The organism is Bacillus pinisoli, assembly GCF_023036475.1.
GTDB classification, from domain to species: Bacteria; Bacillota; Bacilli; order Bacillales; family SA4; genus Bacillus_BS; species Bacillus_BS pinisoli.
Genome location: NZ_JAJQKI010000002.1, coordinates 403,701 through 444,412 on the forward strand (window position 1 = coordinate 403,701; position 40,712 = coordinate 444,412).

General features: G+C 36.1%; 46 protein-coding genes (1 of these 46 only partly in view). 13 read left to right on the forward strand and 33 right to left on the reverse strand.

The features are described 5' to 3' along the window. The 4 genes from LT143_RS04415 to LT143_RS04430 form a co-directional block, all read right to left on the reverse strand. Positions 1-334 carry the start of a 2-dehydropantoate 2-reductase gene (locus tag LT143_RS04415; RefSeq protein ID WP_246940218.1) on the reverse strand. The gene continues 566 nt to the left of window position 1, outside the view, so 334 of the gene's 900 nt are visible here — the first part of the coding sequence; it begins with the start codon at positions 332-334; the stop codon falls past the left edge of the window. A gap of 148 nt (positions 335-482) precedes the next feature. After that, complete coding sequence (locus tag LT143_RS04420; protein WP_246940221.1) at positions 483-2,024, reverse strand: acyl-CoA carboxylase subunit beta; 1,542 nt, start codon at positions 2,022-2,024, stop codon at positions 483-485. An 18-nt stretch (positions 2,025-2,042) separates the two neighbouring features. Continuing rightward, a complete protein-coding gene (locus LT143_RS04425; RefSeq protein ID WP_246940223.1) occupies positions 2,043-2,255 on the reverse strand; it encodes a biotin/lipoyl-containing protein in 213 nt (70 codons plus the stop codon). Between the two features lie 14 nt (positions 2,256-2,269). Then, positions 2,270-3,604 carry an acetyl-CoA carboxylase biotin carboxylase subunit gene (locus LT143_RS04430; RefSeq protein ID WP_246940226.1) on the reverse strand — a complete coding sequence of 445 codons (1,335 nt, stop codon included), beginning with the start codon at positions 3,602-3,604 and terminating at the stop codon, positions 2,270-2,272. Between the two features lie 441 nt (positions 3,605-4,045). Here LT143_RS04430 and LT143_RS04435 point away from each other — a divergent pair, with 441 nt between their 5' ends. Continuing rightward, the gene (locus LT143_RS04435; RefSeq protein ID WP_246940229.1) at positions 4,046-4,522 is read left to right on the forward strand and encodes an N-acetyltransferase; all 477 of its coding nucleotides are present in this window, start codon (positions 4,046-4,048) and stop codon (positions 4,520-4,522) included. A gap of 123 nt (positions 4,523-4,645) precedes the next feature. On the opposite strand, the gene LT143_RS04440 is transcribed toward LT143_RS04435, so the two are convergent. The 4 genes from LT143_RS04440 to LT143_RS04455 all read right to left on the reverse strand — a co-directional run bounded on the left by LT143_RS04440 (position 4,646) and on the right by LT143_RS04455 (position 6,990). After that, positions 4,646-5,233, reverse strand: a complete 588-nt coding sequence (locus LT143_RS04440) for an RsfA family transcriptional regulator (RefSeq protein ID WP_246940232.1) — start codon at positions 5,231-5,233, stop codon at positions 4,646-4,648. A 103-nt stretch (positions 5,234-5,336) separates the two neighbouring features. Beyond that, positions 5,337-6,107 carry an enoyl-CoA hydratase/isomerase family protein gene (locus tag LT143_RS04445; protein WP_246940235.1) on the reverse strand — a complete coding sequence of 257 codons (771 nt, stop codon included), beginning with the start codon at positions 6,105-6,107 and terminating at the stop codon, positions 5,337-5,339. Between the two features lie 137 nt (positions 6,108-6,244). After that, positions 6,245-6,418 (reverse strand): 50S ribosomal protein L32, encoded by a 174-nt coding sequence (rpmF, locus tag LT143_RS04450; RefSeq protein ID WP_163176875.1) that lies wholly within the window; start codon positions 6,416-6,418, stop codon positions 6,245-6,247. Between the two features lie 59 nt (positions 6,419-6,477). After that, positions 6,478-6,990, reverse strand: coding sequence for a YceD family protein (locus tag LT143_RS04455; RefSeq protein ID WP_246940238.1), 513 nt, complete (start codon positions 6,988-6,990; stop codon positions 6,478-6,480). A gap of 321 nt (positions 6,991-7,311) precedes the next feature. On the opposite strand from LT143_RS04455, the gene LT143_RS04460 reads away from it, so the two are divergent. After that, a complete protein-coding gene (locus tag LT143_RS04460) occupies positions 7,312-8,556 on the forward strand; it encodes a nucleotidyltransferase (protein ID WP_246940243.1) in 1,245 nt (414 codons plus the stop codon). A 32-nt stretch (positions 8,557-8,588) separates the two neighbouring features. Here LT143_RS04460 and LT143_RS04465 read toward each other — a convergent pair whose 3' ends face one another. Then, positions 8,589-9,617, reverse strand: coding sequence for a SepM family pheromone-processing serine protease (locus LT143_RS04465; protein ID WP_246940246.1), 1,029 nt, complete (start codon positions 9,615-9,617; stop codon positions 8,589-8,591). Then, entirely contained in the window at positions 9,610-10,401 is a 792-nt protein-coding gene (locus LT143_RS04470) for a patatin-like phospholipase family protein (protein WP_246940249.1), read from the reverse strand. Before LT143_RS04470 ends, LT143_RS04465 begins: the two co-directional genes overlap by 8 nt. 231 nt (positions 10,402-10,632) lie before the next feature. Here LT143_RS04470 and ylbJ point away from each other — a divergent pair, with 231 nt between their 5' ends. Continuing rightward, positions 10,633-11,850, forward strand: a complete 1,218-nt coding sequence (ylbJ, locus tag LT143_RS04475; RefSeq protein ID WP_246940252.1) for a sporulation integral membrane protein YlbJ — start codon at positions 10,633-10,635, stop codon at positions 11,848-11,850. A 550-nt stretch (positions 11,851-12,400) separates the two neighbouring features. On the opposite strand, the gene coaD is transcribed toward ylbJ, so the two are convergent. Both coaD and rsmD read right to left on the reverse strand, forming a co-directional pair. Beyond that, a complete protein-coding gene (gene coaD, locus LT143_RS04480; protein ID WP_246940256.1) occupies positions 12,401-12,892 on the reverse strand; it encodes a pantetheine-phosphate adenylyltransferase in 492 nt (163 codons plus the stop codon). Beyond that, a complete protein-coding gene (gene rsmD / locus LT143_RS04485; protein ID WP_246940261.1) occupies positions 12,885-13,475 on the reverse strand; it encodes a 16S rRNA (guanine(966)-N(2))-methyltransferase RsmD in 591 nt (196 codons plus the stop codon). The genes coaD and rsmD overlap by 8 nt, the downstream gene beginning before the upstream one ends. Before the next feature lie 560 nt (positions 13,476-14,035). Here rsmD and LT143_RS04490 point away from each other — a divergent pair. Then, positions 14,036-14,425 carry a DUF7147 family protein gene (locus LT143_RS04490; RefSeq protein ID WP_246940264.1) on the forward strand — a complete coding sequence of 130 codons (390 nt, stop codon included), beginning with the start codon at positions 14,036-14,038 and terminating at the stop codon, positions 14,423-14,425. 72 nt (positions 14,426-14,497) lie between these two features. On the opposite strand, the gene LT143_RS04495 is transcribed toward LT143_RS04490, so the two are convergent. Further along, positions 14,498-14,773, reverse strand: coding sequence for a YlbG family protein (locus tag LT143_RS04495; protein WP_246940267.1), 276 nt, complete (start codon positions 14,771-14,773; stop codon positions 14,498-14,500). Positions 14,774-14,919: 146 nt separating this feature from the next. Here LT143_RS04495 and LT143_RS04500 point away from each other — a divergent pair, with 146 nt between their 5' ends. Continuing rightward, positions 14,920-15,240: a hypothetical protein gene (locus LT143_RS04500; RefSeq protein ID WP_246940273.1), complete on the forward strand. Its 321-nt coding sequence runs from the start codon at positions 14,920-14,922 to the stop codon at positions 15,238-15,240. Between the two features lie 21 nt (positions 15,241-15,261). On the opposite strand, the gene LT143_RS04505 is transcribed toward LT143_RS04500, so the two are convergent. The 4 genes from LT143_RS04505 to ylbD all read right to left on the reverse strand — a co-directional run bounded on the left by LT143_RS04505 (position 15,262) and on the right by ylbD (position 17,057). Next, a complete protein-coding gene (locus LT143_RS04505; protein WP_246940277.1) occupies positions 15,262-15,705 on the reverse strand; it encodes a YlbF/YmcA family competence regulator in 444 nt (147 codons plus the stop codon). 150 nt (positions 15,706-15,855) lie between these two features. Beyond that, the gene (locus tag LT143_RS04510; protein ID WP_246940280.1) at positions 15,856-16,278 is read right to left on the reverse strand and encodes a hypothetical protein; all 423 of its coding nucleotides are present in this window, start codon (positions 16,276-16,278) and stop codon (positions 15,856-15,858) included. Positions 16,279-16,404: 126 nt separating this feature from the next. Continuing rightward, positions 16,405-16,644: a YlbE-like family protein gene (locus tag LT143_RS04515; protein ID WP_246940283.1), complete on the reverse strand. Its 240-nt coding sequence runs from the start codon at positions 16,642-16,644 to the stop codon at positions 16,405-16,407. Positions 16,645-16,658: 14 nt separating this feature from the next. Next, on the reverse strand, positions 16,659-17,057 hold the full coding sequence (gene ylbD, locus LT143_RS04520; protein ID WP_246940286.1) for a YlbD family protein: 399 nt from the start codon (positions 17,055-17,057) through the stop codon (positions 16,659-16,661). Between the two features lie 149 nt (positions 17,058-17,206). Between ylbD and LT143_RS04525 the strand changes: the two genes are divergently transcribed. Next, positions 17,207-17,704 carry a PaaI family thioesterase gene (locus tag LT143_RS04525; RefSeq protein WP_246940289.1) on the forward strand — a complete coding sequence of 166 codons (498 nt, stop codon included), beginning with the start codon at positions 17,207-17,209 and terminating at the stop codon, positions 17,702-17,704. Between the two features lie 2 nt (positions 17,705-17,706). Further along, positions 17,707-18,057 (forward strand): hypothetical protein, encoded by a 351-nt coding sequence (locus LT143_RS04530; RefSeq protein ID WP_246940292.1) that lies wholly within the window; start codon positions 17,707-17,709, stop codon positions 18,055-18,057. A 37-nt stretch (positions 18,058-18,094) separates the two neighbouring features. Here LT143_RS04530 and LT143_RS04535 read toward each other — a convergent pair whose 3' ends face one another. Then, a complete protein-coding gene (locus LT143_RS04535) occupies positions 18,095-19,171 on the reverse strand; it encodes a CAP domain-containing protein (protein ID WP_246940295.1) in 1,077 nt (358 codons plus the stop codon). A 352-nt stretch (positions 19,172-19,523) separates the two neighbouring features. Next, positions 19,524-19,952 (reverse strand): CBS domain-containing protein, encoded by a 429-nt coding sequence (locus LT143_RS04540; RefSeq protein ID WP_246940298.1) that lies wholly within the window; start codon positions 19,950-19,952, stop codon positions 19,524-19,526. 252 nt (positions 19,953-20,204) lie between these two features. Here LT143_RS04540 and LT143_RS04545 point away from each other — a divergent pair, with 252 nt between their 5' ends. Then, positions 20,205-20,567 (forward strand): YugN family protein, encoded by a 363-nt coding sequence (locus tag LT143_RS04545; protein WP_246940301.1) that lies wholly within the window; start codon positions 20,205-20,207, stop codon positions 20,565-20,567. Positions 20,568-20,588: 21 nt separating this feature from the next. Here the strand turns inward: LT143_RS04545 and LT143_RS04550 are convergent, their stop codons facing one another. Beyond that, entirely contained in the window at positions 20,589-20,948 is a 360-nt protein-coding gene (locus LT143_RS04550) for an Asp23/Gls24 family envelope stress response protein (RefSeq protein ID WP_246940304.1), read from the reverse strand. A gap of 186 nt (positions 20,949-21,134) precedes the next feature. Here LT143_RS04550 and ytvI point away from each other — a divergent pair, with 186 nt between their 5' ends. Then, complete coding sequence (gene ytvI, locus LT143_RS04555; RefSeq protein ID WP_246940307.1) at positions 21,135-22,196, forward strand: sporulation integral membrane protein YtvI; 1,062 nt, start codon at positions 21,135-21,137, stop codon at positions 22,194-22,196. A 148-nt stretch (positions 22,197-22,344) separates the two neighbouring features. Here the strand turns inward: ytvI and LT143_RS04560 are convergent, their stop codons facing one another. The 8 genes from LT143_RS04560 to cyoE all read right to left on the reverse strand — a co-directional run bounded on the left by LT143_RS04560 (position 22,345) and on the right by cyoE (position 29,835). After that, positions 22,345-22,854, reverse strand: a complete 510-nt coding sequence (locus LT143_RS04560) for a GNAT family N-acetyltransferase (protein ID WP_246940310.1) — start codon at positions 22,852-22,854, stop codon at positions 22,345-22,347. Positions 22,855-23,118: 264 nt separating this feature from the next. After that, positions 23,119-23,580, reverse strand: a complete 462-nt coding sequence (locus LT143_RS04565) for a DUF420 domain-containing protein (RefSeq protein WP_246940313.1) — start codon at positions 23,578-23,580, stop codon at positions 23,119-23,121. A 74-nt stretch (positions 23,581-23,654) separates the two neighbouring features. Continuing rightward, positions 23,655-24,530 carry a cytochrome c oxidase assembly factor CtaG gene (ctaG, locus tag LT143_RS04570; protein ID WP_246940317.1) on the reverse strand — a complete coding sequence of 292 codons (876 nt, stop codon included), beginning with the start codon at positions 24,528-24,530 and terminating at the stop codon, positions 23,655-23,657. A 144-nt stretch (positions 24,531-24,674) separates the two neighbouring features. Next, positions 24,675-25,004 carry a cytochrome c oxidase subunit IVB gene (gene ctaF / locus LT143_RS04575; RefSeq protein WP_246940320.1) on the reverse strand — a complete coding sequence of 110 codons (330 nt, stop codon included), beginning with the start codon at positions 25,002-25,004 and terminating at the stop codon, positions 24,675-24,677. A 4-nt stretch (positions 25,005-25,008) separates the two neighbouring features. Next, a complete protein-coding gene (locus LT143_RS04580) occupies positions 25,009-25,638 on the reverse strand; it encodes a cytochrome (ubi)quinol oxidase subunit III (protein ID WP_246940323.1) in 630 nt (209 codons plus the stop codon). Next, a complete protein-coding gene (gene ctaD, locus LT143_RS04585) occupies positions 25,638-27,521 on the reverse strand; it encodes a cytochrome c oxidase subunit I (RefSeq protein ID WP_246940401.1) in 1,884 nt (627 codons plus the stop codon). Before ctaD ends, LT143_RS04580 begins: the two co-directional genes overlap by 1 nt. A gap of 26 nt (positions 27,522-27,547) precedes the next feature. Next, the gene (gene coxB / locus LT143_RS04590) at positions 27,548-28,585 is read right to left on the reverse strand and encodes a cytochrome c oxidase subunit II (protein WP_246940325.1); all 1,038 of its coding nucleotides are present in this window, start codon (positions 28,583-28,585) and stop codon (positions 27,548-27,550) included. Positions 28,586-28,893: 308 nt separating this feature from the next. Next, a complete protein-coding gene (cyoE, locus tag LT143_RS04595; RefSeq protein WP_246940328.1) occupies positions 28,894-29,835 on the reverse strand; it encodes a heme o synthase in 942 nt (313 codons plus the stop codon). Between the two features lie 506 nt (positions 29,836-30,341). On the opposite strand from cyoE, the gene LT143_RS04600 reads away from it, so the two are divergent. Then, positions 30,342-31,289: a COX15/CtaA family protein gene (locus LT143_RS04600; RefSeq protein ID WP_246940331.1), complete on the forward strand. Its 948-nt coding sequence runs from the start codon at positions 30,342-30,344 to the stop codon at positions 31,287-31,289. Between the two features lie 26 nt (positions 31,290-31,315). Here LT143_RS04600 and pyc read toward each other — a convergent pair whose 3' ends face one another. The 3 genes from pyc to LT143_RS04615 all read right to left on the reverse strand — a co-directional run bounded on the left by pyc (position 31,316) and on the right by LT143_RS04615 (position 36,448). Then, positions 31,316-34,756: a pyruvate carboxylase gene (pyc, locus tag LT143_RS04605; protein WP_246940334.1), complete on the reverse strand. Its 3,441-nt coding sequence runs from the start codon at positions 34,754-34,756 to the stop codon at positions 31,316-31,318. A gap of 74 nt (positions 34,757-34,830) precedes the next feature. Then, complete coding sequence (locus LT143_RS04610; protein WP_246940337.1) at positions 34,831-35,988, reverse strand: FtsW/RodA/SpoVE family cell cycle protein; 1,158 nt, start codon at positions 35,986-35,988, stop codon at positions 34,831-34,833. 178 nt (positions 35,989-36,166) lie between these two features. Next, positions 36,167-36,448: an Fpa/YlaN family protein gene (locus LT143_RS04615; RefSeq protein ID WP_246940340.1), complete on the reverse strand. Its 282-nt coding sequence runs from the start codon at positions 36,446-36,448 to the stop codon at positions 36,167-36,169. Between the two features lie 277 nt (positions 36,449-36,725). Between LT143_RS04615 and LT143_RS04620 the strand changes: the two genes are divergently transcribed. After that, positions 36,726-37,226: a peptidyl-prolyl cis-trans isomerase gene (locus LT143_RS04620; protein WP_246940343.1), complete on the forward strand. Its 501-nt coding sequence runs from the start codon at positions 36,726-36,728 to the stop codon at positions 37,224-37,226. A gap of 124 nt (positions 37,227-37,350) precedes the next feature. On the opposite strand, the gene LT143_RS04625 is transcribed toward LT143_RS04620, so the two are convergent. Next, a complete protein-coding gene (locus tag LT143_RS04625) occupies positions 37,351-38,679 on the reverse strand; it encodes a PhoH family protein (protein WP_246940346.1) in 1,329 nt (442 codons plus the stop codon). A 274-nt stretch (positions 38,680-38,953) separates the two neighbouring features. Here LT143_RS04625 and LT143_RS04630 point away from each other — a divergent pair, with 274 nt between their 5' ends. Continuing rightward, positions 38,954-39,586: a YhcN/YlaJ family sporulation lipoprotein gene (locus tag LT143_RS04630; RefSeq protein ID WP_246940349.1), complete on the forward strand. Its 633-nt coding sequence runs from the start codon at positions 38,954-38,956 to the stop codon at positions 39,584-39,586. 358 nt (positions 39,587-39,944) lie between these two features. Here LT143_RS04630 and LT143_RS04635 read toward each other — a convergent pair whose 3' ends face one another. Continuing rightward, the gene (locus LT143_RS04635; RefSeq protein WP_246940352.1) at positions 39,945-40,409 is read right to left on the reverse strand and encodes a pyridoxamine 5'-phosphate oxidase family protein; all 465 of its coding nucleotides are present in this window, start codon (positions 40,407-40,409) and stop codon (positions 39,945-39,947) included. Between the two features lie 100 nt (positions 40,410-40,509). On the opposite strand from LT143_RS04635, the gene LT143_RS04640 reads away from it, so the two are divergent. Next, the gene (locus LT143_RS04640; protein ID WP_246940354.1) at positions 40,510-40,710 is read left to right on the forward strand and encodes a YlaI family protein; all 201 of its coding nucleotides are present in this window, start codon (positions 40,510-40,512) and stop codon (positions 40,708-40,710) included. Positions 40,711-40,712: the final 2 nt, after the last annotated feature.

Consider the following 40,712-nt stretch of genomic DNA (forward strand, 5'->3'; position numbering starts at 1 on the left):
TTAATAAATCTATATGTCCCATTCCGTTCTGAACAAAAAGTAGAGTTACATGCTTTGGAATAAATTGTAATAATGGGATAATGGTTGGTAAGTGGTATTGTTTAACTGATACAATTACGACGGAATATTGATTAAATTTATTTTCATTCTCAGTAGGAAGAGCATTCACTCTAATACTCTTTACCATTCCATTTGTATGTAGGTTAATTCCTTCAGTCTTAAGCATATCAGCTTGTTTTATTGTTTTTGTAAACATCGTCACCTTGTGGTGTACACCTAGGTAAGCTCCAAACAAAAGTCCAATGGAACCAGCCCCAATGATACCAATATTCATAGTAAATCTCCCTCTTACCGTATTTCCTTACTATCATAACAAAATTCACGTCTCCGTAGGACAATTTCTCTATAGATTTGTAAAAGAAACTCTATTTGAGCAAAAAAGAAAGGACCTATGTTAGATCATAGGCCCCTCGTTTCTACCTTTAAACCGGATAGACTGGATGTTTTCTTTCTCCAAACATGACATCTTTTGTTGAATACTGTTCAAATCGTTGGATGAGCACTTCTCTTAGCTCAGAAGCAGCAACGATATCATCAATTATCATTTCTGATGCGAGCTTGTAAATATCAATATGTTCCTTGTACTCTTGATGTTTTTGCTGCACAAATTGTAGTCTTTCTTTCGGATCTTCAATTTCATTTATTTTATTAGAATAAACTGCGTTGACAGCAGCTTCTGGACCCATTACAGCAATTTGGGCAGTCGGTAAAGCAATACAACAATCAGGCTCAAACGCAGGGCCTGCCATCGCATACAAGCCTGCTCCGTATGCTTTTCTGACTATTACTGAGATTTTCGGTACAGTGGCCGAACTCATAGCAGCAATTAGCTTAGCTCCGTGCCTAATAATACCTGCACGTTCAACCTTCGTTCCAATCATAAATCCTGGTACATCCGCTAAGAACAAGAGTGGAATGTGGAAGGCATCACAGAGTGTAATAAATTTCGCCGCCTTATCTGCCGAATCTACAAACAACACTCCACCTTTAACTTTTGGTTGATTAGCAATAATCCCAACCGTACGACCGTTTAACCTAGCAAGTCCTGTTATTAGTTCAGGTGCAAATAGTTTTTTAATCTCAAAGAAACTATCTTCGTCAATCAAAGTATGAATTGCTTCATACATATCAAAAGGGGCATTTTGATTTTCAGGTATAATCTCTGTAAGACTTCTTCCCTGCTTAGGTTGAATGCCTTCTACTATAGGAGTACGAAGTTTATAGTTACTCGGAAAATACTCTAAGTAAGACCTTGCATAAGCGATGGCTTCTTCCTCATCGCGCGCTAATACATCACCACATCCACTAACGGTACAATGCATGCGTGCTCCACCCATTTCCTCCAATGTCACCTTTTCGCCAATTACTTTCTCTGCCATTCGAGGTGAACCTAAGTACATAGAGGCATTATTTTCAACCATAATGACAATATCACAAAAGGCAGGAATATAGGCACCGCCTGCTGCAGAAGGTCCAAACAGTATACATATTTGTGGAATCATTCCCGACAGTTTAACTTGATTATGAAATATCTTACCTGCTCCTCGACGGTTTGGAAACATTTCAAGTTGGTCCGTTATTCTCGCTCCAGCAGAGTCTACCAAATATAATAGAGGGACTTTTAGTTTTTCAGCTGTTTCTTGTATTCGAATAATCTTCTCAACCGTCCTTGCTCCCCAGGAACCTGCTTTAATGGTAGAATCGTTAGCCATGACACAAACAGTTGTACCATTAACTTTTCCAGTACCTGTAACAACTCCATCTGCTGGTAGATCATTGGCCATATTGTTTGCAAATAAACCATCTTCAACAAATTCGCCATTATCAAATAAAAGCTTTAGACGATCGCGGACAAACAATTTATTTTGCACTTTTAATTTTTCATGGTATTTCTCTGCACCACCTGCATGAACTTTCTCCCTCTTCTCTTGAAGAAGCTTTTCTAGCTGTTCCGTTTTAATCATGGTCACCCCTCCATTCCGTTACTTAATGACGATCAGAACGTCTCCTTCATTTACAAAATCACCTATTGCTACTTTCAACTCAACGACTTCTCCTGCCACTGTGCTTTCTACAGGAATTTCCATTTTCATAGACTCAAGGATTAATAACTCTTCCCCTTCTGTTACATTTTTCCCTACCTCAGCTAATACGTTTAAAACTGTTCCGGCCATTGTTGCTGTTATCTCTTTCATATCTTTTCCTCCACTCACTTATTTAAATTAGTAATAAAAGACGTTGTATATTGTCCAGCTACATAGTTTGGATCTCGCAAAATCCTATCAAACAAAGGCCCATTATGTTTAATACCTCTTATTGTAAGGTTTTGAAAAAACTCCGTAGCCTTTAGTAAAGCACTCTCTCTATCCTCACTGTGAATAATTACTTTTGCAATCATAGGATCATAGAATGGTGTCACCTTGTTGTTAGCCAAGTAACCAAAATCTACTCGGATACCCGCTCCTTCTTGAAAGCTGAATTCTTCCATTTGACCAGGTGAAGGCATAAAATTTTCAGGATGCTCAGCGTATAATCTAAACTCAACTGCGTGCCCATTACTCTTAACCTCTTCCTGCAAACAAGGCAAACTCTCCCCCATTGCAATTAAGAGTTGCCACTCAACAAGGTCAATACCCGTAATCATTTCCGTAACAGGATGTTCAACTTGTAATCTCGTATTCATTTCAAGAAAGTAGAACTCACCTTGTTCATCCATGACAAATTCAATCGTTCCAGCATTTTCATACTTAACTGCTTTTGCTGCTTTTATGGCTGTATGACAAAGCTTCTCTCTAATTTCATCCGTAATAAATGGGCTAGGAGATTCTTCAATTACTTTTTGGTTTCTTCTTTGAATCGAGCAATCTCGTTCAAATAGATGAATTAGATTCCCACTTTTATCACCCATAACCTGTACTTCGATGTGACGAGCATTGGTAATAAATTTTTCTAAAAAGATGTCGTCATTACCAAAATAGGCTTTAGCCCTACCTTTAGTTGTCTGGAATGCTTTTTTTAACGATTCTTCATCATCACATTTCTGCATTCCAATTCCACCACCACCCGCGCTCGCCTTTAACATAACTGGATAGCCAATTTTTGCGGCAGCCTCACAAACTTCTTCCAAACTAGTTAATCCCGCTTCACTACCAGGTACAACTGGTACTCCTGCTTTTAACATAGTTTGTCTAGCGATGACTTTATCACCCATACTAGAGATGACGGAAGAGCATGGACCAATAAAAGTAATTCCTTTCTCTTCCACTTGCTTCACAAATGAAGCGTTTTCAGAGAGAAATCCATATCCCGGATGAATCCCATCAACTTTCTCCTTTATGGCAACCTCTAATATTTTCTCTACATTTAGATACGATTTCTGTACAGGGGGCTCTCCAATACAATAGGAGACGGTTGCTTCCTTAACATAGGGTAACTCAGCGTCTGCCTCTGAGTATATAGCAACAGTTTCAATCCCCATCCTCTTACACGTCTTAATAATACGAAGGGCTATTTCTCCACGATTTGCAATCAGAATTTTTTTCAACAGATTAAGCTCCTTTCAGTTCAAATATTATGTCCTTCTGATTAACCAAGCTTACTTGAAGCATGGATTAAATAAAGAATGACACCTGCATTTTTTACGGCTGTTAGACATTAGTGTTGATGTTTGCTTAAAGGAACTTGGTCTTTCACTCACGTTAATGAAGAAGCATCTTAGAAATAAACTCCACTCTACACATTTCTCGTAAGATTCTTCGTTTCCTCTACTTCTATCAACGATGCTAATATCAACAATGTTCATTTAACATAGTAATAAATAGTCCCCTACCACTAATATTTCTTTACGTTTGGAATAATTCCTCTTTCATTTTGTAAACGCTTACGTATTTTTTTTGAGAATTTTATAAAAAATTGTATTATAATATGATTATAGTTCTAGTTACTATTGGAAATACAGCAGATTCTGGATAAGGGAGAGGGTTACATGACAACTCTAAAAGTAGTAAAACTAAATGTTAACTACAAAACAATAGAAGAGTTTAAAAAATTCAAAGAATACGGTATTCAGGAACTTTCTATGCTGGAGGATTTACAAGAGAATATAATTGAGAACGACAGTGATTCTCCATTTTATGGTATATACTTTGGTGACAAACTTGTTGCCCGAATGAGCTTATATCGAGTGGACGAAAGGTTTGATAAGTACTTTGATCCACCACAAGATTACTTAGAACTTTGGAAATTAGAGGTATTATCAGATTATCAACATAAAGGCTTCGGAAGAGCTTTAGTAGATTACGCTAAAAGCTTCAATCTACCTATAAAAACGAACCCGCGTGTAAAATCTAAAGAATTTTGGAATGCAATGGGCTTCACCTCTGTCACTTATGACATGGAGAGAGACCTTGGAGAAAATCCTCTTGTCTGGTATCCAGAGGGAGTTAAAGAGCAACTTCGTTAAAATCTTATACTTAGCAAAAAAACAGCTGATGAAATAATCAGCTGTTTTTTTATAGTTGAAAACTTGATAATGTTTAAATGATAAATCACATGCTAAGCCTACAGTGTGATAATCAACTCCACATTACACACTTTTTTCCAGTTGAATTTTAGCTTTGATTTCATCTTCATCCTGGAGCATCATCATTTTACGAGCTCGATCCATAATTCCAATTAAGGCTTTATAATCTTCTTTTACAAGCTCTAGCTGATGCTCTACTTCCTTCTTTTCCTTTAGTAACTGAGTGTATTCTGTCTCTAGTTTTGAGAGTTTATCTTGTAAGTATTCGTTTTCTTTCTTTAATGAATGCTGTACATCTTCTGTTTGCTCATAGCTTTGTAAATACTGGATAACATCAGATAATGTAATGGAGTAATCTGATTGATTTTCTTCCTGAGAAAGACTTATTTCTTTTGGAGCCACTTTTGTAAGAGCTCCTTCCTTCTTCAACTCTTTTCTTTGTTTTTTAGCGGTTTCAATTCCCTGCTTATATTGTTTTCTTACATACGAATTCCAACGGAATCCACAAGCAGCTGATGTGCGAGAGAGTTTTCTGCCTACCTCTTCAAATGCTGTTAATTGCGTGCCGCCTTCCCTTATATAACGTAAAACAACTTCTGCTAAATATAGATCTTCATCTTGTGTCCATGCATCTTGACGAACAGTCGTCATCGGATATTCCCCCTAGTCACTTTTTTATTCATACATATGCGACTGGTAGAAAAGATAGACATAGAATAGTTGAACCCTAGCATAATTTTCTCTTTTTTTTCTGTTATCTCTCTTTTGAAAGAAATTTTTGAACGGCTTCATGATGCTCTTTAGATGCCCAAAGTTTAGCGCATTGCTGAATCTCTTTGCTCATTCGTTCCTTTAAGGAGCCTGCCTCCCATTTTCTAACCGCCATCTCTTTGTAAGCCGATAATACAGAGGCATTACTAGTAGCAATTACTTGCTCAATCCAGTTGATCCCTTCATTGAACCAATTTGATTCTCCTAAAATATGGTTGATATAACCCTTCTCTTTTCCCCATTCAGCTGATTGAATGGTAGCAGAATATAATAATTCAGAAGCTATATGAAATGGAAGCTTTTCTAAGAGAATAGTACCACCACCCCATCCAGTTGTAATAGCTAATCTACCTTGGATAAAACCTATCCTTGTATTTGGTCTGGCAATTCTAAAGTCACATGCACTCGCTAATTCCATTCCACCTCCAATGGCAATACCATTTAGTAATGCGAAGGTCGGCCTTTTAAGAGTTAATAATTTATATAAGATGTTTCCCATTTTGGAGAGCATTCCGTATGCTTCTTCTTCTGTATGTAGGTCACTAAAACTCGATAAATCTCCACCCGAACAAAACGCTTGCTCTCCTCTACCAGTTATCATAAACGCTTTACATCGATGATCTGCATTTATTTCATCCAAGATGTGCTCCAGTTCATCCATTACCTGATAATCAATGGCATTTCGAACATTTGACCGTTCAATAGTAGCGATGACCATACCACTATTTTTTCTTACCACACTTACTTTCTCCACACTTTCTCCCCCTTATATTGCTTATGGTTCGTCATGGAAGTAATTACACAGAATAATCTCTTCACTTCCAGTAAAATTATATAAAATGGTATAGAAAAAACCGTACTAAAAATAGTACGGTCTTGGATTTGTGTAAATTATTTGTTTACAACATCTTTCCCTTTGTATGTTCCACATTCTTTACATACACGGTGAGCTAATTTCATCTCACCACAGTTAGGGCAAGCCACCATTCCAGGAATTTCTAACTTGAAATGTGTACGGCGCTTTCTCTTTGCAGTTTTAGATGTTCTTCTAAAAGGTACAGCCATTCTTCCCACCTCCTTAAAAAATGAACTAGTAAGAGAATGTTTCAAATAAACACGCTCTATTACTTATCGTTTTCAAAAAATTTCGCTAATCCAGCTAAACGCGGATCAACTTTTTCTTCTTTTTCTAGTTCGGTTATAACTTGCCAATCCTTACCAGACTGTGGAGCACTCTCTTCTTTATTAGGATTCTCTGCAAATACTTGCATCGGAATTTCAAGAAGAATATTTTCCATGATTACAGGAAGCAAGTCCACTACTTCTCCATCTGTTTCATGAAAATCCTCATCCACCTCGTAATCAACAGGCTGAAGGAGGAAATGCTCTGTTGTTGTAATGTCAAAAGGTAACTTAACATCTACTAAAGTTCTAGAACAAGGTAATACAAGTGTTCCAGCTATCTGTAGATGAAAGGTTGCTTTATCACTACTGACATCAACTTTTCCAATAACGTGTACTGGAGATGTGTCTCTGATTTCGTGATCCATTTTTTTCAATTCACTTACATCAACCGTTTCGTCTATCAAAAGTGGTTTATGCTGATATTTTTTTAACTGATGTACATGCCATTTCACAAATGATCACCTCAAGGCAACAAAGGTAATTATAGCTTTCTACAATTGAATTGTCAATATTTTTTCTTTACACTATACTTAATTAAAAGAAAAGGTTGTAGACAACCGATTTCACCATTATCTATTAAGGAAAAACCCCTGTTAATAATGTAATTAATTGATTCAAGCTACTCTTCACACTTTATCATGTTTTCATTTAATATGCCAATTGACGAATTAAACTAATCACCATTTTATTATGATTCTTCTGTATATACAACCAATTTTTAAGTGCTGTATGCTAAACCTAATGCTTTTTCCATATATAAAGGAGGCCTGTTTATGAAGACAGCCGGAGTTATTGTAGAATATAATCCTTTTCACAATGGACATTTGTATCACTTACAACAATCAAAAAAAACGACTAACGCTGATTGTATGGTTGCTGTCATGAGTGGTTTTTTCCTTCAACGGGGCGAACCTGCTCTCGTTTCTAAATGGATTCGTACAAAAATGGCACTTCTTGCTGGCGTTGATTTAGTAATAGAATTACCCTATGCTTTTGCTACTCAGAAGGCAGAAATATTCGCAAACGGAGCAATTTCAATATTAGAAGCCTTAGGAGTAAATGAAGTTTGTTTTGGCAGTGAATCAGGAAATATTGAAGATTTTACAAACACCGTTCAAGTTATGCTAGAAAAAAAGGATGATTTTGACTCATACATACATACTTTCAGCAGAGAAGGTAACAGCTTTCCAAAATCGGCATCCCTGGCATTTCAAATGTTACATATTAAAGAGAATGTCGTTGACCTTTCCCTTCCTAATAACATATTAGGCTATCATTATGTCAAAGCAATTTATGATCAAAAGGCAAATATTGTCCCTAAGACAATAATAAGGACTGGAGCAAACTATCATGATGAACACTTTAGCTCTGCTTCTATTGCTAGCGCCACAAGTATACGTAAGGCCTTGTTTACAAAAGGGCAATTACATGAAATAGACTCATATGTACCGGACTCAACGTTTACAGAGTTGGCAAATTATAAAAATCAGTTTCACAAATTCCACCAATGGGAAGATTACTTTCATCTACTAAAATATAAAGTGTTGACGTCTTCTTCTTCTGAGCTTGAATCTATATATGAAATGGAGGAAGGGCTTGAACATAGGATTATCTCCCATATGAAAAAGGCAAAAAGCTTTCAGGAGTTTATGGAAGGTGTCAAAACAAAAAGATACACATGGACCAGACTGCAAAGACTGTGCACACATATCTTAACAAATACTACTAAACCAGTAATGGTAAATGTGTTAAATGAAAATAATGCATCATACATTCGTCTATTGGGGATGAGTGAAACAGGAAGGTCTTTTCTTCAACAACAAAAGAAAAATGTTACGTTGCCAATCATCTCAAAACTATCTAGTTTTACAAATAAACAACTAGAGTTAGATGTTAAAGCAGCACATACTTATGGAATGATTTTTGATGAGCCCATGCGTACTGAATGGTTTCAGACTGAATTTTCTACTCCTCCCATTCGTTATAATAAAGAAAATAGGGAATTTATTATGTCATAAAAAATAGGAAGAGACTGACTAACAGTCTCTTCCTATTTTTGTTGTTCAACTGATTGTAAAAATCTTATTGCATCATCTAAAGTATCTATTGGGATAATTTTCATATCAGTTCCCAATTCGTTAGCAGTGTGAACTGCATCTGTGTAATTGGAGTCAGTTGCCCCCTGTTCACTTGGTGCAAGGAAGTAGTCAGCGCCAGCCTTATCGGCAGCCACAATTTTATGAACAATGCCTCCAATTGGACCCACTACCCCTTCATAACTCATCGTACCGGTACCAGCAATTTTATAGCCTTTTGTTAAATCACCTTCTGTCAACTGATTATAGATCTCAAGCGTAAACATTAAACCAGCAGAAGGACCTCCAACGGCATTTGTATCAATTTTGACTTCAGGTTGAACATCAATGTCACGATCCGTCACAAGCGAGATTCCTACCCCAGTTTTGGTTGGCTCCGTTGGAAAGGGACTAATGATGATTTGTTTTTTCATCACTTCTCCCTCTCGTTCTATTGATAATTCAACTTGATCACCTTTTTCTAAATTCCCAACATATTCAATAAATTCTTCTGAACTAAGAAGTGGCTTATTGTCGACTTCAAAAATCCGATCTCCCACTTCAAGCTTTCCCTTTGCATCCATACCTTCAATAACACTCATAACAAAAACACCGTTGTATTTATATTCAACAGGCCTATTGGCTAATTCATAAGCAACAGCGATTGCAACATTCTGTGAAGTATCCATCATATGTAACTGCCTATAGAAATACTCTTGATCTGTTTCCCCATGAACTCTCATTCTTTCAGCAGGTATTAATTCATAATATGGTGCTACCTTTGCCCAAAGATATGTCAGCACATTGACCTTTCCACGGCTTACCCCAACGGTTGTCATCATAAATTTACCTTCTGCTGCATCTCCGCCATCTACTTCAATAATCGGTGAAAGTTCATAAGCATCCCCAGGCATATTCAGGTAATAAGGAAGTTTTATTATGTTTAATCCCACTACTACAATCGTCGCAAAAATAAATAAAGCTATTTTTTTATTCTTACTCACCCTTTTTCTCCTTCCAACTTTCAATCACTTCTTGTATGGCCGGTAGCAATAATAACGCTTCCTCTTCCCCCATTTTAATAATTTCTTCAATATTGGTAAATGCCCTTGCGCTAAATACACCAACCTTAGGCTTAATGGTTATGTCCGAATCATTTACTACATATTTGACAAGTTCATCTTGCATAAGCTCAATACTTTGCATGATAACATCAAATATAGAAGAAATCTCTTCTACTACTTTACCATTATTGACATCTACAGCAATCACAATATCAGCACCCATATCTCTAGCTACAGTAACAGGAAGACGATCAATGACGCCACCGTCGACAAGGACCCTTCCGTTTTTCTTCTCAGGCACAAATATACCTGGTATAGAAATGCTTGCCCTGACTGCATCTGTAACAGGTCCTTCCCTGAATACGACTCTCTCGCCCTTCAATAAATCCGTTGCTACAATAGCTAAAGGAATATTCAAATCCTCTATATTTTTCCCTTGAGTAAATACCTTTATCAATTCTTTCACTCGATTTCCAGAGATAAACCCCATTTTAGGTACGGTAAAATCAAGATAATACTTCCGTTTAAACGCGAGTGCTAGATTGTATAAGCGGTCAATTCCAAGTCCCGCTCCATAAAAACTCCCAATCAGTGCCCCCATACTGCTTCCTGCAATATAATCTATTGGAATATCATGATCCAACAACACTTTTATTACACCAAGATGTGCAAACCCTCTTGCACCACCAGAACCAAGTGCTAGACCAATTTTAGGTTGTCTCAAGCATATCATCTCCAGTTCATTTTTTCATGTTATATACAGAACATTTAGAGAGTGCCTGTACTTTTCTAGAATATTTTCGCTTATTTTATTGTATTCTTATGGTCTAAATCCGCCACCCCTTTACGTATATTGGTACTATTGGTGGGACAAACAATGGCTATTTTATTGCTTATCCCTACATTCTTACTCAGCTTAGCTCTAATTTAGAAGTCTTACATAGGAGGCATTACGTTGACGTTATCGAGATTCAAGACCGTCTTATTAGCAACTTTTGTTACATTAATGGCTATCTCATTAATCACTTTTCCTAAAGCCTCATTTGAAGCTTCTCTTAATGGATTAGATATGTGGTGGAGGATTGTATTTCCTTCTCTATTACCTTTTTTTATTGTTTCTGAAATGCTGATTGGGTTTGGCGTCGTTAAGTTTATAGGAGTCGTGTTGGAGCCGATTATGAGACCGATCTTTCGTGTTCCAGGTGTAGGTGGGTTTGTTTGGGCAATGGGTATGGCTTCTGGCTTTCCAGCTGGCGCAAAGTTTACAGCAAGAATGCGACAAGAAGAGCAGTTGACAAAGATTGAAGCTGAACGTCTTGTTTCTTTTACTAACTCTTCAAATCCTTTATTTATTTTTGGTGCTGTTGCCGTAGGTTTCTTTGGTAACCCTAAAGTAGGATTGCTTCTTGCTCTTGCTCATTATATTGGTAATGTTTGTGTAGGGTTGATGATGAGGTTTCATGGACATTCAACCGAAACGAATGACCAAAAAGAAGAGAGTAGAAGATTTTCAATTATGGATGCCTTTCGAGTGTTACATCGGACGAGATTAGAGGAGAAACGCCCCCTTGGTAAAATGTTAGGAGATGCTGTGACATCTTCCATTCAGACTTTACTAATGATTGGTGGGTTCATAATTTTATTTTCTGTTTTAAACCGTCTATTAACTTTAGTTCATGTGACCGATCTTTTTGGACTCTTACTTTCTGTTCTGTTCCAAACATTACATCTCTCAACAGAATTAAGTGTTCCCCTTATCTCAGGACTTTTTGAGATTACATTAGGAAGTGATTTGACTAGCAAAACTGACGCAGATTTATTAGGAAAGGTAATCATCGTAAGTTTTATTCTTGGTTTCTGCGGTTTCTCTGTTCAGGCTCAAGTGGCTAGTATATTGTCAGATACAGATATTCGTTTTAAACCATTTTTTATTGCTCGACTCTTTCACGGATTATTTGCGAGCATTTTTGCTCTTATCCTTTGGAAGCCCATATATGTTAATCTACAGGCTTTTGAATCTGAAAGTACTGTCCCAGTGATGAAGTGGTTAGAGGATTCCGCCACCTATTCAACTACACTTTTTAACCAGGTCACAACGTTCGGCCCTATCTTTACCATTCTTTCACTTTGTATTTATATTGTCATACTTACTAGAAGAAGTTTTATTAGATAAAAGGCTCTTTTCTAAACGATAAATACGGGATTTATCGTTAAAAGTGAGCTTGACTTTTAATAAAGTAGATTAGAAAACAACAACGTTTTAGAAATAAGCCAGATAAGGGTCTCGGGACATGACTATATCAATCTACTTCAAACAAGAATAATTTCGTAATTATTTTATTGATTATATATACTTTCTTAAAATACTTGTTACTTTTTAATTCAGCTTCCCCTTGAAAAACAAGTGCGTTCCATTGCACTTCAAACACTCTCTTTCCGAGGGGAGATAAGAAGGGTATTTTCACTAACGTGAAAAACCCCACTCCTCGGCTTCGCCTGCGGGGTCTCAACCTCTTTTTCCCGCAGGACTTTGAATTTTCTTCTCTGAATGGGCCCACGCACAAAGGAAATGCGGATGCATTTTCGAGGAGTCGAGTGTCTTTCGCTTCATTTCACTAATCATTAAAAATAGTATGCATCGACAAATTAAAACCCGAACTATAAGGTGAAGGATTCATTTTAAAAGTCACCAAATAGATCGGGTTTATTATTGTCTGGAATACTTATGTCCGAGCTTTTTTAAACTTCTTCTGCAACTCTCTTTCTACGACTTCAGGCACAAGATCTGTTATATTACCATGATATTTAGCAGCTTCCTTCACTATAGATGAACTTAAGAAGGAATATTGGCTATTTGTCATCATAAAAAGGGTTTCTATATTTTCATTAAGTTTGCGATTCATTGCCGTAATTTGCATCTCATATTCAAAATCTGATACAGCACGTAGTCCTCTTAACACAACTTTTGCATTTTTACTAGCTGCATAGTCAATTAACAAACCTTTAAAGGAATCCACCTCTACATTAGGCATGTCCTTGGTTACTTCTTTAAGAAGTGAGATCCGTTCTTCCACTGTAAATAACGGTTGTTTAGAAGAATTGTTAAGGATACACACATATACCTTATCAAATATGTCTGAACCCCTTTTTATAATATCTAAATGTCCTAGAGTTACTGGATCAAAGCTACCTGGACAGACTGCAATTTTAGACAAGTGCCACTCCCCCTTTTTCTTGATTTTTTTCATCATCATATTGGTAAATTGAGATTGCTGTAATACCATACTTTTCTGAGCGTGTTAGCAAAAGTTCACCGATGGTTTCTGGCAATTCTACATCAGTTGAATGTTCAACTATAACCTTCCCCTGTTCGTTTAAAATGTGATGACTATCAATGATAGATAGGAGTGAGGTCAATTTCTGCTTATGATAAGGCGGATCTAGAAAAATATAATCAAAACTTAGTTCCCTTTTAATTAGTACTTTTAACGCTTTCTCTGCTTCATTTCGATAAATCTCAACCTGATCCTTAAGCCTACAAGAATCAACATTAAGTTTAATGGTATGTATAGCTTTTTGATCAATATCTACAAAAATAACCTTATCTAATCCTCTGCTTATCGCTTCAATTCCTAAACCGCCACTACCTCCAAACAAATCAAGTCCAAGTCCCCCCTCAAAATAAGGGCCAATAATGTTAAAAATGGCTTCTTTTACTTTATCCGTTGTTGGTCTCGTAGACTGACCAGGAACAGCCTTAAGAGGATGACCTTTACATTTCCCTGAAACTACTCTCATATTTTCACAACCTTCTAGTAGCATAAATGAATTTTTAATTAGGCTCTTTTCTCACACTTTGTTGCTTTTAGTATATTTAGATGAATAGCCTGTCGTCGTTCCATTGTGCTATCAATAAATGTGTTTAAAAGTAAGAATCTTTGCGAAAAGAGCCTTTATAAACAACCCTATCCTACCATAAATGGAAAAAAATCAAAACTATACAAATAAAATATTGACATAATGTATAGCAGTATCTCTTTTGGTCATACTTAGTAGTAACAACATCCTTATGCGTGATGTTGTTGCCAACCGCGGAGAAGACTTACGTTTCCCCATAAGTTCTTCCTCCGGTTTCTCCTCTCCCTTTGCCTTCTTACTCTTAAAGCTCGCTTTAAGGAATAGAAGGACCCTGCAGTGTGAAGAACTGCAGGGATTTTTTTATGGGTAGGAAAACATCAGCAGCGTTTAACAAGTACTATAAATTTGAAAATACACGTATTAACTGACTGACACTCCTGGTTTTATCATGTATGATAATGGAGAAGATTGAATAGAGTTTTAGAAGGGAAGTTTGTAGTATGATTCAACGCTTTATAGAACTTGGTGAAGGGTATTCAGATCTCTATGAGCTAATAGAAATTGCCAAATCAAATCAACACCGTGTAAAGAGATTGCTTGCCTTACAAACAGTAGATGGAGATAAAACTGTCCTATCCTTAGCAGTCGTATTGCATCCAGCAGACGTTGGAAAGTTCCAACCAATCTACATTTGCAGAGAAGGGCTACCTGTTAATCCTCTGAAAAAGAGTCAACGTTTCGAACTGTTTGAGGCATTAAGTGAGGAACTGCAGCAACAAATCATCACCTTTAAAATCAAACCATCGTCTGCATTTGCTGAAAAAGAACTATATTACCAGTACGTGATTGGCATTTTAAGGCTTCATCATATGATTCCTCCACTTTCATAGTGGAACATTAAAAAAGGCCCGCTTTTTAAAGCAGGCCTCATTTATGTATTCTCTATACAATCCTTTGTAATCTTATATACCAACTTTATAATCGTATTCCTTTGCTTTGTCAGGCTTTGAATTTTCAAATTCCATTTTTAGAAAGGGTTTATACGAAGGCTCCACCGTTTTAACAAAAGGTAATGCCTGTAGCTTTTTAGTGAGTGTCTCCATTTCATCCATATTACAATAGAGGACACAGTATTTTAAACGTTTAGAAACATAATGGATGTTCCCAAATCGACGTAAGTTTTTTACTTGCTTTAAATGGTGCAGCCAAACCACAATTCCCTGTCGTTTTTCAAACATCCTGATTCTTCTCCTTTAACCATCAATCTGTCAAATTCTAGTCTAGCATGAAAGATAATTGACAAGCAATAGAAGTTTGGTAAGACTTAGATTATTATGGTACTTTAGTATCTCTGACAAATAATCCTCGAAAGGAGTCAGACTCCATGAACTTAGACATCATTTGGTCTTGCTTTCTCGAGCAACTGGCAAATGACCAAGCGATCCTGTCCGTAAAAAAACAAAATTATTCAGGTATCCCCTTTTTATATATTGAGATAAAGGAAGAAGAAGATCGTTTTTTTCTTGAAAAAATCATTAAAACAAAGTCAGCCTATGTTATGAAGGGAAAACGACTTCATTCTGAGACCATCTTTGTACGATATGAAGCTAACCTCTATGTTTATAGGCATCGTTTTTATGTCCCTCAAGAAAAAATGTTCTGCTGTGGTAATATATGTACCGATTGTATTAGATTAAAAAAATAACTATAAGCAATTAGCTTATAGTTACTTACTACATCCACAACTCCCACCTGATCCACAGCCACCACTACAAGACATTTGATCAAAAAATGGGTTTCCTGTCGGCACTTTAATATACTCGGAGACTGCTTGGCCAATCAGAACACTTACCTCATCTAATAGTTCTTGCAACTGATTCTCGGCTTTCTTAAAGGCAGATATAGTAGGGTGTAAATCCACATCCCTTTTCAGATAACGTGTCTCCATCATTACCTCTTTATAATCAGGATGATACTTACCAAACCTTTGAACTTCTTCATAACGATCTTTTATTTTTACAAATCTCTTAATAAGATCTTGTGCTTCTTGATCATGATTCAATATATATAAGCAGTGGCGATAATGCTCCGCTACTTCAGATTTTATGATCATGCGTCCTAGAAATTCAGCCTCTTCTACTAACTCAACTCTTTCTAAAGTTGAAAGCATAGCGACACCTCCTACCAACACCTATCATATCATGAATTTGAAAAAGGCGAAAATGAATTAAGTTGGAAAAAGTAAAAAAGTGCTAATTTATATCATGTATAAATACTACACTTAAAAAATGAACCTCTGCCAAGGTTCATTTTTACTCACTTATGGAATTGTTACAGAAAACTCTTCTTCCACTCCATAGCTTGTTGCATCGTTTTGAACTAATTCAATCTTTACATCATGTTTACCAGATGGAAGACCTTTCACGATAAATGCAGCTTGGTGTATTTCATCAACTTTCTTTCCATTTAAGTAAAGATGAATATATCCTTCGCCGTCCACTTTCTTCTGTTTTCCTTTAGAACTAAAGTTAAAATTCGGAATAACCACTTCCACATAAATATTTTTATCTTTTACATTATGTCTGATTGTTAGGTCTTGCTTACTAACGGTTGTACTCGCTTCAACCACCTTGCCATATGCACTAACTGGGATTACTTCGTGTGAATTAGCTTCTGGTGGTTTAGGATCATCTGTACCACAAGCTGCAAGTAGCACAATCATAATTAATAGAAGATATCTCATATATAACCACTCCTTTTCGTACATATTGTTTGCAGGGAACAAGGTTTATACACCTAAAAAACATGAAAACTGCAAGTACCCTTTGTAATAACAAAAAAAGCGAATGAACTATTTAGCCATTCGCCTTTAATCACTTTCTCGCATTGATTGAAACATCCCGATCATCATAGATGCCATCTGAAGCTGTTGAGAAAAATTCGTAACCTTATGAGGAATTGTCTGTTTATAATATTCTTTTGACGCTAAGTCTAATTCTTGGATACTAGAAGGATTTCTTGAGAGCTTACGGTACCAAAAAGGTTGTTCCCGCACATATTTCTTGTATTGATCGTTTGATCTAATGATTTGCAAAACCTCTTGTCTCATCTTAATGCTCCCCTTTAATCCTTATTGAAGAAAAAAGGTTGATTTTGTTGAGGGTTACTATTGGATGCACCCTTCGTCCCTTGAAACTGTCCAATCAATTGTTGAATGTTGCTTATAGCATCACCAAAATTGGAGATATGCTGTTGCACCTGTGTGTAGTCCATCCCTTTTACTGCTGTTAAAATAGTATTCATAAAATCAGTTTTACCCTTTACATCCTTTTCTTCCTCTTTTGTTTCACCATCATTTCGATATTGCTTCCACACTTCATCATCTTCTCCGAGTAAGTACCATTCTTCGTATAATTCCTGCCAAGTTTTATTCTCTTTCTTTACTTCAGCCACTAATTTAGGATGTTTTTTAACAAATTGCTTAAACTTCTGAATAGAAGGATGTAATGTCTTTTTACTCATTAAAGAATCACCTCTGTTTGAACGCTATATAAACATATGCCTACAATATAGTGTAGAAAAAAAGGATAAGAATGTTCGCCCATTTTTTTAACAGATACTTATGAGTATGGTAAAATAACATAAACAAAAAATGTAAGGAAGGGTAATATATGGATCAAACCATTCACAATGATTTACATACGTATCTACAAAATGCGACTGAAGAAGAAACTGCTGTTTTAAAGCTCATACTTGAGGGATTAAGAAGAAAACAGGACGGCAAGAACGGGTCTTATTTAGGGGGGTTACTACGTGCTAAAAGTAACTTTATGGAACAAGAACAACAATTAGAAATGGTTATTCCAGCAAACCCTATTATTCAAAATTCATTAAATATTGTACATGGTGGCATTACGGCCACACTCATTGATTCTGCAATGGGAACATTAGTACATCGAGTTCTTCCAAGTGATCAATTTGCCGTTACCTCTGAGCTTAAAATTAATTATGTTGCTCCAGGTGTGGGTAATGAGTTTAAGTGTATCGCGTCCATTATACACAAAGGCTCAAAGACTGTTGTATGTGAAGGCCGTGTTTTTCGAGATGATGGTGCCTTAATCGCTCACTCAACAGCAAGCTTTTTTATTATAAAGAGGAAGAATCAGTAAACATGGTTGCAGCAATCGTGATACCTATCATTTTTCTTTATTTTCTTATTATTACCTTAAAAGAACGGAAAAGAAAATATGAGGAATATTATGAACTTGATCACATTAAAGAAGAAGCATTCATCACTGGAAAGGTTGTACAGTTTACTAGCAAACAAAAGAAATTTATTGGTAATCATTACGTCTATGTAACGACTCTAATTATAGTTAATCAAAAACTTAGCCGAATAAAAGCAGTAAGGGTATCTACTGCTGGCCTCCCTATTCCAATATCAGAAGAAACGAACATAAGCTGTTACGGATTTTGGAACAAAGATTATTTTACATTCCATCGATATAAGATTCTAGATTAAGTCAACAATAAAAATAACAAGAAGAAAACACTTCTTGTTATTTTTTTGGTTCCCACGTACTTATAAAGTTCTGCGTATAATATTTTTCATATACCCCTACACCTAAATGAGTAAATTTGTTATTTAATAAAGTCTCCCGATGCCCTTCACTATTTAGCCATCCTTCAACTGCTGCAATACCGTCAACATACTTGGCAGCTATATTCTCACCTGCTAAATGGTATTTTATCTTTCCTGCTTCCAAGCGGTCAGCTAATCCTCCTGCAGTCGGTGAATCGTGAGAAAAATACCCATTCTTCATCATATCCATACTATGAAGAAAAGCAACTTGTGAAGTGGGTTCATGCCACTTTACATCGTTAACCTTGTGCCTTTTTCGAATCATATTCGTAATATCAATAATTTGTTGAGCACTACCTAATTCAATAGCTTTCCATTCTTCTTGTGATAAGTCTCTAGCATTAATTAACTCACCTCTATACACTAATTCATAAGGCCTCTGTTTTATTAACGTAGAGGCATCCATAAACCGTATACTAGAAAGTCTATTTGTAAACTGATCTACATAAAGTTGCACCCATACATTTCCTAGTTGTATTAAAGGTCGAACATGTTGTTCTTCTTCAGATAGTTCAAAACGATACGTATTTTCCCCAACCTTAAAAGAGTGTTGATCTGATAGTATAAAATTTTTAGCGATTTCTTCGTATGGTTGACCAATATAGAAAGGATCAATATTTACATCATCACCGGTTCCATAAATAGTGACAACTTTATTGTCCAATACTCCAACTTGTACATACGAATGTTCATTCAATTTATATATCCACCACATATATTCATAAGAGGAAGGATCCATTCGAGTTGGTTCTCCCCATTTTTGAATAATTTCGTCACCAGATAGTCCGAGTAGATTTTGGATACCATTGTATTTTTCTTCTGTGTGTGCTGAAATTATGTTGGTCTCTAGGGAATGTGAAGTGGATTGATGTGAAGCGCTTTCTTGTATCGTCACCAACGTCTCATCATTGGTTATACTAGAGTCCCATTGAGAATATAACGAGAAAAAAGATAATAGTAATAAGAGCGATAAAATTAAACTAATTTTTCTCAATTGTCTCCTCTCCTTCGGCCTTTTTCTCATTATATTAAGCAAAAATATAAATATTCTTATATTATGGGGAAATGCTAGAATTTTTCATAGAATTGAATCTATTAAAACTTTTACTAGTTTATATCACTACATCAATAAGCTTAGTCTTATTGCATATTAAAAAACCACGGACTTCTAGTAATTCTATGTCCACGGTTTTACTACGGAATCTTAAAACGTTTTAACATTACTCTCAACTAGTCATTAGCTACCTATCTTTATAACGTCTTTAGCTCAATGGTATTAATCGGCTAAGCATCACAGTATAGAATGGAAACAAAAAAGAAGCACCCCCTAAGGGATGCTTCTTTCATTAATGCGTAGGATGGGTAGGCTCTGAAATTTCGGACAAGGCATGACCTGCACTTTCATCAGACATTTGATTTACTGCCAGGTCTCCTAAAGCAACGATACCGACAAGTTGTCCATTTTCAACGACTGGGAGTCTTCTGATTTGTTTTTCAGACATGATTCTTGATGCTTCTTCAAGTGAAGTATCAGGCTTAACCGTTATTAAATGGTCGCTCATCACTTTCGTAACTTCGAAAGAGCCCGAATGCTTCTCTGCATACCCTCTGACAACTAAATCACGGTCTGTAATCATTCCAATTAGCTTGTCGTCTTCACAAATAGGTATAGCACCTACATTTAAGTCCTTCATTTTGACCGCTACTTCATAAATATTATCTAATGGAGTACAAAACTCAACATTCGTCGTCATAATATCACGTACCGTTTGCATCATGTTACCCCCTAATCAAATTAAATGAAACAAGCAAGCATAACTCAATACTACCTGAGCTACACTATTCTTTAGTATAAGCAATCAAATTCGTGTCATTCATTCTGATTATTTCCAATCTATTGGGATAGAATTATGAAAATTTCGCCAAAACGTCATAAAATCTTCAACTAAAATAGACACAATACATTGCATGATAGCAGTTTTAATTATATTATAAGTTTGGATAGTTTTTGAGGAGGGATACATACAATGAAATTTGAAAATACAGGAATTGAGAATATTGTTGTTGATTTACATCATCTAGATGATCTAATGGAAGAGATCGGCTTTGTTCGCGCAGGTCAATGGGACTATGAGCGTGTAACGTATGACTATAAGATTGAAGTACTAGAAGCAAAAGAAGTTTACTACCTTCGTGTACAAGGCTTCACAGTTGAAGGTGATATCGGACGCCACGATGCAACCATTAAACTCCTAACTCCACTATTAGGTAAGCATTATTATCCTCATGGTGTAGAATATGGAGAGGGAGAAGTATTCCCTAAGAGTGTTCTCAACAAAAGTGATGAACTTTTAAAACGCGTTAATCAAGCATTACAAACACTTTCATAGTACACACAAAAAAAACGCATGTTATTCATGCGTTTTTACTTTTATTTGCTCTACTTTTACATGAACGGAGTTAACTTCAATACCAGTCATGGCTTCAATCTCATACTTCACTGCTGCCTGGATCGCTTTACAAGTCTCAACGATATCGACACCATAATACAGAGCTACCTTCATTTCAATAGAAATTTCTTCGAACTCACCCTTTTCAATTAAAATCCCTTTTTGTCTCGTTTTTTTATTGACCACTCGTATCATTTCATCTTTAAAATCAGCAACCGTACCTGCCACGCCATCCACTTCGACAATTGCAAGTGAAGCAATTAATGAAACAATCTGATCTGCAATATGAACAGAACCATATGGTAAAACCTTTGTAAACATAGTGTTTCCCCCTCATCAGTATCTTCCCTACAGTATATGAGAGAAATGAAAAATGGGCACTATTTTCTTAATAGTGTGTTTTTTACTGATGTTTTACATATATCACTGTTATTATTAAAATAATCATACTATAATTTAAAGTACAAACATGAACCGATTTCATTTGTGATAGAAAGGAGCGTCACTTTGTCTAACTTATTATCAAAACGTTTTCTCATTATAGCAATGATCATTATCATCGCTCTATTTCTTTTCTTATTTGTGCTTCCAATCTCTATTCCTTTAGTAGCAGCATTTATAACTGCGTTATTTTTAGACCCTATTGTCAAGTTATTGTTTAAAAAAACTAAGTTATCTAGAAGTTCATCTGTCATTATTATTTTTTTACTATTTATTTTACTTGTAGGAATAAGTAGTTATTTTATCACCACAAAAGTAGTAGGTGAAGGAATACAATTTGCGCAAAATGTTCCTCTTTATGTCAACGATATTAACAGAGCATGGTTTCTATTTGAAAACCGTATACAAAATGTAGCAGAAGATATGCCAAAAGAAATTGTAACCGAGATTACCCAACAGGTTCGTGACTTTCTAGAAGGAGTTAGAAAAAGCATTACTGATTCAGTCAACATTGACAACCTGAGACAAATTGTTACAAAAATTCCAAATTACTTAGTAAGTCTTCTTGTATATTTAATTGCACTTTTCTTATTTTTAATGGATTTACCTCGATTGAAAAAGACTGCTTTTAGCCATATGACTGATCGAACTGCAGAGAAAGTTCAGTTTATGTCGTCTAGACTTTCTTATGTTGTTTTTGGTTTTCTAAAGGCACAGTTTTTAGTTTCAATTTTAATTTTTGTTACTTGTCTTATTGGACTATTATTGATTGTTGAACCAGAAGTAGCAATCGTGATGTCGTTTATCATATGGATCATTGATTTTATACCTCTTATCGGTTCTATCGTCATTCTTGGTCCATGGGCTTTATTTCTCCTCCTTACAGGGAAAACGGTATTAGGAACAAAAATAGCCATACTAGCCGCCATCCTATTAATTATTAGGAGAACTGTTGAACCTAAAGTAATGGGGAATCATATTGGTCTATCACCATTATCCACCCTAATTGCCATGTATTTAGGTCTTGAGATTTTTGGATTCCTTGGTTTTGTTATTGGTCCACTACTATTAATCGGCTTTAATTCAGCTCGTGAAGCCGGAATTATCAGAATAAATTTTAAGTTATAATAAAGTTCTGAGACCTTGAAGAAATTCAAGGTCTTTTTATTTCTTTGTTCTTCACTTTTCGACCAATCATTTTTTTATAATCAATAGCCTTTCTGGTTAGGCTAAGATTTACATTTACAAGACTACTACCCAAAAAATACCCAGTTGCTTATTCATTATCAGCATAATGCAACTCCCAGTATAAAAACTCGCCATCCTTGGATGTACATTTCATTCCAAGTCGTTCAAATAAGCGAATAGCCTTATGATCTTGGACCTCACATTCTGTCAGGAACGAATGAACATCATGAACTTCTATTAGCCAGTCCATCATGGCTTCAACTGCTTCAAATGCTAATCCCTCGTCATTAATATTCCTAACAAGATGATAACTAAATTCTACAACACCATTCTTAGGCTTACCTCTCATCATAAAGTCACCTATTATTCGTTTTTCCTCATACATGATGATCATCCATATGCCCCACCCATATTCCTCCTGATCTGATTCCAATTGCTCAATATAAAACGGAAGCATTCCAATGAGTTGAGAAGAAGGCCAATCTTGAGGAATTTTAATAGGAGATCTTTTCTCAAGTTCTTTTCTGTATAAAACGAGAGATTTCGTTAAATCCAATGAACAAGGAACTAATAATAAACGTTCAGTAACAATTTCCAAAGATACTCTCCTCCTCACCAGCATTCTTTAGAAGAAGCTCTCATTACCCAAAATAGCTAATAAAGATCCAAGACTTCTCGTCTTGGAATTTTATCCTTAAAGGTCAAATAAGCCTAAACAAAGAAAAGGAGCATACGCCTTTTCTTTGTTTAGGAACATTTGTGTCGATGTTGTAGTGTGTTTACTATCCTACATGAACTAAAAAAGGTCATAGAATATCCTATTCTATGACCAACTTTACATATGACTTAATTATTGAATTCGTTAGTAACCCAGTATTGCCTTAATAACGGATGTCGTTTCGCCACCGTGATAAAAGACATAAAGTAATAAATAGACAGCAACTCCTGTAATAGCTGTAAAAAACCATATAATACTTGTCACAGGTCCTAGCTTTCTGTGCTTTTCTAGATTGTTCTTATAACCATAATAGAGAGTCGTTAAACCAAGCACTGCTCCAACTGTTGCTAGGGTTATATGGAAAATAAGAAATATGGTGTAATAAATTTTAATATCGTCAGGTCCACCAAACGACGTATTCCCAATAAAGATTGTTCTTGAAGCATAGATGATAAAAAAGATGATTGCAAACACAGCTGCTAGTGTCATTACTTTCTTATGTGCTTCTAAGTTTCTTTTTGAGATTAGAACCCAACCAATTGCCACTGAAATGGCACTTAACACAATGAAGGTTGTACTAATCGTAGGTAAAATAGGTAAATTCATATAAGCAATCCTTTCTTATACACAATCTCGGATTATCATCACTCTAGAGACTTTTCTAAAGTAATGTTGCAGCCCTAATTTAACTGTGGTCTTGCGTTAATCTCCAATTGATCTTTCTCTCTCTCTTTTTTAGCCCAGTTGAAAAAGATATAACCAAGAATAGATCCATAAACAATCTCTTGGACAACCTTCATTATAACTCCACCAAGTTGTTGGTCCTCAACAAGTGGGAACCAATTGAATAGTTCAGGAGTACTGATTGAAAGAGATGAGAGCATATCAGCCGGTACACATAACTCTAAAGCTGTCAGCCATAATGTTGGATCTGTATACGTACTATATAACGGCACTGAAGCAAAAATAATAAGTGCACAAGCCGGTGTTAACAGAACACCGTCTGCAAAGATATACCCAATTTTCTTGATAGGTGTTAAAGACTCTTCTTCCGGTAACGGATTAACAACTGGCCACCACATTAGAAATGCGCCAACTAACAGGATACTAGTAGTAATACTGTGTAGAACCATATCTGTTTTCACCACATCAAAAACTAAAGGTATATGATAAATCGAGAACAGTCCATTAAATAATAATAATGCAATTAATGGCTTCGTAAAGAACGCATACAAAGGACGTATAGCCTTTATATTAATAAACTCTCTTAAAAGGTTTTCCGGTAACCCTAATAGCATTAAAGGAGGAACAGCTAAGTATACAATGGCCATTGCAGTCATATGAGCACTAAACATTAAATGACCAAGCAGATCAAAAGGTCCACCCTTCATTAAGTATAACAAGATCATACTTGATAAAAAGAAGAATTGCTGCTTCTTTGATACTTGATATCCTTCCTTTCGAATAATATAGAAATAGATTCCAATTACAATTATCGTGAACGCCAGGAAAACTGGACTCCATAATGCTCTGAATCCAAAAATACTAATGTCCATATTGTCACCTCCAAAAGGAACTGATATTACGTAGTAAACATATCCATTATACAATAGTTCAATTTTTATGTTCAATGAACGTTATGTGAATTTGTTTAGGTAATATATAACAAAAGGATGAGCATTAAGCTCATCCTTTTCAACTTACCACCAAATGATTGTAACGAATGCAAGAACCGTTATAAGAGCAACTAGAAGACCTGAATAAAGGAATAATGCAGGACCCTCATGCCCCTTATGACTCATATGCATGAAATAGTAAAGCTGGAATATTACTTGAACGATAGCAAGTAATATAATAAATGGTACTGAAAACCAAGGTGAAAACTCTTCGTAGCCAACCGCTAAAAACGCGACTAATGTTAGAGCAATCATTAAAGCAAAAGTAATTACTTGATGTTTCATATCTTGCTTATTTTTCTTACGGCGATAGGCTAAATCTACAGTAGGGTTACCGGTTTGTTTTGTAGCCATATGTTTATCCCACCATCCCCATTAAGTATACTACAGTAAAAATGAACACCCAAACAACGTCAATAAAGTGCCAGTAAAGACTAGCAATATAGAATTTAGGTGCATTGTACAGATTTAAACCACGTCTTGCATTACGAACCATTAATGTAATGATCCACAGTAAACCAAAGGCAACGTGCGCACCATGGAATCCAACAAGCGTATAGAAAGCAGAACCAAATGCACTACTTGTAAACGTATGTTCAAATTCATGTACATAATGATTAAACTCGTAAATTTCAAGAACTAAGAAGGCTAAACCTAATAGTACTGTTACGAATAACCAAAGTTGCATTTTTTTGAAATCAAAATTCTTCATGTGGTACATTGCATACACACTTGTTAAAGAGCTTGTTAATAAAAGCATTGTAGCTAAGAATACGATTGGCATTTCAAACAGGTCTTGAGTAGTTGGGCCACCAGCCGTAGAATCCTTCAACGCTAAATAAGTTGCGAATAGAGAACCGAATAATACCGTTTCTCCTCCAAGGAAGAACCAAAAAGCTAAAAATTTATTTTTCCCTTCAAGGGTCGCTTTTTCGGGCTCAGCAGGGAATGTTTCAGCTGTTAATTTTTCTTCAATATGAGCTCCCATTATGCCTTGACCCCCTTGTCTTCATTTTCTAGATCTTCTTTATGGATATGGAATCCATGGTCATCAATAACTGAACGTAAGAACATCGAACCTAATGTAATACCCATACCTACAATTCCTACGATTAATGAAGGAACATTAACTGGACCATCTCCAGCGATATCGGCATACATAAATCCAAATGCTGCAACAAATAATCCTACAGACATAACAAAAGGTAAAATTGAAGGATTTGGCATATGAATATCTCCTACTGGTTCAGCTGGAGTCATTTCATTACGCCCTTCCATTTTTTCAACCCAAAGAGCATCTAATCCACGAACAAGTGGAGTTTGCTTAAAGTTATATTCTGGAGCTGGAGAAGAGATTGCCCATTCAAGCGTTCTTCCAGTACCCCAAGGATCATTCCCCATCTTCTTACCTTTTACTGAAGTGTAGATAACATTAATAACTAATACGATTGTACCAATTGCCATACCGATTGCACCAATTGAACTAATTAAGTTACCAAGTTCTAAACCTTGACCAGGTAAGTAAGTGAAGATACGACGTGGCATACCCATTAATCCTAAGAAATGCTGAATAAAGAAAGTTAAATGGAATCCAATTAAGAATGTCCAGAATGTAATTTTCCCTAAACCTTCATGTAGCATTTTACCAAATACTTTTGGCCACCAGTAGTGAAGACCTGCAAAAAGACCAAATACAACTCCACCTACAATTACATAGTGGAAGTGAGCTACTACAAAGTATGAGTCATGGTATTGGTAGTCAGCTGCAGCAGCTGCTAGCATTACCCCTGTTACTCCACCCATTAAGAATGTAGGAATGAAAGCAACAGCATATAACATTGGAACGGTAAAGCGAATTTGTCCGCCCCACATCGTTAATAACCAGTTGAAGATTTTAACTCCAGTAGGAACTGCGATTGCCATTGTAGCAACAGCAAAGATTGCGTTAGCAATTGGTCCTAAACCAGTTGTAAACATATGATGCGCCCAAACCATGAAACCTAAGAATCCGATTAATACTGTAGCAAATACCATTGCCGAATAACCGAATAGACGTTTCTTAGAGAATGTAGCAAATATTTCAGAGAATATACCGAAAGCCGGTAAGATTAAGATATAAACCTCTGGGTGACCAAAGATCCAGAATAAGTGCTCCCAGATAATAGTGTTACCACCAAGTGCTTCATTAAAGAAATTTGAACCAAATAAACGATCAAACATCATTAAGAATAGTCCAACAGTTAAAGCTGGGAATGCAAATAAGATTAAAGCAGATGTTACAAATGTAGACCATGTAAATAGTGGCATACGCATATAAGTCATACCAGGTGCACGCATATTAATAATCGTTACTAGGAAGTTAATACCCCCGATTAATGTACCTGCCCCTGAAATTTGTAAACCTAATACATAGAAATCTACACCATGTGTAGCACTTTCCATTGCTAATGATGCGTAAGAAGTCCATCCAGCATCTGGTGCTCCACCTAAAAACCAACTTAGGTTCATGAAAACTCCTCCGAAGAAGAATAACCAGAATCCTAAAGAGTTTAAGAATGGGAATGCAACGTCACGTGCTCCAATTTGTAAAGGAACTGCGGCATTCATAAATCCAAAAATTAGAGGCATGGCAGCGAAGAAGATCATCGTCGTACCGTGCATCGTTAAAATCTCATTATATAGTCCGGCACTAACAAAATCATTGTTAGGTACTGCAAGTTGGATTCGGATAAAAAGTGCTTCTAAACCACCGACTAGAAAGAAGAATCCTCCAGCGATGAAGTATAGAATGGCGATTTTCTTATGGTCTACTGTTGTTAAGTAGTCCCAGATTGTTGCGCCAACCGTATTCTTTGTTAACGTACTCACGATTTTACCTCCTTTTCAATGATGCTAAATTACTCTTCTACGGAAAGACCAAATAAATATTCAGTTAAAGCATCAATTTCTTCATTTGTTAATTCACCATAAGTACCAGTCATTTTATTCCCTGGCTTTAAAGATTCTGGGTCTTGTAACCATAACTTTAAGTTTTCTGGATTATGATCTAAGATACCAGCGATACGAGAGCGGTCTGCAAAGTTAGATAGATTTGGAGCTAAACGGCTTCCTTCATTACCAACAGCATGACATCCGATACAGCTAGATTGAAATAACTCTTCACCAGCTTGTGCAAGTTCAGTGTCAACAGTTGGCTCATTGTTAGCCATTTTATCAATCCATACATTAAATTCTTCTTTTGATACTGCTCTTACTTTAAAGTCCATTAAAGCGTGTGATGGTCCACATAACTCAGTACATTTACCATAATAGATTCCTTCGTCGTAAGCATGTAGCCACATTTGGTTAGTGTTGTCTGTGTTAGTGTCCATCTTACCGCCAATAGTCGGTACCCAGAAAGCATGTTTTACATCTGCTCCCTTAAGGTTAAAGTAAACTCTCTCTCCAGTAGGAATAACTAAATCCTGAGAAGTTACTACCTTATGGTCTGGATATTCAAACTCCCACCAATACAAGTACGCTGTAACGTTTACCACTAAAGCATTCTCATCACGAGTTTCAGGTTTCATTGGTGTTACGTCTGCTAATTTAAACGTATAAGCTACTGTAGGTACTGCTAAAATGATTAATAATAAGATCGGAATAACAGTCCACATAATCTCAAGCTTATGGTTTCCTTCTACTTGTTCAGGGATCTTATTTTCGTCCCCCTTCTTAGCGCGGAAACGGAAGAGAACATAGATAAAAATAATAGATACAATTAATACAACAACAACCATTATGATTGTACTAATCATCATGAGTGAATATTGCATTTCGGCTCCTTCGCCTTTAGGCTCCAGTGTCGTTAGAAACGGCTCACCACAGCCCGCTAAAAAAAGCGCCATCATTGTTACTAATGAAAATAAGCGCCACTTTAAGTGCCTTTGCTTCATAACGTAGTTAACCCCACTTTCCTTAAAATAATCAATTCTTAGTTGGTACGGGAACATCCCATCCCTGGATTTTCTAATATATAAACAAAAGGAATCCCGGTTTTAAAGCGCTTAAATACCTTATGTAACCGTACGATATGTTAGTTAGGCTTTAAGCTTTCAGAAGATAAAGAGTTTTTACTCTCTACTCCTGAATCAACAAAGTAAATAACCTGATGCATTACCTACTTTGCTGATTCAGGAGTCCACACAATGTGTGGAACCTTTTTAAGGTTAGAGAGACTCAAATACATTCTGAAGTTTCTTGTTTAGAAGAATGTAGCAATAATCATCGCTACAAACAGAATGGTCAAGTAATTAAGTGAATATACAAACATTCCAGTCGCCCACTTAATATCGTCCTTTGATTTATATCCCTTAAATCCAATGTATAGCCAACCTACATTCAAAAGAGTAGCTAGAACTAAAAAGACAGGTCCAAGTGAATATAAATAGAATGGCAATGGAAGTAAGCAAGCAATCCATACCATAATCTGTCTTTTCGTCATTTCAAAACCATGAATGACTGGTAGCATCGGAATACCTGCTGCTCGGTACTCTTCACATCTTCTCATTGCTAATGCTAAGAAATGTGGTGGTTGCCAGATAAACATAATCAAAAATAAAACCCAAGCCACCATATGGAGGTTCGGATCTACTGCTGCCCACCCAATTAAAGGTGGTACAGCACCGGAAACACTTCCGATTACTGTATTAATGGTGTAATTACGTTTAGACCACATCGTATATAAAACAACATAAGTGAAAGCACCAATTAAACCGATTACGGCAGCCATTAATGTTGTTAAAGCTAAAAGGGCAGTTCCTATAGCTGTCAAAATTAACCCGATCCATAATACATGTTTTGCCGAAAACCTTCCCGTAACAGTAGGTCTGGCTTTTGTCCGCTCCATCAAGTGATCAATATCACGATCAATATAGTTATTTAAACTACAAGAACCCGCTATAACAAGTGAAGTTCCAAGTAATGTGAACAGAGTAATGTCCCAATTCTGAAAGAAGCTAGTTCCAGTAAAATGAAAAGCCAGCCATAAACCAGTAAAGGCAGTAATTAAGTTAGAATTAATAATACCTACCTTAATCAATGCTTGAAAGTCTTTCCAGATGGATGTTTCAAAAGCATCACTCTGAGGACTTTCATGTTCAATTACATGCGAAGATGCTTCATCTAATGTCCTCGAATTTGCCATTATTAATCCTCCTTTAATGTAACAACACAGGCTATCCTACCCTATTATTCTAATCTACTGAGCAAAAGGATGCCTCCTGTATATTAAACCATAAATAGCTTCAAAATTGTGAAGGAGTTGTGTATGTTTTTTGTCTTTTTTGTGACTACCATATTATAACGTCACCTCTCTATATTATAAAAGAAAAATCCATTTTCATCATTATGAAACATTTGGTTGTTTTTATTTTCATAGATTATAGTATACTTAACACGGGTAAAGATAAGTTGAAAATAATTATCTCCACATTATATTTCTAGCAAAACTAATGACATTATTCAACCATTTTCATCATATTTACTCTATTAATTCCCGTTATTTCCTTCATATTATATTATTGACAAAACTATTTTTTACTGTTTACATTATTGTCACTTATTTTCCTTTGATATTTCGACATCTTTTATATATGATAACTATTGTGTGTTAATAATTGATTATTTTTTTCTAGAATGAAGGTGAGGCTTTTGAACCGATCTCTTAAGTGGTTTTCTATTATAACAACTATTGGCATGTTATTTGTACTTCTAGGTGGAGCCCTAGTTACGAAAACCGAATCTGGTGATGGGTGTGGTGATAGTTGGCCGTTATGTCATGGAGAACTGATTCCTAGCAACATAACTTTTGAGTTAGTTGTTGAACTCAGTCACCGTCTCGTAACTGGTGCTGTTGGTTTTTTAGTTTTAGCATTGTCCATTTGGACATGGCGCAAAATTGGGCATATTAGAGAAGTAAAGTTTCTATCTATACTCTCCTTCTCATTTCTCGTTTTACAAGCATTAATAGGTGCTGCTGCTGTTGTCTGGGAACAATCCTCAGCCGTATTAGCGTTACACTTTGGTATTTCGCTTATATCATTTGCAGCCGTTCTACTACTAACATTATTAGTATTTGAGGCCGATCAGGAGCACAGTAAGACACATCTTGTGATTGATAAGCGAGTGCAGTTTCATATTATTGGAATTATTCTCTATTGTTATGTGGTAGTTTATACAGGTGCTTTTGTACGACATAAAAATGCTAGCTTAGCATGTCCAGACTGGCCAATCTGCAATTTCAATCAAATTGGATTACCCACTCAAATGCATGAATGGATTCAAATGGGACACAGATTAGCAGCCGGATTATTATTTATTTGGATTATTTATGCTACTTATATTGTTCTAAAGCATTATAAACATCAAGCTCTAATTAAGTGGAGCTTTATCATTGCTGCAACACTAGTAAGTCTTCAAGTGATTAGTGGAGCATTAGTTGTGCTGACAAGACTTGAATTTATCGTAATTGCTCTTTTACATGCACTCTTTATTTCTTGTCTATTTGGGGTATTAAGTTATTTAGTTCTTCTGGTGACTAGAAGTAAATATAGTCAAAAGATAAATAAAGGTACTGCTTCAGAATCTGCACAAATTTAAAAGCGAGGTGTACACCTCGCTTTTTTTTATTTGGCTAATTCTATTAATAAATCACCAGTCTGTACTGACGCTCCGTCTGTTACATGTATTTCTTTTATCGTTCCAGAGAAGGTGGCTTGAACAGTTGTCTCCATCTTCATGGCTTCAGAAATCAATAAGTGATCCCCTTTTTCAACTTTTTCACCTTTCTTGACTAGAACCTTAACAACTGTTCCTGGCATAGTTGCAGCAATATGATCAGGATTTGTACGGTCAGCCTTCTTATTTACTGCTACCGTTGATTTAATACTTTCATCTTTTATTAGTACTTCCCTCGGTTGGCCATTTAGCTCAAAATACACAACACGTGTTCCATCAGCTTGTGGCTGACCTATTGAAACTAACTTAACAATGAGTGTTTTACCTTGTTCGATCACTACTTCAATTTCTTCACCCAGTCGCATTCCATAGAAGAATGTTGGAGTGTCAAGAACTGATACATCACCATACTCATCCACTACTTTTTGGTAATCCATAAATACCTTTGGATATAACGCATATGAAATCATTTCATGGCTTGTTGTTTGGCGATTAAGTGTATGAAAAATAGATTCCTTTAATTCATGGAAATGAATCGGCTCAAGCAATTCTCCAGGACGTACAGAAATTGGTTCTTTCCCTTTAAGGATAATTCGTTGAAGCTCTTTTGGAAAACCACCGTGTGGTTGACCGAGATATCCTTCAAAAAGTTCTACTACTGAATCAGGGAAATCTAATACTTCACCTTTTTCATATATGTCATCCTCGGTTAAATCATTTTGAACCATATATAAGGCCATATCTCCAACTACTTTGGACGAAGGAGTTACTTTTACGATATCACCGAACATATCGTTAACACGGCGATACATCACTTTTACTTCATCCCATTTTTCACCAAGCCCTACAGCTTTAGCCTGTTGCTGAAGATTACTGTACTGTCCACCTGGCATCTCATGCATATACACTTCTGGATGAGGTGCATTCATTCCACTTTCAAAATCAGCATAATATTTTCTAATATCTTCCCAATAATGTGATAACTGTTCTAACGCTTGGTTATTCACACGAATGTTCCGGCTTGAACCTTCTAAAGCATAATAAAGTGAATTCCCACTTGGTTGTGAAGTTAAACCAGCCATTGAACTAACAGCTACATCAACAATATCAACACCCGCCTCAATAGCTTTTGCATAGGTGAAGATACCATTACCACTTGTATCATGTGTATGAAGATGTATTGGAATAGAAACAGTGTCCTTAAGTGCAGAAACTAAGGAATAGGCCGCTTGCGGCTTTAGTAAGCCGGCCATATCTTTAATCCCTAATATATGTGCTCCTGCTGCTTCTAACTCTTTTGCCATAGACACATAATAATCAAGATCATATTTTACTCTTGTTGAATCACCTATATCCCCTGTATAACAGATGGCTGCTTCTGCTAGCTTACCTGATTCACGAACAGAGTCAATAGCTAAGGTCATCCCTTTCACCCAGTTCAGGCTATCAAAGATTCTGAATACATCAATACCAGCTTGGGCTGACTTTTCTACAAATTCTTTAATTAAGTTATCCGGATAGTTTTTATATCCTACAGCATTGGATGAACGTAAGAGCATCTGAAATAGTAGGTTAGGAACTCTCTCTCGTAGACTAATTAATCTGTCCCAAGGATCTTCTTTTAAGAAACGATAGGCAACATCAAACGTTGCTCCTCCCCACATCTCTAATGAGAATAAATCAGGTAATAATCTAGCTGTTGGTTCTGAAATGGCTAAAAGGTCTTTCGTTCTCAGCCTAGTTGCAAGAAGAGATTGGTGAGCATCACGGAATGTAGTATCTGTTAAGAGTACATCTTTTTGATCTTGAACCCATTTTACGAGTCCATCTGCTCCACGCTCATCTAAAATTTGTTTTGTTCCACTTGGAACAGGTTCCGTTAACTTTACCTTAGGAATTCTCGGTTTTTCAAATACAGGTTTTTTCTTCTTTTCAATACCTGGAAAACCATTAACCGTTACAGTACCAATGTAGGAAAGCATTTTCGTTCCACGGTCTTTACGATTAGGAAATACGAATAGTTCAGGAGTCGTATCAATAAAGGAAGTATCGTATACACCAGAAAGAAAATCCTTATGCTTCATCACATTCTCAAGGAATGGAATATTAGTCTTAATCCCTCTAATTCTGAACTCTTTTAAGTTTCTCGTCATTTTTGCTGCAGCTTGGTCAAAGGTTAGAGCCCATGTTGAAAGTTTGACTAATAATGAATCATAGTGTGGCGTAATAATCGCCCCTTGGAAACCATTACCAGCATCAAGTCTTACTCCAAACCCTCCGCCTGTGCGGTATGCCATAATCTTTCCTGTATCAGGCATAAAGTTGTTTAATGGGTCTTCTGTTGTCACACGAGATTGAATAGCATATCCATGTGTTTTAATTTCATTTTGAGGTGGAATTCCGACTTTTTTACTATGTAGCAAATGCCCCTCTGCAAGCAAGATTTGAGTTTGAACGATGTCAACTCCTGTAATCATCTCAGTGATTGTATGCTCAACCTGTACTCGAGGATTAACCTCAATGAAGTAAAACTCATCACCCTTTACTAAATACTCTACCGTACCTGCGTTTATGTAATTTACATTTTTCATTAACGCAACAGCTGATTCACAAATACGCATTCTTAATTCGTCTGATAAAGAAACACTTGGAGCAAGTTCAACGACTTTTTGATGTCTACGTTGGACAGAGCAATCACGTTCAAATAAGTGAACAATATTGCCACTAGCATCTCCTAATATCTGCACCTCGATATGCTTTGGATTTTCAACGAATTTTTCAACATAAACTTCACTACTACCAAATGCCGCTTTTGCTTCAGATGTTGCTCTTTCGTACGCCTCTTTTACACCTAATTCATTTCGAACAATTCTCATCCCTCGGCCGCCACCACCAAGAGCCGCTTTAATCATAAGTGGATATCCATGAGTTCTACCAAAATCAACGATATCGGATAAATCCGAAACAGGACCATCACTTCCAGGTATAACAGGGATATTGGCAAGGATAGCCTGCTTTCTTGCTTTTACCTTATCACCAAACATATCAAGGTGTCCGGATTTTGGACCAATGAAGATAATTCCTTCTTCCTCACATCTTCTAGCAAAATGGATATTTTCTGATAGAAAACCGTAGCCAGGATGAATTGCCTGTACTCCGTTTTCCTTCGCAATCTCAATGATCCCTTCAATATCTAGGTATGCATCAATTGGTTTTTTCCCTTCACCAACAAGGTATGCTTCATCTGCCTTATAGCGATGATAGGATCCAGCGTCCTCTTTTGAATAAATAGCAACTGTTCTAATATCCAGCTCTGTGCAAGCCCGAAAAATTCGGATGGCTATTTCCCCTCGATTTGCTACTAATACTTTTTCAATTTTAGTTGTCATTTGCTGCCACTCCTTTTTGATAACAGTAATATGTAAATTGAAGGATCTTCTAAATTTACAGAAGCCTTCTTATTCTATGCTGCTATGTCTTGGTGTAAGCTTTTGTGCTTTCTGTAGTTAACAAACATTGAAATATTTACTAGTATTCCCATCGACATCATTAAAGCTAAAAGGGATGATCCCCCGTAACTAACAAACGGCAAAGGTACACCAGTGATAGGAAGTAACCCAGTTAATGCTCCTAGATTAACAAATGCTTGTACACTAATCATACTAGATACTCCAATCGCTAATAAACTTCCAAATGAATCATCACATTTTCTAGCGAGTAAGAATCCTTTTGTTACAATAAAGCAGAGTAATAAAAGGACAAAGCCAACTCCGAAGATACCTAATTCCTCTGAAATAACTGCCATAATGAAGTCAGTATGCGCTTCTGGCAAGAAACCTGATTTTTGTATACTATTACCTAATCCAAGTCCAGAAACCCCACCGGACCCAATTGCTATATAAGAGTTTATCAGTTGCAGCCCATCTCCTAATGGATCAGCAAAAGGGTTATAGGCAGCACCAAAGCGAGATAATTGTTCATCTGAAAGGACTTCAAACTTAACAGCAAAGGGAATAAGTATTCCTAATATTAACCCTCCAAGTCCTAGTAACTTCAGAACATTTTTCATATTCATACCCGAACATAAAGTCATAACAACTGCAATCATGGCAATAAGTGCTGCTGTTCCAAGGTCAGGCTGAAAGAAAACTAAAGCAAAGATAATAACGGTAAATATTAAAGGCGGAAGTACGGCTGTACCAAAATCATTAATATATGTTTGTTTCTTTGAAAATATAGCCGCTAAATATATAATTACCCCTATCTTTACAAATTCTCCTGGTTGAATTTGTACAGGACCTAAAGAGATCCAACTCTGTGCGTTTTGAGCAGTTTCCCCGACCATAAATACTAAAAGTAGCATTCCAATCGAGCCAAATGCTATGATTTTAAATAATTTAAAATATAAGCGATAAGGCACAATCATCATGACTATAAAAGCAATAAATGCGACGATCAGTGAAAAGCGTTGTCTTACAAAGAAATGATCAAATTGATAGTCATATCTTGATACAGCAATGATACTACTTGAACTATAAACCATGATAAGACCGAAGGAACATAATAGTAATAGAGCAATAACGATTGAATAATCGTATAACTGAAACATTTTTTTCAGCATCAGGATCTTCCTTATTTCGTAGTTTATCTTATTTTACTATAAAAAGATTACGCGTTGGGACAAAATCCCTTAAAAAATTATAATTTTCTTACTCTTTTGGGTTTGCATCTAACAGTTCCCCCCCAAAAAAAGAAAAACCTAACTATTAGATTAACAGTTAGAGTTTTTAATTGGTAACCTATTTATTTGTAAATGCATCGTGCAGTATTGAAAGTTCTTTTTCTAACTTATCTATGAGTTCTTTGCCCAAGCTCTCTTCTACAAGACCTAATCTAACAGCAAAGTCAATCTCTCTAGATAGTCCGAACATTTGAGTATCAAGAACTTCTTCATAAAGAGGACATTGAGGCATGGTTAAGTTATCCATTTGCACCTTGATCAACTTTAATATTTTCTCTGCATCTGCTTTTAACAATTCATATGCTTTTTCGCGATGGTCAATCGCAATCTCTGGCGTCAATAGAATCCCTCCGTTCTAAGGGCGATTGCAAACTTGTTCCTTAAATCTTATCGTGATATTTAAAAAAATGCAAGAAAAATAGCTAGAAATACCCTAATAAGTCTATACAATATAACCTAATTTTAATATACTCTTATTCTGTTCAAAAATGGTTAGATCTTGCTCCTTTACTTTCAGCAACGATCTTGAATCAGATCTCTCCGTTAGCCAAAAGAAGAATTAATAAGTATACTTATATTTAGTACTTTTCAATCAGAATACAAAAGGGTGGATCAAATTGGAATCAATTATTCTTCTAAAAGGAAAAGTTAAGTTCTCACTTACAATAGATCCAAGTGTTTGGATTTTTGATGAGCGTAAGGTTGATTTAACTACATATTTTGACCAAGAAAGTCAAGAACTCGACGAACTCTCGGTATATACTAAGGCTGTATCTGAGCATTGGGATCGTGAAATTAAAGAAGGGGCACAGTTGCCTTCCTCTAACAAAAATACTAGCAAAAAGTACGAAAAAGAAAAGCTATTAACTGGTACATTTGGTATACCGGTAAAATATTTTCTAGAAAACGCTTTACCTGATCCAACTGCATCACAAGTTATCGTTAAGACCACTGAGAAAGATTATGTGTTAACGTTCGAAGAGGTTTATAACGGTTTATTCGGATTTTCAAAAAATGGTAAACCACTCACTGAAGATGGACCCGCGCACTTCTATTTTGGAGATGGTTCAAATCGTGAAAACCCATTAAAGCATATCACTGCTCTCATAATTGAGTAATCAATCATATCGTAACTTAGGTCCCACACAATGTGTAGGACCTTTTTTTAAAGGGTTGTACTAAAAAGTATACACCCGCATCTTGAAGGGAATCTTTTTGAAGGCATCTTTTTAGTTGAACAAACTACAACAAGTCTGCAGCAAGCTGAGCAAGACCTGAACGTTCCCCCTTCACAAAGCGAACATGTCCACTGATTTTTTGATCCTTAAACGATTCGACAACATAAGTTAATCCATTATTGTATTCATCTAAATAAGGATGATCAATTTGCGCTGGATCTCCCATTAGCACGATCTTACTTTTTTCACCAACTCTAGTTAGGATTGTTTTCACTTCATGCTTCGTTAAATTTTGAGCTTCATCTATAATAATAAACTGTTCAGGTATACTTCTTCCACGTATATACGTTAGAGCCTCTACTTCAATAGAGCCCATGCCAGCCAATATGGCATCTAACTCACCTGGTTTCTTTGTATTAAATAGATATTCAAGATTATCAAATATAGGTTGCATCCATGGTCGTAGCTTTTCTTCCTTTTCTCCAGGTAAGAAGCCAATATCTTTTCCAACCGGTACGATAGGTCTTGCTACAAGTAATTTTTTATAGATGCCTAAATCTTCTGTTTGTAATAGACCAGCTGCAAGAGCAAGAAGAGTCTTTCCTGTTCCTGCTTTCCCCATTAATGTTACAAGTGGAATATCTTCTCGTAGCAGTAATTCTAGTCCCATAATTTGTTGTACATTTCTTGGTTTTATTCCCCAAATAGGCTCATTATTATGAACCAATTTTTTCACTTTTTTACAAGCTGGATCTACCATCCCTACTGCAGAACCAGAATGAACAAGGGCATCCTTTAAGATGACAAATTGATAAGGATAAAAAGGATGATTTGCCAGTTCTGATGTAAGAATTTCTCCCTTCTCATAAAACCGGTTAAGCACATCAGTTTGTACATAAAGTTCAAGATAACCAGTGTAAATATGATTCAATTCTACAACCCTGTCACTTAGAAAATCCTCAGATTGGAGCCCTAAAGCATCTGCCTTTACTCGCACTAGTACATCTTTACTTACTAAAATGACAGGCCGTCCATTTTCTTTTGTTTCTTCTTCGAGTGAAAGATTTTTCGCTACTGCTAGTATCCGATTATCATTTGTTTTCTCAATAAAAATCTCTTGCAGTTGGTGAAAAGAACGGTGATTTAGTTCAATACGGAAAGTACCCCCATTTTCTAACGGTACCTTCTCATGTAATCGACCATTTTCTCTTAGCTTGTCAATCATTTTGGAAACTTGTCTTGCGTTCCTTCCGATTTCATCCATATTTCGTTTTTTCGAATCTACCTCTTCTAAGACTACTGCTGGAATAACTACTTCGTTATCCTCAAAAGAGAAGATAGACAGGGGGTCTTGCAACAATACATTTGTGTCGAGTACATAGATTTTACTCAAATTTCCGCCTCCTGACTCCGCTTTTTCTTTGTATATAACGCGCCTTTATATAGGATATGAAGGTCTATATAAAACCGTTATAATCTGCAGCTTACGATAGCAACACTGCCTACCGTTTTTTTAATAAAGGAGTGAAAACTGTGTGTAAAAACAGTTGAACACTGCTGGTACACCACCTGCTTTAATATATGTGTACATGAATAAAGATAGAAGAAATATTAAACAATATTAGTAATAGCAAGTTAAGAATAATGTCAAAAAGGAGTGAAGATACTTGAAGTACATGATATATACAGCATTGCTTTTCTCACTGTTTATAAGTGGGTGTGCAGGTAATGAGGCCCAAACAACTAAAAAGAGTAATGAGCAATCACCAATTCAAGTTAAAAATCAAGTAAGTGCTAAAGATGAGGACCGAAGTGCAGAAGAAATCGCAGAAAATTTGGTGAGTCTTGCATCTAGTGTCCCTAATGTAAATGATGCTACAGCTCTTGTTGTAGGTGACCTTGCAGTTGTAGGGATTGACGTAAACTCAAAAATAGATCGTTCAAGAGTTGGAACAATCAAATACTCTGTAGCAGAAAGCTTAAAGCATGATCCACACGGAGCAAATGCCATTGTCATTGCAGACCCTGACACCACGGTAAGACTGAAGGAAATGGGGAATGAAATACAGCAAGGTCGCCCGATTAGAGGTATTATGGACGAGCTTTCAGCAATTGTAGGAAGATTAATGCCAGAACTACCTGCAGATATCTTTGAGAATAATCAGCAAGAACCAACAGAGACTAGTGAAAATCAGCTACCAGAAGGAAAAGAAAAAGAACTTGATAAGGAACAACAGGATCAATCCAATAATCACATAAAAGATCGCAATAACCCAAAGGTACCAAATCCGAATGATTAAAGCTTAGTAATGTATTTTACTAAGCTTTTTTTTGGTTATTATCTCGTTGTTGTTTATCTTATTAATCAGATGATAAGCGCATGCAAGTAAATTTCCTTACTACTGCCCTACAATTGTGATAATTGGATTGTTTGGGCAACACCTATTCGGCAATTCCACGAAAATATCCTATATTTCAGCATGTTGATTGGTTTTTTCACGATAAATTTAGTTATTTCACGATTTAAAAAGTTATTTCATCATGTTTCACCTTAATTCCACGAAAACAGGAAAAATAAAAAAGCAGCGATGAGCTGCTTTCACTTAACGGTCTGCATGGGATCAAGATCATACTACTAAGAAGCCACATGCTAAACAGCTATACAATAACGGTCTTTTTTAAAGCCTCCATTACTTGACGATCAAGCTTAGTAGCCGCCTCTAAGTCATAGGTCTTTTCATATTTCGGACCGGCTAATATTTTTGAGCCATAGAACATAACATCTCTTACTTCACTTATTTCTAATTCGACTAATGCCAGTTTTAATGGAATATTTAATATTTTTTCTTCTTTAATAAAAGCTTTTCCGTTTATGGAATACGTACTCTCAGCAGCAATTAATGTTAAGACAACTAGCGGATTCATTCTTATGTTCTCCACAATTCTAGATCGATTGTCAATGGCAAATCGAACGCATTGTGGATGAGGTGAATACACCCAAGAAAGAGCATGAACATTCGGCCCACCTGTCTCATAATCAACCGTCGCTAATGTAAGAAACCTTTCTCGTTGAAGGTAATCATATAAATCTGCAGTAAGCGTAGACTCTACACGATTTGCCAATAACCATCCCTCCAAATATACAATATGTGAAATCATATTTAGCTCTTCCATATTTATGCTATACTGTTTAAAAGAAGATTTCAACAGCTGAGGTGGAGAAATGAGAGTTAAGTGTGTACTCTGTGATAAAATTGAATCAATCAATGATGAAACACTAATCGCCAAACGATTAAGAAACCGTCCTATCCATACATATATGTGCAACCCCTGTCACGACAGAATCGAAGAAAAAACAAAAAACCGCCTAGCAACAGGCAACTTCCGTTTATTTAAAGAAAAAAAACTAAAAGAAGATTGGTAAAT

Excerpts from the sequence above, each read along its gene's own strand:
- rsmD (WP_246940261.1), bottom strand. The coding sequence starts at position 13,475 with ATGAGAGTAGTTTCAGGGAAATGTAAAGGTCATCCTCTTAAGGCTGTT.
- ctaG (WP_246940317.1), bottom strand. The coding sequence starts at position 24,530 with ATGGACATTAGTATTTTTGGATTCAGAGCATTATGGAGTCCAGTTTTC.
- LT143_RS04525 (WP_246940289.1), top strand. The coding sequence starts at position 17,207 with ATGGATCAAACCATTCACAATGATTTACATACGTATCTACAAAATGCG.
- LT143_RS04540 (WP_246940298.1), bottom strand. The coding sequence starts at position 19,952 with ATGCAAACGGTACGTGATATTATGACGACGAATGTTGAGTTTTGTACT.
- LT143_RS04490 (WP_246940264.1), top strand. The coding sequence starts at position 14,036 with ATGATTCAACGCTTTATAGAACTTGGTGAAGGGTATTCAGATCTCTAT.
- LT143_RS04580 (WP_246940323.1), bottom strand. The coding sequence starts at position 25,638 with ATGGGAGCTCATATTGAAGAAAAATTAACAGCTGAAACATTCCCTGCT.
- LT143_RS04545 (WP_246940301.1), top strand. The coding sequence starts at position 20,205 with ATGAAATTTGAAAATACAGGAATTGAGAATATTGTTGTTGATTTACAT.
- LT143_RS04495 (WP_246940267.1), bottom strand. The coding sequence starts at position 14,773 with ATGTTTGAAAAACGACAGGGAATTGTGGTTTGGCTGCACCATTTAAAG.
- LT143_RS04510 (WP_246940280.1), bottom strand. The coding sequence starts at position 16,278 with ATGAGATATCTTCTATTAATTATGATTGTGCTACTTGCAGCTTGTGGT.
- ylbD (WP_246940286.1), bottom strand. The coding sequence starts at position 17,057 with ATGAGTAAAAAGACATTACATCCTTCTATTCAGAAGTTTAAGCAATTT.
- LT143_RS04435 (WP_246940229.1), top strand. The coding sequence starts at position 4,046 with ATGACAACTCTAAAAGTAGTAAAACTAAATGTTAACTACAAAACAATA.
- coxB (WP_246940325.1), bottom strand. The coding sequence starts at position 28,585 with ATGAAGCAAAGGCACTTAAAGTGGCGCTTATTTTCATTAGTAACAATG.
- pyc (WP_246940334.1), bottom strand. The coding sequence starts at position 34,756 with ATGACAACTAAAATTGAAAAAGTATTAGTAGCAAATCGAGGGGAAATA.
- ctaF (WP_246940320.1), bottom strand. The coding sequence starts at position 25,004 with ATGGCTACAAAACAAACCGGTAACCCTACTGTAGATTTAGCCTATCGC.
- rpmF (WP_163176875.1), bottom strand. The coding sequence starts at position 6,418 with ATGGCTGTACCTTTTAGAAGAACATCTAAAACTGCAAAGAGAAAGCGC.
- cyoE (WP_246940328.1), bottom strand. The coding sequence starts at position 29,835 with ATGGCAAATTCGAGGACATTAGATGAAGCATCTTCGCATGTAATTGAA.
- LT143_RS04565 (WP_246940313.1), bottom strand. The coding sequence starts at position 23,580 with ATGAATTTACCTATTTTACCTACGATTAGTACAACCTTCATTGTGTTA.
- LT143_RS04515 (WP_246940283.1), bottom strand. The coding sequence starts at position 16,644 with ATGAGACAAGAGGTTTTGCAAATCATTAGATCAAACGATCAATACAAG.
- LT143_RS04530 (WP_246940292.1), top strand. The coding sequence starts at position 17,707 with ATGGTTGCAGCAATCGTGATACCTATCATTTTTCTTTATTTTCTTATT.
- LT143_RS04460 (WP_246940243.1), top strand. The coding sequence starts at position 7,312 with ATGAAGACAGCCGGAGTTATTGTAGAATATAATCCTTTTCACAATGGA.
- LT143_RS04440 (WP_246940232.1), bottom strand. The coding sequence starts at position 5,233 with ATGACGACTGTTCGTCAAGATGCATGGACACAAGATGAAGATCTATAT.
- LT143_RS04550 (WP_246940304.1), bottom strand. The coding sequence starts at position 20,948 with ATGTTTACAAAGGTTTTACCATATGGTTCTGTTCATATTGCAGATCAG.
- LT143_RS04500 (WP_246940273.1), top strand. The coding sequence starts at position 14,920 with ATGAACTTAGACATCATTTGGTCTTGCTTTCTCGAGCAACTGGCAAAT.
- LT143_RS04610 (WP_246940337.1), bottom strand. The coding sequence starts at position 35,988 with ATGCTGAAAAAAATGTTTCAGTTATACGATTATTCAATCGTTATTGCT.
- LT143_RS04425 (WP_246940223.1), bottom strand. The coding sequence starts at position 2,255 with ATGAAAGAGATAACAGCAACAATGGCCGGAACAGTTTTAAACGTATTA.
- LT143_RS04420 (WP_246940221.1), bottom strand. The coding sequence starts at position 2,024 with ATGATTAAAACGGAACAGCTAGAAAAGCTTCTTCAAGAGAAGAGGGAG.
- LT143_RS04505 (WP_246940277.1), bottom strand. The coding sequence starts at position 15,705 with ATGCTTTCAACTTTAGAAAGAGTTGAGTTAGTAGAAGAGGCTGAATTT.
- LT143_RS04640 (WP_246940354.1), top strand. The coding sequence starts at position 40,510 with ATGAGAGTTAAGTGTGTACTCTGTGATAAAATTGAATCAATCAATGAT.